This is a genomic window from Corynebacterium sp. HMSC11E11 (assembly GCF_001807025.1).
GTDB classification, from domain to species: Bacteria; Actinomycetota; Actinomycetes; order Mycobacteriales; family Mycobacteriaceae; genus Corynebacterium; species Corynebacterium freneyi.
Window position 1 is genome coordinate 1 of sequence record NZ_KV787152.1, and the last position, 57671, is coordinate 57671.

Sequence of the window (57671 nt, forward strand, 5' to 3'; positions counted from 1 at the left end):
CGATTGCGTCCGGGGTCGGGGTGCGTGCATTGTGGGATCTGAACGGATGGGGCGCGACGGGCGCCCCGCATGATCAGGAGACGATGAGCGATGTCCGGCAACCGACACGGGCGTGATCCCTTCGACGACGGCCGCACCGAGTTCATCGGCCGCGATGAGCCGACCCGGCGCGCCTGGGGCGGCCGCGACGACCAGTCGACCGAGTACTTCGGTTCGGCGGGGCGCGGTGGCCGGGGCACCGGCGGCGATGCCGGCGATTCCGGCTACGACCCGGACGCGGATTTCGGTGGCGGTGCCCGCGGCGGGGACGCCACCAGGTTCGACATCGGTCGCCCGGCCGCCGGGCAGGGCGGGCGAGAGGAGTCCGGACAGTACTGGGCGCCGCTGACGCCGGAGGAGCGCGGCATCGACCCGCGTGCGGCCGGTGGGCCCCAGTCCTTCGGCGGCGGCCAGGACGGCAGCTACGGCGAGTACGGCCGGGACGGCTACGACGATCGTTACGGCGAGCGCGGTGACCGGGGTGGCCGCGAGTACCGGGATCGCGACGGAGACGATCGGCGCGGCGGCATCGGCAAGGGTGCGACGATCATCGCGGTGACGGCGATCATCGCCATCGTCATCCTGGTGGCGTTGATGTTCCGCTTCCTGTCCGGCGACGATGAGGCCACCGAGCCGACCACGACGACCCCGCCGCCGGAGCCGACGACGTCGACCTCCGAGACGCTCACCACCGAGGAGGAGCCGACGGAAACCTCCGATGCGGTGCGCGACGAAATCGATCGCCTGCGCGACGAGATCAGCAGCCTGCGCGAAACCCCGCCGGCGATCCCGGGTCTGGAGGGCGGCGAGGTCGTCGAGGCCACGGTGCCCGAGGCGGTGGGCAAGTCCCCGGCCGAGGTCGAGCTGGCCCTGCGCCGCGCCGGCTTCAGCGACATCTCCGTCGTCGACGCCAACGGCAATCCGACCAATTCGGTGGTGTCGCTCACCGGCCGCGTCGCCTCGATCGACCCGCCGGCCGGCACCTCGGCGATGACGGACCAGCCGATCACCATCACGTTGGAGTAACCGACGCGGCCACGCGCCCGGGCGGCGGGGCGAATCAGCCTCCGGCGATGCGGACGGGAATGCGCCGCGGGCCGAAATCGCCGGGCCCGTCGGCGTCGTAAAGCCCCGGGATCGCCGTGCCGCACTGCGGGCACGCCCCACGCCCCGACTCGTCGGCGACGAGCTGGTAGTCGACCATGCGGTACCAGTCGCGGACGATGACCGGCGCGTCGCAGCCGGGGCAGAACGTGGTGTCGCCGTCCTTGTCGTGGACGTTGCCGGTGTAGACGAAACGCTCGCCGGCGTCGAGGGCGATGTCGCGGGCCCGGCGCAGCGTCGACGCCGGAGTCGGGGGCACGTCGCGCATGCGGTTGTCGGGGTGGAACGCGCTGAAATGGTGGGGGACGTCCGGGCCGAGGTTGGCGACGATCCAGTCGGCCATCGCCCGGATCTCGGCGTCGGAGTCGTTGTGGCCGGGGATGAGCAGCGTGGTGATCTCCAACCACGTGTCCGTTTCCGCCAGCCACGCGAGATTGTCCAGCACGACGTGGAGGTCCGCGCCGGTCAGCCGCCGGTAGAACTCCGGCGTGAAACCCTTCAGGTCGACGTTGACGGCGTCCATTGCGCCGAAGAAGTCCTCGCGCGCGAAGCCGGCGGCGTCGCGGGCGGTGGGCGAGATGTATCCGGCGGTCACGCCGACGGTGCGCACGCCCCGGTCACGGCAGGCGGCGGCGATGTCGATGGCGTATTCGGCGAAGATCACCGGATCGTTGTAAGTGAACGCCACGGACGCGGCACCGGAGGCGACGGCGGCGTCGGCGATGTCCTCGGGCTCCGCGACGTCGGTGAGGGTGTCGACGTGCCGGGACGTGGAGATCTCGTGGTTTTGGCAGAACCTGCACCCCAGGTTGCAGCCGGCGGTGCCGAAGCTGAGCACCGACGTGCCCGGCAGGAAATGGTTGAGCGGCTTCTTCTCGATCGGGTCGAGGCAGAAACCCGACGACCGGCCCCACGTGTCCAGCACGAGCCGTCCGCCGTTGTTGCCGCGGACGAAGCAGAAGCCGCGTTGCCCGGCGCGCATGCGGCATTCGCGCGGGCACAGCAGGCATTGCACGCGTCCGTCGTCGAGGACGCGGCCCCACCGGGCGGGGTGGGTGCCCGGCACGTCGGGGCCGGGGCCGGGTTCGATGCTTGACGACGCCGACGTCATCGCGGTTCGCCCTCCCCGAAGGCGACGCCCTGCGCGGGCGAGGCCGGTTCCTCCCACGAATCGACGGTGTACCTGCTCAGACGCCAGTCGTCGCCCCACCCGGTATCGCGCGGCCCGGCGACGAGACCGGCCTTGGCCTTGAGATGGCGGATGAACTCCGTCGGGTCCGGCAGCTGGTCCCACACCTGGGGCAGGAACGTGCCGCTGCTCGGGGAGCGGCGGGGCGGGTCGAGGCGCATGCGGAACGCGCCCATGCCCGACCGGGCGGGGTCGGCGGAGTCGAGCGGGGTACCCGCAAGGATCGCCCCGTCGACGTGGGGGCGCAGCGCCGCGATGGCCTCGGCCTCGGAGGACGCGGCGACGGGTTCGGGGGCCGAGAGCACGGAGACCTCGATGCGGATGCCCGGCAGCTCCTCGGCGGTGACGTCGGGGAAGCGGGGGTCGCGCAGCGCGGCGTCAACGGCGTGGGCGGCGATGTCCGCGCCCAGCGGCCGCGTGGCCGAAAGCGACCCGATGCAGCCGCGCAGCCGCCCGTCGACGGTGAGGGTGACGAAGGACGCGCCGTCGTCGGACAACCACGGGTGGCCGATGAGATCGGCGAACCCGGCGGCGGGGTCGGACGGGTCGGGGCCGCCGGCCAACCGGTGCTCGAGCACCGCGCGGGCGTAGGCGGGCAGCCGCGGGCCGAGGGGGTCGAAGCGCACGGCCGGATAACCCACCACGCGGTACGGGTCGCCGTCGGGCGCATCCGCCGACGTCGCCCGATCGACCACCTCCGCCGACCACCCGGCGCGCCGGGCGAATCCGAGCAGACCGTTGATGGGGATGGCGCCGCACGCCGACCTCGGCGGCAGCGGGGCCTCCAGGGCGACGATCCGGTCGAGGGTGTCGGAATCCACGGCCACGGCGTCGTCGACGGGCAGGAAGTGGGACAGGTCCGAGCTGACGATCAGCAGCGTGTCGTCGTCGGCCAGGATCGCCGCGACGAGTTCGGTCATCTCCGCCACCGTGGCATCGCCGGCGACCAGCGGCAACACGGGCAGCTGCGGTGCCAGCACCTGCAGGAACGGCAGGTGCACCTCGACGGAGTGCTCGTGGGCGTGGACGCCGGGCGAGGTCACCAGCAGATCGGGGAACGTGTCGGCCAGTCGCGCGCGCAACGTGGGCAGCAGCCCGTCCGGAACGGTCACCGCGCCCAGCGGAGTCTCGAATGCCGACACCCCGGCATCGGCGACGCCGCGCACGGGTACGCGATGGGCGGGGCCGATCACCGCGGCACGGCGGAAACGTCCGTCGGCCAGCGCCCGGCGGAGCAGCGAATACGCAGACGCGGCGACTTTTCCGGAATAGACGTAGCCGGCATGCGGGGCGATGACGGCGCGGGGCGGCGGGCCGTCGTCAAGCGCAGACGAGTGGGTCGCCAGCAACTGTTCGACCTGCGTGCGCAACGCCGTCGGGTCGGCGGGGTAGAACATTCCGGCGACGGCGGCGGGGCGGACCATCGCATCGGCCGGGTGTGGCTGTCGGTGGGAGAACATGGGGGGCACCTCCGATGCCTCCAGGGTACGTCCGGTCGCGGGCGCGGGTGATCCGTGCCGGGCGATAGAGTCGGCGGCATGAATGCTCCCGCCGCACGCGAGTCGATCGACCTTGTCCGCCGCTGGTCCGGGCAGGCGACGCGGGTGCTCGACGGGAGGGCGCGGATCGCGGCGTCCGCCGGGCAGGCGGCGTCGGAGCTGTGCTCCCGGACGGTGCCGGTGAAGATCGACGGTGAGGTCGCGTGGCGCGTGCTGCCGGTCGACGGCGCGGCGCTGCTGCGCTCGGGCGAGATCGTGCGGCACCGGTGGTTGGCCGGCATCGGGGTGGAGGAGGCCCGGCTCGTCGAGGAATTGGCGGGGCCCGCCGCGACGGCCGTGCGCGAGACGTGGGCGGCCGAGGGGTGGCGGCGGTTCTTCTCGCGGGCGGAGGCGCGCGCCACGGCCGATCGGGCGGTGGCGTATCTGCGCGACGTCGTCGAGCGGGTGCGGCGGCGCGATCTGCCGGCCCTGCTCGACAGGCTGGAGCAGGAGGCGGCTGGCGCGGCGCCGCAGTTGGTGCCCACCGACTTGATGTACCCGGACGTGGGCGTCATGGCGGTACTTTCCGACGGCCTGCCGGATGACCTCGGCGAGCCGGAGCTGGTGTCCGGCGCGGACGTCGCCGCCCTGCCCGGTGCGTTGTCGACGTTGTCCGGCGCATTGGAGGCCGAACGCACCGCGCGTCTGGCGGCCATCGCGGCGGGCGAGCGCCTGCGCACCGTGGCCACCGACGAACTGTTGGCGGGGCTCGGCGTGGTGGCGTTGCGCGACGTCACCCGCGACCGGCTGCGCATCGCCCCCATCGAGGAGGCGGGTTTGCACACCGTCGGTGCGGTGCTGCGGGCCGGTGCATCGTTGACGGAGGTGCCCGGCATCGGCGCGGATTCGGCCCGCAAATTGCTGGGGGCGGCGCAGACGCTGCGGCAACAGACGATGGACGATCAACCCCTGCACCTGGATCCCGCGCAGCCCACGCCGCAGGCCACCGACGTCCTGCGGGCGTTGCGACGATGGGAGATCGCTCGCGGCCCCCTGCGCGGCCCGGACGGATCCGCGGCCGCCGTGGCATTGGGGGCGTTGGCGCCGGTGATGGCCCCGGGCGTGGGCGACGTGATGGTCTTCCCGACCCCCGGCCACGGCATCCCCGAGTTTCGCGGTGCGGTCGCACGGGTCCTGAGGCTGGCGCGGGCGCTCGGTGGGGCCGTCGGAAAGCAGGTCGGCGCGGATGCCGCGGCGGCCGACGAGGACGCGGGCGTGGCACCGGACGCCCCCGACGACGAGCTGTGGGCCGACTTCCGCGCCCGCCCCGCCGACTACCAGGCGCTGGCCGCGCAACTGGGGTTGCTTCCCGACGACGGCGACCGGGTTCACGGCGACCTGCCGGAGGAGATCGTCGCGGCGATTCGCGGCATGGACCTGGACACCGGGTACCTGAAGGCGTCGCTGCGCGGGTACCAGGATTTCGCGGCGCGGTTCGCGCTGGTGCAGGGCAAGGTGCTCATCGGCGACGAGATGGGCCTGGGCAAGACCATCGAGGCGCTGGCGGCGCTGACGCACCTGCATGCCCGGGACAAGACGCATTTCCTGGTGGTGTGCCCGGCGGCGGTGGTGTCGAACTGGATGCGCGAGATCGAATCGAAATCGCGGCTGGAGGCCCAGCGTCTGCACGGGCAGGCGCGCGATCTGGCCGTCGACGAATGGCTGGTGCGCGGGGGAGTCGCCGTGACCACCTACGGGACCCTGGCCGCGGTGCGGGACCGGGTGCTGGCGTGCCCCGGGTTGGCGTGCGTGGTCGTCGACGAGGCGCACTACATCAAGAACCCCGGGGCGAAGCGATCCCAACTGCTGGCCGAGGTGATCGGGCAGGTGGACGGTGCGATCCTGCTGACGGGTACGGCGCTGGAAAATCGCATCGACGAATTTCGGACGCTGGTGCGCTACCTGCGTCCCGACCTGCTGGAGGGGGAGACCGAACTGCCGGCGGCGAAGTTCCGCGAGCTGGTCGCGCCCGTCTACCTGCGGCGCAATCAGGCAGACGTGCTCGACGAGCTGCCCGCGCTGGTGGAAGTCGACGATTGGGTGGAGGCCACCGACGCCGACGAGGCCGCCTACCGCACGGCCGTCGACGAGGGGAACTTCATGGCCATGCGCCGGGCGGCATTTGCGGCGGGCGCGGGGTCGGCGAAGATGGAGCGGCTGGTCGACATCGCCGGGGAGGCGCGCGACAACGGTCGCCGGGTGATCGTGTTTTCGCATTTCCGGGACGTGCTCGACGCCGTGATGGGCGAGTTGGGGGAGGTCGCGGTGGGGCCGCTGACGGGCGATGTGCCCGCGGCGCGGCGCCAGGAGCTGGTCGACGAGTTCTCCGCCGCCGATGGTGGTGCGGTGCTGGTGTCGCAGATCGTCGCCGGCGGCGTGGGCCTGAACATCCAGGCCGCGTCGGTGGTGGTCATCTGCGAGCCGCAGTTGAAGCCGACGACGGAGTGGCAGGCCATCGCCCGCGCGCACCGGATGGGCCAGTTGGAGTCGGTGCAGGTGCACAGGTTGTTGCTGGAGGATTCCGTCGACGCCCGGATCGTGGAGATTCTCGCCCGCAAAAAGCAGCTTTTCGACGAGCTGGTGCGGGTGTCCACCACGGCCGACGCCGCACCCGAGGCGTACGACGTGTCCGAGGCGGAGCTGGCCCGCGAGATCATCGCGGCGGAGCGGGAACGGTTGGCGGGGGAGACTCCGGCAAACCCGCCACGACCTGCGGATTAGCCCACACTGCCGACAATGTTGTAATCTGTGGCAGTTGCCGTTGAACGGCAGCGGCGGACTGTGGCGCAGCTTGGTAGCGCACCTCACTGGGGGTGAGGGGGTCGCAGGTTCAAATCCTGTCAGTCCGACCAGCGTTTCGACTGCAGTACGTCACGACTGCGACCCGGTGGAGAGATCATCTCCACCGGGTTTTTCGTCGTCGGTGCCGTGACGGGAGGGGCGCGGACGGCCGGGGTGGCGCCACATCGAAATCGGCGTCTGTTCCCTTGATATGACAACGATCGACGGGTTTACAGGTGCGGCGTTTCGGAAAAGCCGACGGGAATGGCTATCGTTAGCGCTATTCTTCGTAACCATCCACCCGCCGCCCGGCGGGGAAATACGTCGGAACAGACCGCGGATAGCGGCCGCGGCACCCATCGCGACCGGTCACGCACCAGCCCGTCCCGGCGATCATAGGAGGCACAGTTGACCGAGATCTCTACCCGCCACGAAAACGTCGCGCGCGACTTCGCCGCCGTCGCCGACCGCGTCACCAAGTGGGACGCGCCCACTCCCGTGCCGGAGTGGACGGCCGGTGACATCGTCGAGCACCTGCTCGCCTGGTTCCCGGCGGCGCTCGAGTCCTGGGGCGGCCCGACCCTGTCGGACATTCCGTCGCGCGGTCTCGCCGAGCGTTGGCGTCTGCGCACCGTCGAGGTGCAGGCCATTCTCGATGACCGTGACCGGGCCGGGGCCATCATCGAGTCCGGCGATTTCGCCGGCATGCGTCTCGACGAGGCCATCGACCGCCTGTACACGGCGGACATCTTCATGCACACGTGGGACCTCGCCCGCTCGGCCGACGTCGAGATCCACCTTTCCGGCCCCTACGCCACCGGCGTGCGCGAGGGCCTGGCCGCGATGGGCGACGGCCTCCGGGAGTCCGGCCACTTCGGCCCGGCCGTGGAGACCGACTCCGACGATCCGGTTGATCGTCTCATGGCGTTCATCGGCCGCGACCCGCAGTGGTCCGTCTCGGCTGCCAACTAGGCGAGCAGCCGTTTGAGGTCGTCGACATCGCCGCGGAATGCGTTGACGTCGACGTCGAACCCCGCCACCGACCCCCGATCCGTGAATTGCCACAGGTCGGGGGTTCGGCCCCGGAAGGGCCGCCACGCCCGGTGATCGTCGCCCGGGTATCCGGCGGCTCCATCGCCGCGGTCGTCGCCGACCTCCGAGACAACACGGACGTCGTCGGGCCACTGCGCCAACCACAGTCCACCGCCGATGTCGGGGAAGCTGCGCAGACGCCAGTAGGACCGCGTCGTGTAAATCCCCGCGCACCGCACCCCAACCTCGTCCAGCGCCCGGGCCGCCTCCGCCACATCATCGGCGTCGAGGCGATGCGGCGCGGTTTCGACGTCGAGCCAGACGGCCGGGGCGTCGTCAAGCAAGGAACCGTAAACCGACCCGAGCTGGCCCGCGACGACCCGCGCCTGCTGCCGGAACGACGTCCCCTCCCGGGGATGGCGCACATACCAATACGCCCCGACGACCAGCCCCGACGCCCGCGCGTCGGCGACGTGCGAGGCGAAAACCGGGTCGGGGTACGTGCCGTCGCAGGCGCGGACGATCGCGAACCGGTGCCCGGCCTCCGCCGCCCGCGACAGGCGCAGCCCATCCTGCCACTGGCTGACGTCGACGCCGGTGACGAAACCGGTGCCGACGCCGCGCATGCCTACCGCACCACGATGCCGTCGGAATCGGCGTAGACCATGTCGCCCGGCACGAAATCGACGCCGCCGAAGCTGACCACGACGTCTCGCTCGCCGGAGCCGGTCTTGGTGGACTTGCGGGGGTTGGTGCCCAGCGCCTTGCAGCCGAAGTCCATCTCGCCGATGAGCTTCGAGTCGCGCACCGCACCGTGGACGATGACGCCGGCCCAGCCGTGATCGCGGCCCAGCCCGGCGATGACGTCGCCGACCAGGGCGGTGTGCAGCGAACCGGAACCGTCGATGACCAGCACGCCACCGTCGGAGTCCTCCGACAGCACCGCCTTGAGCAGCGCGTTGTCCTGGAAGCAGCGGACGGTGGAAATGCGGCCGCAGAATTCGCGCTTGCCGCCGATGTCGCGGAACTGGGTATCGCAGCTGCGCACGTGCGCGCCGATCTCGTCGACCAGGTCGGCGGTGGGGATGAACTGGGCGTCGCCCATGGTGGCCTCCACTTTCTCATCGTTGAGTCGTCGGGTGTCTTTCCCCCCAAGATTGCCAGACCGGCCGATCCGCGGGGTGCGTTAGGGTGGGGCGGAGTAAGGACCCGTGCCGGGTGCGTCGGTCGCGCGGTCGTCGTCGCGCGGATGTCGAGCGGATGGAGGCTCACGTGGCCGGAATGAACTGGTTTTGGAAGGCACTCGGCGGCAAGCAGAGCCGCGACCAGAAGCGCAGCGTGTCGCTGGTGGCGCGGGCCGCGGAGCTCGAGCCCGAGCTGAAGGGGCTTTCCGACGCCGACCTGGTGGCCCGTGCCCGCGACAATCGCGATGATGCGCCCGAGCTTCTGGCCTGCCTGCGCGAGGTCGCCGAACGCGCCATCGGTCTGCGTCCGTTCGATGTCCAGCTGCAGGGCGCGCTGCGTCTGCTGGAGGGCGACGTGGTGCAGATGGCCACCGGCGAGGGCAAGACCCTGTCCGGTGCGCTGGCCGGCGCCGGGTTCGCGTTGCGCGGCGAGCGCGTGCATTCGGTGACGGTGAATTCGTATCTCGCCCGCCGCGACGCCGAGTGGATGGGGCCGATCTTCGAGTTTCTGGGGCTGACCGCCGCGTCGGTCCACGAGTCCGACGACGCCGCGGCCCGGCGCCGTGCCTATGCGGCCGACGTGGTGTTCATCGCCGTCAACGAGCTCGGTTTCGACGTGCTGCGCGATCGCTGCGCCATCGACGTCGCCGACCGCGTGCAGCAGCCGGCGCGCGTGGCCATCGTCGACGAGGCCGATTCGGTGCTCGTCGACGAGGCGCTGGTTCCCCTGGTCCTGGCCGGTTCGGCGGAGGGGGAGGCTCCGGCGGGTCGCATCACCGACATCGTCCGTCGGCTGGTCAAGGGCGACGACTTCACCGTCGACGCCGGGCGCCGCAACGTGTTTCTCACCGACATCGGCGCGGCGCGGGTCGAGCGGCTGCTCGGCATCGATTCGCTTTACGACGAGGACAACGTCTCGACGACCCTCGTGCAGGTCAACGTCGCCCTGCACGCCCGGGAACTGCTGCGCCGCGACGTGGACTACATCGTCCGCGACGGCAAGGTGGCGCTGGTGGATTCCTCGCGGGGCCGCATCGCCGACCTGCAGCGCTGGCCGGACGGGCTCCAGGCGGCGGTGGAGGCCAAGGAGGGCCTGGACGTCTCCGGCGGCGGTCGCGTGCTGGACACGCTGACCATCCAGCAGTTGATCGGCCGCTACGACATCACCTGCGGCATGACCGGCACCGCCGTCGCCGCCGGCGATCAGTTCCGCGAGTTCTACGGCATGCGCGTCTCCGTGGTCGACCCGAATGAACCCTGCATCCGCGACGATGAACCCGACCGGATCTACGCCACCCACGAAGACGCGTTCGCCGCCGTCGTCGACGAGGCCATCGAGGTCAATTCGCGCCGCCGCCCGGTGCTGGTGGGCACCGGCGACGTCGCGGAGTCCGAGCGGCTGGCGGACGCGCTGGCCGAACGCGGCATTGAGGCGGCGGTGCTCAACGCCAAGAACGACGAGGCGGAGGCCGCCGTCATCGCCGAGGCCGGTGCCCCGGGGCGGGTGACCGTGTCCACGCAGATGGCCGGCCGCGGCACCGACATCCGGTTGGGCGGCGGCGACGAGGCCGACCGCGACGAGGTCGTCGAGCTCGGCGGCCTGTGCGTCATCGGCGTCGCCCGGCACCGCACCGCCCGTCTCGATGGCCAGCTGCGCGGACGTGCCGGCCGCCAGGGGGATCCGGGTTCCAGCGTGTTCTTCGTCGCCCTCGACGACGACATGGTGGTCGAAGGCGGGGCCGGGGAGGAGCTCACCGTCACGCCGGAGGCCGACGGCCGCATCCGCGACGCCCGTGCCGCCGCCTTCGTCGATCGCGCCCAGCGCGTCACCGAGGCGACGATGCTGTCCATCCACGCCACGACGTGGAAGTACAACAAGCTCATCGGCGACCAGCGGGCGATCCTCGACGAGCGTCGCGAGCGTCTGCTCACCACGGATCTCGCGTGGCGGGAGCTGTCGGAGCGCGAGCCCGAGCGCGCGAAGGAGATCCTCGCCGACGTGCCCGAAGACGTCGCCGTCGTCGCCGCCCGCGAGATCGCGCTGCACCACCTGGACCTGGGGTGGTCGGAGCATCTGGCGGACCTGGACGACCTGCGGGAGTCGGTGCATTTGCGCGCGTTGGCGAAGGAAAGCCCCATCGACGAGTTCCACCGTGCGGCGATCGCGGCGTTCAAGAATCTCGCCGCCGAGGCGGTCGATCGGGCGGCGGAGAGTTTCCGCGAGGTGACCATCACCGCCGACGGCGTCGACCTGGACGCCGAGGGAATGGGCCGACCCAGTTCGACCTGGACGTACATGGTCAACGACAACCCGTTGTCCGGCGGCGACTCGGCGATCGGGGCGGTTGCGGCCTTGTTCCGTTGAGGGAGTCGCACCACATGGGTCCGCCCCAACGGCTATGATTTATGGCGTTACAGGAAATCGGACGATTATCCGGAGGATGTGCAATGACGAACAACACCGGCAAGCCTGAGGCTTCGGTCGAGACCACCTCGGTCTTCCGCGCCGACCTGCTCAAGGAGATGGAGTCCGGCGCGGGCCAGGATCCCGCCGTGCCCGGCGTGGAGGGGTTGCCCGAAGGTTCGGCGCTGCTCGTGGTGAAGCGCGGCCCCAACGCCGGCTCGCGTTTCCTGCTGGATCAGCCGGTGACCACCTCCGGTCGTCACCCCGACAGCGACATCTTCCTCGATGACGTCACCGTGTCCCGCCGCCACGCGGAGTTCCGCATGGAGGGCGACACCTTCGAGGTCGTCGACGTGGGATCGCTCAACGGCACCTACGTCAACCGCGAGCCGAAGAACTCGGCCGTCCTGTCCAACGGCGACGAGGTCCAGATCGGCAAGTTCCGTCTGGTCTTCCTCACGTCCCCGAAGTAAACCCCCAGCCCGAAGCAAAACCACCAGGAAGTACCACGTCGTGGCAGCAGTTCCCGCTTCCGCCCCCGACTCCGGGGCAACTTCCCCGCGGACCCGTTCCGCGGGGAAGATGTCCATCGGCGCCGTTCTGTCGGAGCTCCAGCAGGAGTTCCCGGACGTGACGGTGTCGAAGATCCGTTTCCTCGAGTCCGAGGGCCTCATTTCGCCGTCCCGCAGCCAGTCGGGGTACCGGCGTTTCGCCCGTGCCGACGTCGACCGGCTCCGCTACATCCTCACCGTCCAGCGCGACAATTACCTGCCGCTGAAGGTCATCAAGGAGCAGCTGGACAATATCGACGCCGGAAACGTCGCCGCAGTGGGTGAGGGCCTGGCGTCGGTGACGCCGCTGGTGACGCCGGATCAGTTCCGCGATTCCGCGGTGGTCCATCTCACTCGCGCGGAGTTGGCGGAGCGGGCGGGCGTCGACGAGGAGTTCGTGGGCAGCCTGGTGCGTGCCCGGCTGCTGTCCCCGGATGCGATGGACTGCTTCGACGGCGATGACCTGGCGTTGGCCACCACCGCCGGCAAGCTGCGCGAGTTCGGCCTGGACGCCCGGCACATGAAGACCATCCGCACCGCGGCGTCGCGCGAAGCCGACCTCATCGGCCAGGCGACCGCCCCGATGGCGCGGTCGAAGGCCGACGGCGCCCGCCAGAAGGCGGAGGAGATGGCGCGGGAGATGACCGCGTTGCTGGTCACCCTGCACGGAACGCTGCTGAAGCGTCAGGTCAACGACGACCTCGGTCGTTGATGGGCCGGTCGTGTGGCATGGATGATTTCGTAGAGGTCGAATCGCGCGGCATTTTGGTCCACGAGCCGGAGGACCACCCCGTTCTTCTGTTGTCGCCGCCGGGTAGCGGTCGCGTCGTCCCCGTGTGGATCGGCGCCGCCGAGGCCGCGTATCTGGCGGCCCGGGAAGCGGGCATGACGCAGAACCGGCCCTGCGCCCAGGACGTCATCGTCGAGATGGCGGAGTCCACGGGCAATTCGATCGAGCGGGCGGAGGTCACGGGCTTCCATGAGGGCGTGTTCATCGCGTCCCTGGTGCTTTCCGACGGCGGCCGCGTGGATTGCCGGGTCTCGGATGCGATTGCGGTGTGCGAGATCGCGGAGGCCCCTCTGGTCTTCGCGAGGGAGATCCTCGAGTCGGTGTCCGTTCCGGCGGGCTCGCTTTTCGACGACCCCGAGTTGGCCGAAGAGGAGGAAGAGGAGTCGGTGGAGGAGTTCGCCCGATTCCTCGACGAGATCGACGCCGCCGATTTCCTGGGGGAGCCCGGCGACGGGGACGGATCCGGCGACGAGCGCTGATCGGGCGCCGGCTCCTTTCGCAGCCAGCTGAACGTGTGCCGGCTGATTGCGGCACCGGTTGATTGCGACGCCCGCGCACTCATGCTGCGGCGGGCGTCGCAAAGCTTTTTCTCTTTTTTTCGAGGCGATGCCGCGTGCCCAAACGTGTTACTGATGTGACTCATGATGACTGGAGTGCATGGAGTGGCACCCCCGATTACCCCCGAAGTCTGATCCTTGACTTGAGTAGCAAACTCCCATGTCGCGATGAATGAGGGTTCTTTGACCTGCGAATACGTGAAACACGAAGTCTGAACCTGAACTTTAGGTTTAGACACGCGGCGTGTCGGCCGAAATCCTGTTGACAGTGCTTTAACCTTGGCGAAAGATAAACGACAACAGTGGAACTACCAGGGGAGAACACGAACATGGTCGACGATCGCGCAGCTGATCGCCAGGACTCCAAGCTCGACGACGCCACCGACGCCGGCGTGCAGGAGTCGCTGTTCGACATGGGCCCGGACGAGCAAGTCGGTTACCGCGTGCCCATCGCCTGCCAGGCCGCCGGCATCACCTACCGCCAGCTCGACTACTGGGCGCGCACCGGACTCGTCGAACCGTCCATCCGCAACGCCCACGGCTCCGGCTCGCAGCGCCTGTACTCCTTCCGCGACATCCTCGTGCTGAAGATCGTCCGCGGCCTGCTCGACACCGGCATCTCCCTCCAGAACATCCGCCTGGCCGTGGACAAGCTCCGCGACCTCGGCGTCGATGACCTGGCCACCATCACCCTCGTGTCCGACGGCCGCACCGTGTACCAGTGCCGCTCCAACGAGGAGGTCATCGACCTGCTCAACGGCGGTCAGGGCGTGTTCGGCATCGCGGTGCCGGGAATCATGAAGGAACTCGCAGGCTCCATCGCCAGTTTCCCGTCCGAGCGCGTGGACGGCACCCCGGTCGCCGCCCCGGTCGACGAGCTCGCCGCCCGCCGCCGACGCCGCATCGGCTAGGAGTCCGACCAAGCCACTGAAACGACGACGCCCCGCACCTCCCCGCGGGGCGTTTTCGCGTCTTTGGGCACCACGCGTGTGGCCGGGCGGCCGGAGAGCAGCTGCCAAGTAGTGGGTGAATGGTGGCTCAGCAGCGGGAAAGCGATGGACGAGCGGTGGCCGAGCGGTACCCGGCTACAGCCCCATCGCCTTCACCAGCGCCGCAGTCGGGTCGGTGCCGGCCACCTGGACGGATCCGCCGGTGGCCGAGGCCAGCTCGCGCAGCGCGCCATCGGTGGAGTCCTCGCCGACGACGACCACGTCGACGCGGACCGGCCGGTCGGTCGTGGCGGCGGCGGTGATCCGCTCGATGGCCGCGGCCGCGTCATCGTCGGTGGCGTCGGAGCCGGTGGTCACCAGGACCACGCGGTTGGCCACTCCCGGCGACCATGCCTCGGCGACGTAGTCGACCGCCGGCCCGACGGAACGCCACAGCCACGGTTCGCCGCCCGTGCTCAGCTGGCCGAGCACCTCGACCGAGCGGTCCTTGGCACCGGCGCCGAAATGGACGTTCTGGCGAACCGGGGTGGTCACGCCGGCCGACAGCGGGGAGGAGTAGTTCCACAGGGCGACGCGGCGTCCCTCGCCGTCGATCGCACGGTCCATCAGCGGCGTCAGCGCCGTGCGCACCGCCTCGAGGTCCATGCCGTCGGAGGTGTCCAACAGCACCAGCGTCGACCCGGCGGGCTCGGTGGTGGCCGCATCGCCGTCGGAATCGTCGCCCGCGCCGTCGGAACCGTGGTCCTCGGCGTCGATGCCGGCAAACGGGTCGGTGTCGCGGGCGGCGACGTCGGGCAGAATCTCACCCGCCGCACCGTCGAGGGCACCGGCGGCGGTCTCGTCGTCCCCGTCGCCCGGCGCGTCGGCGTCGACGCCGTTCTTGCGGGCGTACTTGACGAACTCCGCCGCGGCACGGGCGTTGACCTCGTTGATCGGACCACCGGAGGTGAAGGCCACCATGGGCGCGGACAGGGCCGGCGAACCATCCGGGGAGGTGAAGCTCAGGCCCTCGGACCCGGTCTGCGCCGACGCGTCGACCATCGACTGCGTCGCGGCGACGGCGTCGTAGCCTTCGGCGGTGTCCTTGGCCAACTGGCCCAGCAGCGCCTCCGACGTGAATCGGCCACCGGCGGCGAGGCGCTCCTCGGAGGCGTCGAGAAGCTCCCGGCCCCGCGTATCCGGCGTCAGGCGGGCGTTGACCACCGAGGACACCACGGCGTCGGGCCCGCCGGGGGTCGCGATGGCCAAATCCTCGATGCCCGCGATGTCGTCCCACGATCGCCCCTTGACGTCCGCGGCACGGTCGGAGGCCACGGCCAGGCCGACGGGCTGGGGGGAGAAGCGGGCGGTTTCGCCGTCGACGCCCACGCCCCCGGAGTCGCGGGCTGCGTCGACGAAGGAATCGTCGGCGGGCACCCACACGGCGGGCAGCACGGGCTTGACGCCGCCCGTCGCACCGCCGGTGCCATCCGCGTCGCCGTCGGCTCCGTCGTCGCCGTGCTCCCGGATGACGTCGAGGATCTGCTGCGAACCGTTGACGGTGACCTGCGGGCGCACGCAGTACTCGCGGACCACCGGGTCGGTCGCGGCCCAGGCATCGACCTGCTTGCGGACCACGCCGGCCACCGCGGGATCGGCGGCGACCACGAGCGTCAGGTCCCCCTTGGAACAGTCGGCCGAGATCCCGGGGTCGTCGCCGTCGGAAGTCCGCAGCGTCACCCACGCGAAGATCATCGCGCCCACGAGAATCGCCGCCAGCAGCGAAATCAACGGCCCCTTGGCCACGCGGTAGTTCGGCTTGCCGTCGGAATGCCTGCCCACGGACGCTCAGCTCCTCCCGGATGGTGACTGCGATGCTGCAATGCCGCAGTACGGCGATGCTGCGGTGCGGCGCTGCTGCACTTGCATCCCACCCTAGCCGTGAAACGACCTCGCCAAACGGAGCAACTCCGCGCGGATCGGCGCGGCGCGCTCGGCCAGTTCCCGCTGGCGGGAAACGTACTCGGCCTTGCCTTCGGCGGTTTCGATGCGCACCGGTTCGAATCCGAAGTCCGCCAGATCGTAGGGCGAGGCCTCCATGTCGAGCCGCCGGACGTCGCGGGCGAGTTCGAACGCGTCGAGCCACAGCTCACCGGGGACGAGCGGGCCGAGCTTGGTGGCCCACTTGTACAGGTCCATGTTCGCGTGCAGGCACCCGGCCTGTTCGCACGCCGGTTGGGTCGCGCGCGTCGGCCGGTTCTCGTTGAGCGGCACGGCCTCGGGCGTGAAGAACCGGTAGGCGTCGTAATGCGTGCACCGCACCCTGTGCGTGACGACGACCTCGTCGGTTCCCGCTTGCCCGAGTCGCAGGGGCACCGCGTGGCGAGTGTCGTCGGCGCGGTAGACCATGGCCCATTCGTGAAGGCCGAAGCAGTCGAAATGGGCGTCGTTGGCCATGGTGCCGGCCAGCAGGTCGGCGATGTAGGAGATCGCTTCGCCACGGCGCCGGGCATGGGCCGAGTGGTCCAGCCGGGCGATGCCATCGTCGCCGACGACGAAATCGCGCAGGTGCGACACGTGCTCGGCGGCGCGGGGATCATCCGACCCGGCCAAGGCCACCCCGAGGCCCGGTTGCCATCGGCGCAGGGTGCCCGGACGCACCGGGTAGTACTCGAAGAGGAAGTCCCACACCGGGTGCTTGCGCCCCCGGGCCCGGCGGTCGAGATGGTCGGCGCACAGGGCGTCGGCGCGGCGGGCATGGGCGTCGGCGCGCGCCAGCCACCGCTCGAGGGGGAGAACCGTTTCGTGCGGCTCGCCGGTGCCGCCGGTCACCGGATCCGCGGCGGTCATGCGCCGCGCGGGCCGCCGGGCTGCGGCGGATTCTTGGCCGTGGTCTTTGCCGTGTTCTTTGCGGGAGCCTTGGCGCCGGCCTTCGCGGCGGCACGGACGGCGGCGGTCTTGACCTGGGCGGCCTTGACTGCCGTGCCCTGCGCGGTGGCGCGGCCGGGGCGAGCCGCGATGGCCTGGTTGGTTTCGTGGGTCCAGTCGCGCACGACGCCGATGTGCTCCTCGATGAGATCCTCCAGCGTCACGATGCCCACCAACGCACCGTCCTCGACGGCCATGGCCATGTGCGCCGACCGACGACGCATCTCGCGCATGGTCCGGTCGATCGCCCCATCGGCGTCGACCACGATCAATTCGCGGATCTCCTCGTCCGGAATCGGGGTGTCCGGGCCGGACGCCGGATCGAGCACGCGGTCCAGGACGTCCTTGACGTGAACGTAACCGCGGTAGCGGCCATCGGCGTCGGCGACGGGGAAGCGGGAGAACCCGGTCTCCGTCACCGCCACCTCCAGGTCCCCGACCGTCGGCGACGCCGGAACGGTGCGGGTCTTCGACGGAACGATGAGCACCTCGCGAATGGAGCGATTCTCCGAGGACAGGGCGCGGTTGAGGCGGGAATGCTCTTCGTCGTCAAGCAAACCCTCCTGCCGCGACTCCGCGATCATCGACGCCAGCTCATCGGTGTTGACCGTCGAATCGAGCTCATCCTTCTGCGTGATGCCGAACCACGCCAGGGTTTGGCGGGCGACCCAGTTGAAGAACAGCAGCAGCGGCTTGGTCACCTTGTAGAACGCCAGGTGCACCGGCGTCAGCCACATCGCCATCGTCTCCGGGCCGGCCAACGCGATGTTCTTGGGCACCATCTCGCCGAGCAGAATGTGCAGGATCGACACCAGCATCAACGCAATGGCGAAACTGATCGGATGCAGCAGCGACTCCGGCACCCCGAGGGCGGCGAACGGCTCCTCCAACAGGTGCGCGATCGCAGGCTCCGACACCTTGCCCAACAGCAGCGAACAAATGGTGATGCCCAGCTGGGCGGCGGCGAGCATCATCGACAGATGCTCCGTGGCGCCCAACACGGTCTTCGCCCGCTTCTTGCCCTGGGCGATCAGCGCCTCCAGGCGATCACGGCGCGCGGCGATCAACGCGAACTCCGCGCCGACGAAGAAGGCGTTGAACGCCAACAACAGGAAAGTGAGGGAAATGCCGAACCAGTCGCTCATCGCTCGAACATCTCCTTCGCTCGCTCGTTGGTGATGGGGATCAGCAGGGCCCGGTCGACCCGCCGCCCGTCCATCGCGAGGATGCGGGCGTACCAGCGGCCCGGCAGCCCCGACTCGAACTCGTCGAGGATGTCGCGGTCGGTTTCCGGCAACAGAACCACGTCGCCCTCGGCGGGGATGCGGCCCAGGGCCAGCATGATCACGCCGCCGAGCGTTTCATGGTCGCCGTCGGGGGCGAAGTAGCCGACCTTCTGCGGCAGGTCGTCGACGCGCACCAGGCCCGAGCAGTCCCAGCCTTCGGTGACGCGGCGGACCTCCTGCTCGGCTTCGGCGTCGTCGTACTCGTCGTAGACCTCGCCGAGGATTTCCTCCACGACGTCTTCGATGGTGACGATGCCCGCCGTGCCGCCGTACTCGTCGGCGACCAGGGCGACCTGGGAACCCGCCGACCGCACGGCCTCGAGCACGGCGTCGCCGTCGAGGGACTGCGGCAGCACGGGCACCGGGCGGGCCAGCTCCGCCACGCGGGTGGACTTGCGGCGGGCGGCGGCGACGGTGAAGGCGTCCTTGACGTGGACGACGCCGATGGTGGCGTCGAGGTCGCCGTCGGTGACGGGGAAGCGCGACCGCCCGGACTCCAGGGCGATGGCCAGCAGATCCTCCACCGTGTCGGCGACGTCGAGGGAGATGATCGTCGATCGCGGCGTCATCAGGTCCTCGGCGGTGGTCTCGCCGAACTTCAGCGAACTCTCCAGCATCTGCGCCTTCTGCTTGTCCAGGGCGCCGTGCTGTGCCGAGTTCTTCACCAGCGCGCCGAGCTCCTGGGGCGAACGCGCCGAGGCGAGTTCGTCGGCGGGCTCGATGCCCAGCTTGCGCACCATCCAGTTCGCGGTGAGGTTCATCGACTGGATGAACACGTAGAACACCCAGTTGAACCACATGACCGGTCGGGCGGTGACGCGCGCGACGCCGAGGGGCTCGGTGATGGCGACGTTCTTCGGCACCAACTCGCCGTAGATCATCGACAGGCCCGTGGCCACGATCAGCGCCAGGACCAGCGCCGTCGGCCCGGTCGCGGATTCCGACAGACCGGCCCATTCGAGCATCGGGGTGAAGTAGCGGGCCAGGACCGGCTCCGCCAGGAAACCGGTGGCCAGCGTCGTCAGCGTGATGCCGAGCTGCGCGCCGGAGAGGTGGAACGACAGGCGGTTGTGGGCCTTGCTCACCGAGTGCGCCGGGCCGTCGCCGCGTTTTTTCACGTCATTGTCGATCGCCGAGCGTTCCAGGCCGGTCAACGCGAACTCGAAGGCGACGAACAAACCCGTGCCCGCGGTGAGGGCGATGAAGCCGAGCACCGCGACGATGTTGAGGAATATGTCCATGATTAGGGAGAGATCCTACTCCGGCGCGTCGCGGCAGGCCCGTTGGCCCGGCGTCTTTCCCTTTCCGGGGTTCGCACTACTTCTTCCGCACTACTTTTTGCCGCGCTTTTTCTTGGGCCGGTGCGGGCGCGAGGCGGCTGCCGTGCCGCGGCGTCCCCGTCCGGCTCCGGCGCGGTGCCGGGTTCCGGTTCCCGCGTGACGACGGCCCGCGTGTCCACCCGAGCCGCGTGCCCCGCGCGAGGGGCCCGGGGGTTTGCGGGCGCCGGTCCACTTCCTCAGGGCCTTCGACCCGGGGGAGACGTCCATGACCTCGGGGGTGACGCCGGCGGCGCGGAGCATCTCCTCGGTCTCCTCGGCCTGTCGATCGCGGACGATGGTGACCACGGTGCCGGTGGCTCCGCCGCGGGCGGTGCGGCCCGAGCGGTGGACGTATGTCGCGGCTTCCGGCGGCGGGTCGACGTGGACGACGAGGTCGAGCGAATCGACGTCGATGCCGCGGGCCGCGACGTCGGTGGCCACGAGCACCGCCACCTCGCCGGAGGCGAAACCGGCCAGCGCCGCGCGTCGGGCGGTCTGTCCCCGATCGCCGTGGAGCGCCTCGACGCGAATGCCCTGGTCGGCCAAGTACCCGGCCAGGGACGTGACCCGGTTCCGGGTGTTGCAAAACAGGACCACGCGTCCCTCGCGGGCGGCGATCCACGCGGTGACGGCATCGGCGGCGTCGTTGTCGGGCACCCGGAAGACCAGGTGCTTCATCGTGTCGACGGACACGACGGCGTCGGCGACTTCGTGGCGCACGGGATCGCGGCCCTCCATGAGCACCTCGGCGGCGTCGTCGAGGGTCGCCGAAAACAGCATCCGCGTCGCATCCGCCGAAGTGGCCCGGACCAGGCCCAGGACATCGGGCAAAAATCCCAGCGCAGCCAGCTCGTCCGCCTCGTCGATGACCACGGACGAGACGTCGTCAAGCGAAAGCCGCTTCTGCTTGCGCAGATCGTGCGCACGACCCGGCGTGACCACCGCGACGTCGACGGGCGCGGCGAGCGTGAGCTTCTGCCGGTTGATGTTCTCCCCGCCGACGAAGGCACGCACGCGCAGCCCCGCCGCGGCGCCGAGATCGCCGAGGACGTCGGCGATCTGGTCTGCGAGCTCACGGGTCGGGGCGATGACCAGCCCACGCGGGCGCCCCGGCTTCGACGCCGCCCCCGCCAACGACTGGACCAACGGAATGCCGAAGGCCAGCGTCTTGCCGGAACCCGTCGGGGCGCGGCCGAGGACGTCGCGCCCGGTCAACGCGTCGGGCAGCACCGCCGCCTGAATCGGCGTCGGCTCGGTGACGCGCATCGACCGCAGCGTGCGCACCACGGCCTCCGAAACCCCGAGATCCGGGAAAGAAGAGGAGGAGATGGCTAGGCCTCCACCTCGGAACGGTCACCGGACCACAGGGTGTGGAACGAGCCCTCCTTGTCCACGCGGCGGTAGGTGTGCGCGCCGAAGTAATCGCGCTGGCCCTGGATCAGGGCGGCGGGCAGACGCTCGGCGCGCAGGGCGTCGTAGTACGCCAACGACGACGAGAACACCGGGGTCGGCAGACCCATGCGGGTGGCGGTGACCACCACGTCGCGCCACGCGTCCAGGCACTCGGAAACCTGGTCGCGGAAGTACGGGTCCAGCAGCAGGGCCGGCAGCTCCGGGTTGCGGTCGTAGGCCTCCTTGATGCGGTTGAGGAAGCGGGCGCGGATGATGCAGCCGCCGCGCCAGATGGTGGCCAGCGCACCGCGGTCGATGTCCCAGCCGTACTCCGCGGCGCCGGCGTTGATCTCGTCGAAGCCCTGCGAGTAGGCCACGATCTTCGAGGCGTAGAGGGCCCGGCGGACCTTCTCGATGAACTCGTCGCGATTCTCGGGGCCACCGGTGACCGTGCCGGAGGGCAGGTCGCGGGCGGCGGCGCGCTGGTCCAGCGACGACGACAGGGCGCGGGCGAAGACCGCCTCGCCGATGCCGGTGGTCGGGATGCCCAGATCCAGGGCGGCCTTGACGGTCCAGCGGCCGGTGCCCTTCTGGCCGGCGGCGTCGACGATGACGTCGACCAGCGGCTTGCCGGTCTCCGCGTCGACCTGCGAAAGCACCTCGGCGGTGATCTCCACCAGGTAGGAGTCCAGGTCGCCGGCGTTCCAATCTCGGAAGACGTCGGCGATCTCGGCCGGGGACATGCCCGCGGCGTCGCGCAGCAGCTGGTATGCCTCTCCGATGACCTGCATGTCGGCGTACTCGATGCCGTTGTGGACCATCTTGACGAAGTGGCCGGCGCCGTCGGTGGAAATGTGGGTGCAGCACGGCACGCCGTCGACGTGCGCGGACACGGACTCCAGCAGCGGGCCGAGGGACTCGTAGGACTCGGCGGGGCCGCCCGGCATGATCGACGGGCCGTTGAGGGCGCCCTCCTCGCCGCCGGAGATCCCGGCGCCGACGTAGTGCAGACCGCGGGCGCGGATGGCCTTCTCGCGGCGGATGGTGTCGGTGTACAGCGAGTTTCCGCCGTCGATGATGATGTCGCCTTCCTCCATCGCATCGGCGAGCTGCTCGATGACGGCGTCGGTGGCGGGGCCGGCCTGCACCATGATCAGGGCGCGGCGGGGGCGCTCCAACGAGGCGACGAAGTCCTCGATGGTCTCCGACGGCACGAACGACCCTTCGTCGCCGTGCTCGGCGATGAGGGCGCGGGTCTTCTCGGGGCTGCGGTTGTACACCGCGACGGTGTGGCCGTTGCGGGCGAAGTTGCGGGCGATGTTGGAGCCCATGACGGCCAGGCCGACGACGCCGATTTGTGCTTGCTGCTTCTCGTTGTCCATGCCCGTCAGTGTAAGCGCACGAGCGGATCGGCACGCCGGTCCGGGCGGCGATTGTTCGGGTTGCGGGAAAAACGCCACGGTCGCCGTCGCCGTCGGTATCCTCCGGGAAAGTACGTTTGCTTGACGACGCCCACCACAAGGAAAGAGGTACCGACGATGGTCATGCCCCCGGAGAAGTTCCGCGTGTACGGAAAGCTGATGAAGATCGCCGGCGAGCGGGTGCTCACCGACGAGGAAATCGCCGAGCTCAACACCGTGATCGAGGGCGACGTCGAGGCGGCCGGCCTCGATGCGCATCTGGGCACCACCTACGTCGCCGTCGGCCCGCGCATGATGAGCATGCGCCTGGAATTCGGCCCCGAGCACCTGCAACCGTGGGGCGTCGGCCATGGCGGCGTGTACGCGGCCGTCGGCGAGTCCTGCGGTTCCGTCGCCGGTTTCATCGCCGCCGGCGCCGACCGCCCCGTCGTCGGCGTGAACAATTCGACGGATTTCTACCGCTCGGCGAAGACCGGTGACGTGATGATCTCCACCGCGACGCCCGTGCACCTGGGCCGGACCTCGCAGGTGTGGGAAATCCGGCACGTCCGCGAGGCCGACGGCAAGCTGCTGTCGCGCACCAACCTGCGGCTCGCGGTGCTCCCGGCGGGCCAGAACCCGGGCGAGTAGCCGGGGCGAACCACCCGGTCGAGCAACCCCCGCGAGCAACCCGGGCGAGTAGCCCGGGTAGCGGGCGGCCCGCCTCGAGCGGTTACGACAGCAGCTGATCGCGGGCCAGGTCACGGTAGAGCGCCGACGACTCCATCAGCTCCGCGTGGGTGCCCGTGGCGCGGACCCGACCGGCGTCCACGACGACGATCTGGTCGGCGTCGGCGACCGTGGCCAAACGGTGGGCGACGATGATCACCGTCCGACGGCGTGAGGCGGTGCCGATGGCCTCCTGCAGCGCCCGTTCGTTGCGGGAATCGAGGGAGGCCGTCGGTTCGTCGAGAAGCAGGATCGGCCGATCCGCCAGCAACGCCCGCGCGATGGCCAGACGCTGACGCTCTCCGCCGGACAGCCCGATGCCGCGATCGCCGACCGTGGCGTCCAGGCCGTCGTCGTGGGCGTCGATGCGGTCGAGGAGATTGACCGCGGCCAGCGCGTCGCGGCACCTATCGTCGACGACGTCGCCGAGGCCGAGCGTCAGATTCGAGCGGATGGTGCCGGCCAGAATCGGGACGGACTGCTCGACGTAGGCGATGTGGCTGCGGAGTTCGGCGCGGTCGAGGTCACGCACGTCCGCGCCGCCGACCCGGACCACGCCGTGGCGGGGATCGTGCAGACGCTCGATGAGCGCGAGAATCGTCGACTTTCCGGCGCCCGACGGGCCGACGAGCGCCGTCGTGCGGCCCGCGTCTGCGGCGAAGGAGACGCCGTCGAGCACGCGGTCGCGGGGGCCGCGCGGGGTTCCGGATTCGTCGGGGGTTCCGGGTTTCCCTGGGCCCGGTGTGCGGCCGGCAGGATCCAGCTCGTCGTCGTGGGAAAATACGACGTCGTCGAATTCGACGGCGGGCACGGCACCGGACAGGTCGGGTGCCGCGCCGGGGACGGGGGAATCGGCGGCGTCCTCGGTGGGTTCGGCCATGACCTGGTCGATGCGGGCCAGCGCACCCAGGGCGGCGGCGACCGACGTGATGGCGCCGAAAAGCTGGCCGATCGGCATCATCAGCATGAACAGGAACATCAGGAAGGCCATGAGGTCTGCCACCGACAGTTCCCCCGCGGCCACCCGCGCGCCGCCCAGGCCCAGGACCATGAGGAACGCGACCTGGATGGCCAGGCCGCTCATCGGCCACAGGAACGCCTCCAACCGCACCGACCGCAGCGACGCGCGCCAGGCGCGATCGGCGTCGGCCTTCAGCGACGCCGCCTCGGACTCCGTGGCGCCGGCCGTGCGGACGGCGACGATCGCCGACAACGCGCGTTCGACCCCCGACGACATTGCGCCGGTCGACTCGCTGACCCGGCGCGACAGCTCCTGGATCTTTCCGGAGGCCGCGGCGACGGTGATCGCCGCTCCCGTGAGGACCGCCAGCGCGACGGCGAAGAGGACCGGGTCGTACCAGATCATGGCCGCGGCCGAACCGACGATGATGAGGACGCCGCCGAGGGCGTCGACGATGCCGCCGGTAAGCGCCGTCCGCACCGAGTCCGTGTCCGCCGCGACGCGCGAGACCAGATCACCCGTGCGATGGCGACCGTACGCCGAGGCGGGCAGTCGCAGCAGACGGTCGAGCAGCGAGTGGCGCAGGGAACGGACCATGGTCTCCGCGGTGCGCCCGAGCAGATATTGCTGCGCCGCTCCGACCACCGACGTCAACAGCACCACGGCGACGAGGCCGAAGATGAACGGCGCCAGCGCGGAACCGGCGCCCACCGAGTCGATGATGCGGTTGACCAACAGCGGCTGCACCAGCGAAGCCAGGGCCCCGATCACCGACAGCGCCACCACCGCGACCAACGCGGCCCGGGATTGCCGCACGTGTTCCCGCAGAATGCCGACGCCCCGCCTCAGGGTGAGGCGGGGCGTGGGGGAGGAGTTCGTCATGGACTCCGATCCTACAGTCCGGTCGTCATCGGAAATCCGTGGACGCTGCGCCGGAATCCGGGGCGTGCGGGGCTACTTGTCGCCGCCCTCGATCTCGCCGGCGTCCTTCTTGTCGCGGATGCCGGTGTCGTCGCCGGTCAGCTCGACGAGGCGGTCGATGGCGGTGCGCGCGTACATCTGCTGGCGGGTCGACACCAGCTGGTAGCGGTCGCGGGTGAGCACGTTGAGGCCCCAGCTGATGACGGAGACCAGGCGGTTGCGGAAACCGACCAGGAACATCAGGTGCACGGCCAGCCACAGGAACCAGCCCAGGAAGCCGGTGACCTCGACCTTGCCCATCTTCACCACGGCGGCGAAGCGGGACACGGTGGCCATGGAGCCCTTGTCGAAGTAATCGAACGGCTCGCGGGTCGGGTTCTCGGCGACCTCGCCGTCCTCGGTCTCGGCCTTGATGAGCTCGGCGGCGTACTCGCCGCCCTGAATGGCCACCTGGGCCACGCCCGGCAGACCGTCGAGGGCCATCATGTCGCCGACGACGAACACGTTCTTGTGCTCGCCGACGGTCAGGTCCGGGTTGACCGGAACACGGCCGGCGCGGTCGCATTCGACGCCGCACTGGTCGGCGATGATCTTGCCCAGCGGGGACGCCGAGACGCCGGCGGACCAGATCTTGCAGTAGGACGGGATGGTCTCGACGGTGCCGTCCTTGGCGTTCTTGTAGGTGACTCCATGCTCGTTGACGTCGGTGACCATCGCGTTGAGCTTGACGTTGACGCCGAGCTTCTCCAGCTGCTTCTGGGCGTTGCGGCCCAGTCGCTTGCCGAACGGCGGCAGCACCTGCGGGGCGCCGTCGAGCAGGATGACGCGTGCGGCGTGCGGGTTGTAGCTGCGGTACGACGACGTCAGGGTGCGGTTGGCCAGCTCGGCGAGCTGTCCGGCCAGCTCCACGCCGGTCGGGCCGGCGCCGACGACGACGAAGGTCAGCAGGCGCTCGCGCTCGGCCGGATCGGTGGCGACCTCGGCGTGCTCGAACGACGCGATGATGCGGGAACGGATCTCCAGGGCGTCGTCGATGGTCTTCATGCCCGGGGCGTACTTGGCGAAGTGGTCGTTGCCGAAGTAGCCCTGGCCCGCGCCGGCGGCGACGAGGAGGTAGTCGTACTCCCAGTCCTGCACGCGGTCGCCCAGCTTGGAGGTGACGGTCTGCGCCTCGACGTCGATGTCGGTGACGTCGCCCTTGACCACGCGGACGTTCTGCACGCCGTCGAAGATCTGGCGGGTCGGCGGGGCGATCTCGCCGGAGGAGAGGATGCCCGTGGCCACCTGGTACAGCAGCGGCTGGAAGAGGTGGTGGTTCGTACGGTCGATGAGCGTGACGTCGACGTTCTCATCCTTGAGCTTCTTGGCGGCGAAGAGGCCACCGAAGCCCGCCCCGACGATGACGACGTGCGGTCGTCCGGTACGCGGACGGTAGGGCGTCTCGGTCATGAGAAAATCTCCTCGAAAATTCGTACATGGGTGTTGGTACGCGGTCATGATAGTGCTTGCGGTGCGCCGCCGCCTATTTGGCCGCGTCGGCCGGTAGCCTGGCCCGCATGGCCGAAAACGAGGGGAGGAGCGCCGCAATGAGCGTGGACCGTTTCTCCGTCGACGCCGAGCGGTGGCCGGGGGTTGCGCGAGTGCCCGATGGTCCGCTGCTGGGCAAGCGCGCCGACCTGGCGCGCATGTCGTTTCGCCGTGCCTGCGCCCGGTACGGCGTGGAGATCGACGGGCCCGGTTCGGCGACGATCGGCATCCGGGACTCGGATGCCATGTTCCGCCGCATCGCCGAGGCGGACTGGGTCGGCTTGGGCGAGTCTTTTCTGGCGGGCGAGTGGGAATCGGACACGTTGCCACGGACGTTGGCGGCGCTTTTCGACGCCGGCCTTGACGTCGGTGCGGAGGGCCGGGTCGGCAGGGGCCTGCGCAAGCTGTCGGGTCGCCGCCCCACGCCGCGCGCGACGGGGCCGGGCGGCGAATTGCCCGCGTCGCTCATCGAATTGTTCGCCGGCCCGGCGTTGACCGGCGGCTCGGCGCTGTTCGCCTCGGGTGCCCGGACCACGTCGCTGGAGGAGATTCCCAATCAGGCGCAGGGGGCCGGCCGCGGTGGAGCGCCGGCGCACTGGAAGGTCGACGTCACCCGCATCGACGCTCCCGAGGGCGTCATCCGCGCGGATCTGCCGGAGGCGCAGGCCCGGCGCGTCGACCGAATGCTCGACCTGGCCCGCGTCCGCGCCGGAGATCGCGTGTTGGAGTGGCCGTCGTCGGGCGGTGAGCTGGCGCTTCGGGCGGCCGACCGAGGCGCCTCGGCCGATGTTCTGGCCATCTCCGACGATCACGCCAACGTCGTCGGCACGCGCGCCGCGGAGGCGGGCCTGGCCGGTCCCGTCCGCGTGTTGCGGGCGGACGAGGTGATTCCTTCGCCGCGCGACTTCGACGGCGACTACGAGGCCATCTTCAACGTCGAGCGGTTGGAGACCTTCGGCCTCGACGGCATCCGCCGCTGGCTGCGCGGCGCCGAACGGGTTCTCGCCGACCGGGGGACCATCGTGGTGCAGATGGCGGTGGCCGGCGACCGCTTCGACGACTCCGCCGGAGCGGCGCTGGATCTGGTGCGCTCCTACGTGTGGCCCGCGCTGTACTACCCGACGTTGGACGAGTTTCGGCGCATCGTCGACCGCGACACCGGGCTGCGCATCCTCTCCGAGTCGCACCTGCCCGCCCATTACGACCGCACGCTCGAACTGTGGCGCGAGCTTTTCGCCGCCCACTCCCGCGAGGCCGCCGGGCTCGGCTACGACCGCGTCTACCGGCGCCTGTGGGACTTCCACCTGGCCCTGCAGCAGGCGCTCGTCGCCTCCGGCCGCACGGACATGGTGCAGCTCGAACTCATGGCCAAGCCCCGCAAACGCCGCTGATCCCCACGGGGCAGCCACCCGTCCGCACCATTCGCAACCGTTGATCGCGTCGACCCGGGTTCTCGGGTGCTCGGGTGCTTGAGCCGCTCGCCCCTGCGCGGATGTCCCGGCCGCTCGGGCCGCTCGCGACCGCGCGGGTGCCCACGCCGAACTAGTTTCGTCGTAAAGCAAACTTGGTCGCGCCAATCGGGATAATCTCGCCGCATGGAAACCACCGCGGAGCAGACCACCACGACGCAGACCAGCTCGTCGAAGAAGCAACAGCCCCTCATCGTCGTCGGCGCGGGCCTGGCCGGCCTCGTCGCAGCCTACGAGGCGCAGCGCACCGGCCGGAAGGTCATCATCGTCGACCAGGAAAACGAGGCCAACCTCGGCGGCCAGGCGTTCTGGTCCCTCGGCGGCATCTTCCTCATCGACTCGCCCGAACAGCGCCGCCTGAAGGTCAAGGACTCGCGCGAACTGGCCCGATCCGACTGGTTCGGCTCCGCCGCCTTCGACCGCGACGACGACCACTGGCCCGGCAAGTGGGCCGAGGCCTACCTCGACTTCGCCGCCGGCGAAAAGCGCGAATACCTGCGCAGCCTCGGCGTGAAATTCCTGCCCATCGTCGGCTGGGCCGAACGCGGCGACGGGTCCGCCGACGGCCACGGCAACTCCGTGCCCCGCTTCCACCTGACGTGGGGCACCGGCCCGGAGATCGTCCGCGTCTTCGCCGAACCGCTCAAGGCCGCCGCCGACGAGGGCCGCGTCGAATTCCACCACCGCCACCGCGTCGACGAAATCATCATGGAGGACGGCCGGGCCGTGGGCGTGCGCGGCCGCATCCTCGTGCCGTGCGACGACCTGCCCCGCGGCGTCGCCTCCCCGCGCGAGGAGGTCGGCGAGACCTTCGAGATCCGCGGCGGCGCCGTGCTCATCTCCACCGGCGGCGTCGGCGGCAACCTCGACGCGGTGCGCCGCTGCTGGCCGGAGGAGCGCCTCGGCGCCATGCCGGACGACATGGTGGTCGGCGTGCCCGCCCACGTCGACGGCCGCGGCATCGACATCGCCGGCGAGGCGGGCGCGCACCTGATCAACCGCGACCGCATGTGGCACTACACCGAGGGCATGGCCAACTGGGATCCGATCTGGCCCGGCCACGGCATCCGCATCATCCCCGGTCCGTCGTCGCTGTGGTTCGACGCGGAGGGCAACCGCCTGCCGGCGCCGCTGATTCCGGGTGCGGACACCGTCGCCACCATGAAGCACATCCTGGCCACCGGCCACGGGTACTCGTGGTTCGTGCTCAACGGAGCGATCGTGGCCAAGGAGTTCCTGTTCTCGGGTTCGGAGCAGAACCCCGACCTGACGGACAAGGAGGTGAAGAAGCTGGTGGGCAAGGTCACCTCGGGTATTCCGGAGCCGGTGCGCAAGTTCATGGACAACGGCGAGGACTGGGTCATCGCCGAGACGCTCGAGGAGCTGGTGGCGGGAATGAACCGCGTCGCGGGCGTCCCGGAGGAGGTGCTCGAGGGCAAGACCGATTCGGGTCAAGGTTCTTCGCTTGACGACGGCCAGTCGTCCGACGAAGCCGCCGAAGCTTCCTCCGACGCCGATGAAACTCCGGACGCCGATGCCACCTCGGACGACGCAACCGGGGAGGACGCCGAGGCGTCGTCAAGCCCCGTGCCGGTCCTCGACGTCGACCACATCCGCCGCCAGATCGAGGCGCGCGACCGGCAGACCGCCAACGCGTTTTCGAAGGACTACCAGGTCAACTACGTCCATGTCGCGCGGAAGTTCCTCGGCGACAAGATCGTGCGTTCCGTGCCGCAGAAGCCGATCCTCGACCCGAACGAGGGGCCGCTCATCGCCGTGCGGCTGCGCATGCTCACGCGCAAGACCCTCGGCGGCATCGAAACCGACCTCGACGGCCGCGCCCTGCGGGAGGACGGCACGCCCATCGAGGGCCTCTTCGCCGCGGGCGAGGCATCCGGATTCGGTGGTGGCGGCATGCACGGCAACAACGCGCTGGAGGGCACGTTCCTCGGCGGCTGCATCTTCAGCGGCATGCGCGCCGGCCGTGGCATGGCCCGGGCCACCGGTTGGACCGACTAGGTGGCCTGTCCCGGTGGGTGCGGGGGCGCTTACCCGCGTCCTTTAACGCTCTTGCGGCGGGCTAGTCCAGGCCGAGGGAGAACGCCGCCTCGAGGTCGTGGCGGGAGTAGGCGCGGAACGCCAGCTGGGTTTCGGTGCGGATGACGCCGTCGACCTTCGAAATGCCGCCGGGGATGATCTCGGCGAGCTTTTCGTGGTCGGAGGTGCGCACCATCGCTATGAGGTCCCAGTCGCCGGTGATGGAGTACACCTCGGTGACGCCGTCGATGTTGACGATGGCCTCCGCCGCCTCGGGGATCAGGTCGGCCTCGACGTCGATGTGGACAATGGCGGTGGTCAGCGACATGTGATCTCCTCGTGTGCTTCGGATGGCGGTCGGTGCGCCGGCGCGCCCCGTACCCGGTCGATGATACGCGGGTGGTTATGCTGACCGGCGTGAAGAAGGTCGAGGGGGACGCCGGGGCCCCGCGCTGTGTTCCGGGCTTTGCGACGGGCCTGAGCGACGGCATTCCCATCGCGTTGGGATATTTCACCGTGTCCATCGCGTTCGGTTTGGCGGCCGCGGCGGTTGGTTTTCCCACGGTGGGGTTGGCGTTGATGTCGGCGACGAATCTGTCATCGTCGGGCCAGTTCGCCGGCGTGGCGGTGGTGGCCGGCGGCACGATCATCGAGTTGGCGTTGACGACCCTGCTGGTCAATCTGCGGTACGTGCTGATGAGCATGTCGTTGTCGCAGCGGTTGGAGCCGGGGACGTCGACGGTGGGGCGGTTGGTCGTCGCCTATGGGGTCACCGACGAGATTTTCGCCGTCGAGCTGGGCCATCGCGTGGTGCGGGCGCGGTATGCGGCGGGTTTGATGGCGTTGCCGATTCTCGGGTGGACGTCGGGCACGGTCGTCGGCGCGTTGGCGGGGGAGGTGTTGCCCGAGTCGCTGGCGGGGCCGATGGGGGTGTTGTTGTATGCGATGTTCACGGCGACGGTGGTGCCGGCGGTGAAGCGGTCGCGTCCGGTGGCGATCGTCGCGGTCATCGCGGCGGCTGCCAGCGCGGTGCTGTTTTACGCGCCGATGACGTCGGAGCTGCAGGCGGGCTGGCGCATCATCATCGCGACGGTGGTTGCGTCGGCGTGCGGGGCGTGGCTGTTTCCTCGCGGCACGGGGCTTGACGACGGCCCGTCGTCGACTTCCCGCCGCGGGGGAGCGGGCGCCGGCATGACCGGTTCGGCGGGCGCGACCGAGGGGAGGATACGGCCGTGATCGATCCGTGGTTGGCGGTGGCGGTGATGTTCGTCGTCACCTACGCGTTGCGCGCGCTGCCGTTGTTGCTGGTGCGCGGGGAGCTGCGCAATCGGCGGTTGCGCACGTTCCTGGAGTTCACGCCGTATGCGGTGCTCACGGCGATGACGTTGCCGGCGGTCGTCCACGCCACGGCGAATTGGTATTCGGGGGCGGCGGGCATGGCGGCGGCGGTGCTGCTCGCGTGGCGGGGCATGTCGTTGATGCCGGTGGCGATGGGGGCGGTGGCGACGGTGTGGGTCGTGGAGATGGCGGCCGGGCTGTTGTGAGTCTGCATTTTCCGTCGTTCGCGGGTAGAAACGGTGACATGGCTAACACCGCGTTCAAGGGAACCCCCGTCCACCTGTCCGGCGATCTGCCCGCCGTCGGCGAGAAGGCCCCGGCCTTCACCGTCGTGGGCACCGACCTCGCGGACGTCAATTCCGCTGATCTGGTCGGCAAGCGCGTCGTGCTCAACATCTTCCCGTCGGTCGACACCGGCGTGTGCGCCGCCTCGGTGCGTCGTTTCAACGAGCTCGCCGCCGATCTGGGCGACACCACCGTCGTCAACGTTTCTCGTGACCTTCCGTTCGCGCTCGACCGTTTCTGCGGTGCGGAGGGCATCGAGAACGTCTCGGCCGCCTCCGACTTCCGTCATGGTTTCGGCGAGTCCTACGGCGTCGTGCAGCAGGATGGTCCGCTGTCGGGTCTGCTCGCCCGCGCGGTCGTCGTCCTCGACGCCGACGGCACGGTCCTGTACACCCAGCTCGTCGACGAGATCACCGAGGAGCCGGATTACGACGCCGCCCTGGCCGCCCTGAAGTAGGGTTCTTCCGCTTTACGACGACCCGTCCACCTCGCGTTCACCGTGGTGGGCGGGTTTTCGCGTGTCCGGCGAACCGCGCTCCACATGGGCGTCGTCAAGCACCGAAGCTGAATATTCGCACCGAAACCGGAACTGGTTCGCTGACACGAACCTTCACTTGGATAAGGTCGACCTTGAGAGACATTCACATACGACGCGCCGCCCGCACCCCGGGGGCGCATGACGAAAGGAGGTGCGGATGTCCGCGAACGTGGTTGGACTCGCTCTGCTGCTGCTGGCGCTGATGCTGTTCATCGGCAAGGTCATGCGCATCCGGATGAAGGTGACGCAGCAACTGTTCCTGCCCGCCTCGATCATGGGCGGTTTCCTCGCCCTGCTGCTCGGTCCCGAGGTCTTCGGCCTGCTCGGAGGGTCCATCGATGGTGGCGTCGGCGAATTCATTCAGGAAGGCGGCGTGTTCGGTTCCGACGTTCTCGCCGTCTGGAAGACCCTGCCCGGCCTGATGATTTCCGTCGTCTTCGCGACGCTGTTCCTGGGGCAGAAGCTGCCCGGGCCGAAGTCGGTGTACAACCTGGCCGGGCCGCAGCTGGCGGTCGGCGTGGCGTTCGCCTCCGGCCAGTACGTCGTCGGCCTGCTGCTCGCCGTCGCCGTGCTGGTGCCGTTGTTCGGCATGACTCCGATGGCCGGCGCACTCATCGAGATCGGCTTCGAGGGCGGCCACGGCACCGCGGCCGGCATGGTCTCCGTCTTCGAGGAGCTGGGCTGGTCGGAGGGCGGTGACCTCGCGCTCGCCATCGCCACCGTCGGCTTGGTCGGCGGCATCGTCATCGGCGTCGGCGTGATCAACTGGGCCATCCGCACCGGCCGCACGGAGGTCGTCACCGAGGTCAAGGACCGCTCCATCGCCGAGCAGCGCGGCCTGTTCCGCAGGGACGAGCAGTACACCGCGGGCACGATGACGTCGCGCCCGTCGTCGATCGAGCCGCTGTCGCTGCACGTCGCGTTCGTGGCGGTGGCGATCCTCATCGGCGTGGTCCTGCTGGAGGGCATCCAGTGGATCGAGCAGGTGCTGTGGGCGGACACCGTCGAGCTGCTGAAGTTCGTTCCGCTGTTCCCGCTGGCCATGATCGGCGGCATCATCCTGCAGCTGGGCCTGAACAAGATCGGCTACGGCCACCTCATCGACGCCGGCATCATGCTGCGCATCCAGGGTCTGGCGCTGGATCTGCTGATCGTGGCGGCGCTGGCGACGATTTCGCTGGAGGCCATCGCGGACAACATGTGGACGTTCGTCCTGCTGTGCGTGGCGGGCATCGTGCTCAACGTGTTCCTGCTGTTGTGGATGGTGCCGAAGACCATTCCGTCGTACTGGCTGGAGCGCGGCATCGGCGACTTCGGCCAGTCGATGGGTGTTACGGCCACGGGTCTGATCCTCATGCGCATCGTCGACCCGGAGGGCAAGTCGCCGGCGTTCGAGGCGTTCGGTTACAAGCAGCTGGTGTTCGAGCCGTTCTTCGGCGGTGGCCTGATCACCGCGTTGTCGGTGCCGATCATCTTCCAGTTCGGCCCGTATCCGCTGCTGATCGCCATGGCGGTGCTGTTCGTGGCGTCCCTGGCGTGGGGTCTGCTGTTCTGGGGCAAGAAGGACAGTGATCCGCACGTGGACAAGCTGGTCAAGGAGAAGGAGCAGGCGTCCGACGGGTCGCCGGATCCGGTGTAACCGTTTCGGTTGCTTGACGACGAACCGGCCCGCACATCATGTGATGTGCGGGCCGGTTTTCGCGTGGTGGACGCCGTTGCGGGCGCCTACTTGGCGGTGGCCTCGCGGACCTCGCCGACGAGCTCCTCGATGACGTCCTCGAAGGCGATGATGCCGGCGTAGCGGTGCGCATCGCCGACCACAGGGGAGTCTGCATCGGCTCGGGCGTCGTCGACGTCGTCGGCGCCACCGGATCGGCGGGCCGTCGGAGGGGCCTTGCCGGGTTCGACGGGACCGAGGACCTCGGCCTGCTCGACGAGGGCGAAGTGCGCTTGATCGCGCTGCATGGTGCGCATGACCTTCTGCAGCTTCTCGTCGGATCGAATGCGGGAGGGCACGCGGATGAGCATGTCCGGCAGCGGCAGGTCGCGGACCTCGGCCGGCAGGCGAATGGCGTCCTTGACGTGGACGTAGCCCACGCATTCGCCGTCATCCATCACCGGATACCGGGAAAAACCGGTCTCGGCGCACAGGGCCTCCAGCTCCGCGGGCGTTACCTCGCGGGTCACGGTGACCAGCGAATCCGGCGGGAGCAACACGTCGGCGGCGGTCAGCTTCTCGAAGGTCAGCGCCCCCTGCAGCAGGGAGATCTCGTCGTCGTCAAGCAAACCCTGCCGCCCCGACTCCGCGACGAAGTCCTGGACCTGCGCCGACGTGAAGGTCGAATCGACCTCGTCCTTCGGCGTCGCCTTGAACAGGGTGCGGACCGAAAAATTCGCCGTGTGGTTCATCAAGGCGATGAACGGGCGCATGACCACGACGAAAACGTGCAACGGCACCGCAATGACCGCCGCGGTGGTCGGGGGCTTGGCGATGGCGATGTTCTTCGGCACCATCTCGCCGAGCACCATGTGCAGGAACGTCACGATGAGCAACGCGATGACCAGAGCGATCGGATGTACCAGACTCTCGGGCACGCCCAGGCTGCGGAACGGCGCCTCGATCAGCGACGCGATGGCCGGTTCGCCGACCGAACCGATGATCAGCGAACACGCCGTGATGCCCAGCTGCGTCGCCGCGAGCTGCACCGAGACATTCTCGATGCCGCGCAGCGCATACTTCGCCCCGGGGCGGCCGGCCAGCGCCATCGGCTCGACCTGGTCGCGGCGCGCCGACACCATGGCGAACTCCGCCGCGACGAAGAAGGCGTTTAGGGCGAGCATGGCCACGAGGACGATGATTGCCATTGTGGTGGACATTTACGCGTTCTCCTTCCTCGTCACGGTGACGCGGACGCGGCCCACGCGGCGGCGGGCCATTTTCTGCACGCGCAGCTCGACTTCCGCCGTCGTGGGCAGGTCGTCTTCGTCCCGATTGACGTGGTCGAGGGCGTCGACCCGGACGACGTCGCCGACATGCGCCATGCGGTCGAGCTTTTCGGTGATCAGGCCGCCGATGGTGTCGGATTCCTCGCCTTCCGGGAGGTCGAGGTCGATGAGGTCGCCGAGCTCGTCGGGGCGCATGAGACCGGAGATGAGCATCGTGGAGTCGTCGATCCGGTGGTGGAGGCGGACCCCTCCGTCCTGCTCGTCGTCGATCTCCCCGACGATTTCCTCGACGAGGTCCTCCAACGTGACGATGCCGGCGGTGCCGCCGTACTCGTCGACGACGACGGCCAGCTGCGTCGGGGTTTCCCGCAGTTCACGCATGAGCGGGTCGAGGGTCATCGACTCGGAGACGACGTGCACCGGTTCCGCCACGGACGCTGCCGGGGTGGTGGCGCGCTCGTCGTAGGGGACGCCGAGCAGACGGTTGTAGTGGATGACGCCGGTGACGTCGTCGACGTTGTCCGAGAAGATGGGGAAGCGGGCGTGGCCGGTTTCCGCGACGGCGTCGAGCGCCTGCGCCACCGTCTCGTCTTCGATGAAGCGGACGCGGGGGCGCGGGGTCATGACGTCGGCCGCGGTGCGGTCACCGAACTCGATGGAGCGTGCGACGAGCTCCGCGGTGGAGGCGACCAGCGTGCCCTCGTCTCCGGAGCGCGAAACCACGGCAAGCAGTTCCTCGGCGGTGCGGGCGGAGGCGACTTCCTCTTCGGGGGTGAAACCGAGCCAGCGCAGGATGCGGTTGGCGGAACCGTTGAGGATCTTCACCAGCCAGCCGAACAGGAACATGAACACGTTCTGCGGGCGCACGACCAGGTCGGCGACGCGCATCGGCTGGGCGATGGCCCAGTTCTTGGGAACGAGTTCGCCGAACACCATCTGCGTGAAGGTGACCAGGATGAACGCGCCCGTCGTGGATATGGCGGTGACCATGCCATCACCGAGACCGGTCAACCCGAACCCCTCGCGGAGGAGCACGCCGACGGACGGGCCGGTGAGGAATCCGGCGACGAGACTGGAGACGGTGATGCCCAGCTGCGCGCCGGACAGGTTCGTCGAAGTCTTCGTCAGCGCCTTGTCGACGAGCGCCGCGGTCTTGTCGCCGCCGTCGATGCGTCGCTGCAGGTCATTGCGGTTGACGGTGAGGTAGGAGAACTCGACGGCGACGAACAACGCGTTGGCGAGGATCAGCGCGATGAGTGCGATCAGGAGGATTACCGCGGACCAGAGCATCGGCGCTCACCCCCTGCCGCGCCGATCGGGGAGTCCGTCGCGTGGACGGAGCCGGGACTTCGGGATGGCTCGGCCGCGCAGGAGTCGTCCGTGGACTCCGCGGGCGTATGCTTCTTTACGGAACGCACTGAAGGCATGAGTCGATTTTATAGGTTTGCGTACGGTGCGCACACCGGTGAAGGAGACTTTTCCGGTGATGCCGAGCTGAGATATCCCCGGGGGACACGCCGAATCCCCCGGGTCGGTCAAGCACGGGGATGGGGGGGCGGTCAGGCACGGGAATGGAGCAAAACCCCCAGGTCAATCGGGGACGTCAATCGAGGAGGGGGACGCGAATGGTGCCCGTCAGGTAGTGGGCGGCGTGGCCGGAGATGCGGATGCGGTCGCCGTCCGATTCGAGCTGGAGGACGCCGCCGCGGGCGGAGGCCTGGTGGGCGGTGAGCCGGTCACGGCCGAGTGCGTCGAACCAGTACGGGCCGAGGACGCAGTGGGCGGAACCCGTCACGGGGTCCTCGTCGACGCCGATGGAGGGCGCGAAGTAGCGGCTGACGACGTCGTGACCGGCGTCGGGACCGTCCGTGATGGCCGTGGCGTCGGCGGTGACGATGATGCCGTGGTCGGCGATGCGGGCCACCGCCGCGAAGTCGGGGGAGAGCGGTCGAATGCGATCGGGGGAGTCGACGACGACCAGCAGCTTGGTTCGCCCCGATCCGGTGTCGACGATCGATGTCGCGTCGATGCCCAGGGCGTCGGCGATGGCATCGCGCGAGGGGGCGTCGTCGAGGGGAGTCGGCACGTCGGCGGGGAAGTCGAGCGTGAACAGGTCGTCGCCGCCGTTGGTGCCTCGGGTGCGGGTGACGGTGAGCCATCCCGACAGGGTCCAGAACTCGAGACGGTCCGGGGACGGGGCGGGGTCGTCGTCACGCGCATCATCGCCGTCGCAGGCACCGGCATTCCAGCAGCCGACGTCGGCGGCGGCGAAGAGGTGGGCGGCCGAGGCCAGGGTCGCGTGACCGCACAGATCGACCTCGACGGACGGCGTGAACCACCGCAGATGATGGGCGGGCGCAGCCGACGGGGCCGACGGCGCGTCGTCGGGAATGCGACCGACGAGAAACGCGGTCTCCGAAAGATTGTTCTCCGCCGCAATGGCCTGCAACGTCGCATCCGACGGCCACTCCGACAGGTGCACGACCGCCGCCGGGTTGCCGCCGAAGACGCGGTCCGTGAAAGCGTCGACCTGTGCGATCTCCAGGTCCAGATGGCGCGGTGCGTGGTCCTTCGATTCGGTCATGGCACGAGGCTAGCAACGGACTCGGATGCGACGGGCGTGGGTGGCGATCCCGCGAGTGCAAGGTGTGGCTGCGCCGGCTGCCGATGCGCCGGACGTGGCGCCGCGAGCGGGGAGAACCCCAATGCCCAGAATGACATAATGTATATTATCGGACATCCGGCGAAAGGGGCGCCACCTGCGGGGGTTCTTGCTGTGGGTTCCTGCGCCCGGTGAACGCGCTGTCCGGCGCGTGTTGTCCGGTGAACGGGCCGTCCGGTGCACGTGCCTCCCGGCGTCGCCCCGGGCGTTCGGCGACGTCCCGCGTGCCCGCCGTCTAGCGTGCGCGGCTCTCCGTGTCTTCGTCGGTGACGTTGGCCGCCGCGCCGTACGGAACGCCGGCGTTGTCCGCCGCGGTGCGCACGGCGATCTCCTCGCGCAGTCGCTTCGTCTGCCATACGGTCAGTGCCATGAGCCCCACGCCGATGGCGACGAGCAACCACATCTGCTTCCAGGCGACGAAAAGAATGAAGACGATCAGCAGTGCCATGCGAACCCGGCGTGCCAGGAGCATCTTCTCGTACATGTGACTCTCTTTCGTCGAAAATCGGCTGGTCCCGCCCCATGGGGCCGTTTCGAGACTATACCGGAGCCACCCCGCAAAACGTCACTGTGACGAAATGTCAAAGTCCTGGAGTGGATCCGGGATCCGCTCCAGGGCTTCCGACGGCTTTTCTCCGGGCCGTCCGACTTAGTCTCGGCCGTCTACTCGGCCTCGACCTTGCGCAAGACGATGCGCAGATTCAGCTCGCCGTTTTCGTCGACCGACGCCGCGACGAAGTCAGGCGTGCGCACGTTGTAGTCCAGACGGTTGAACTCGTACGTGCCGGACATGAGCACGTGATCGCCGTGGCGCATCACCAGCATCGGAACGACGACGTCATTGGTCACGCCGCGGATGGTCATGCGGCCCGGCACCTCGACCGTGACGGCCGTGCCGTCGTCCGGCACGTGCGACAGGTCCGTCGCCTCGGCCACCTCGAACTTGGCCTCCGGGTACGCCTCCGTGGTGAAGATGGTGTCGCGGACGTTGTTGTCGCGCTTCATGTCGTCGGACGTCAGCGTCTCCATGTCCACGACCAGCGAACCCGACTGCAGCGTGTCATCGGCGATTTCGAACGTGCCGCTCACGTCGTGGGTCGAGCCCGACGTCGTGCGGCTGCTGCCCGGCAGCAACTCGTCGAACGTGTAGCCCACCGACGTGTTCGTCCCGGCGCCCGACCGCGCGACTTCCCATGTGCCGTTGCGGTCCGTCGTGGCCGGCTGGACGTTTTCGGTGTCCACGCCGCCGGTGCGCACGCCCTCCGAGGTGATGACCCGGTACAACACGGGGCCGACGATGACGATCGCCAGAGCGACCACCGCCACCGCCACCAACGTCACGATCGACTTCTTCATGCCCGAATTCATACCGGACATGGTATCCCGTCGGTTCCCGGCAAGCGCCATCGTCCCCGCAGTGCAGTACATTTGTCTCGGAATGCAATGCGATCAAAGTGCGGATCCGGCGGCCGCATCACTCCACGATCAGATGCCCTGTCCGGCGATCAGCGGAAATGCTCCAGCTCGCGGGCCTTGACCACCAGCTCGCGACACATGGCCGCCACCTCCGAGGCATCGGCGCCCTCGCCCACGGCCGTCTCCACGTCTTCGGCGGCGCAGCGCAGCTCGAACAGTCCGTCACGCAGCGCCGCCAGCCGCCCGTCCGACAGTCCGGTCCCCTGCTCCCCCGCCCCCGCGGCACCGCCGGCCACCGCTCCGGCTGCGCCCTCGGCACGCCGGTGTTCGTAGGCCCGCTGGCGGCACGTCTGGTCGCAGTATTTGCGGCGACGACCGCGGGGCGACAGGGCGATCTCCCTGCCGCACCATTCGCAATGGGCGGAGTCTTTGAGCGTCACGCCCGGATTATGGCACGTCCCGCACCCAGGGGATATAATTGAGGGTCACCGATTCCCATTCCCGAGCATTTGGAAGAAGGGCCGCCACACATGGCAGATCGAGTTCTCCGCGGTAGCCGCATGGGCGCCGTCTCCTACGAGACGGACCGCGACCACGACCTCGCCCCCCGCCGCATGGTCCGCTACGAGACCGAAGACGGCATTTTCGAGGTCCCCTTCGCCGAGGATGCCGAGATCCCCGGCGAGTGGCTGTGCAAGAACGGCCAGATGGGCAAGCTCGTCGAGGGCGAGGGCACCGAGTCCAAGCCGGTCAAGCCGCCGCGCACCCACTGGGACATGCTCCGCGAGCGTCGCTCCCTCGAGGAGCTCGACGTCCTGCTCGACGAGCGCATCGACCTGCTGCGCAAGCGCCGCCGCAACGCCGCGCGCCTGCTCAAGCAGCAGCAGGAGGCGGAGGCCGCCGAGGCCCAGGGCAAGTAACCCACCTGCCCCGGCGGGTGCCCGCACCCCCTTGCGCACGCCGCACGTGCTTTACGACGATTCGACCCGGAAGACCACATGGCCTTCCGGGTCGAATCGTCGTCAAGCGAAAACCGGTGCGACACCGCCGCACCCTGCGGCAACGGCGCGCTAGAACCGCTTCTTGATGGAATGCCGGGCCAGACGCCCGATCTCGCCGGCGATGTCGCGGACCTGACCCGCCCGGTACCCCAGACCCCACGACGTCACCGCGGTCAACGAATCGGTGACGAAACTGCCCGACAACTTCGACTCGCCGTACACGCGCTCGGTGAACGTGATGGGCACCTCGCGGACGTCGAAACCGGCCCGCACCGTCTTCCAGCCGATCTCCGTCTGGAACAGGTACGCCTCCTTGCCGATGGAGTCGAAATCCAACGTCTCCAACACCTCACGGCGAAATGCGCGGTACCCTGCAGTGATGTCGCTGATGCCGGCACCCAACAGCAGCGAAATGTACAGGTTGCCGCCACGCGACAAGATCTTCCGCGACGCCGGCCAATTCACCGTCGAACCACCCGGCACGTAGCGCGAACCGATCACCAGATCCGCCCCCGCGTCGATCTCGTCGAGAAGCAGGTGCAGCTGCTCCGGGGCATGCGACCCATCGGCGTCCATCTCGCACAGCACCTGGTAATCCCGCTCCAGCCCCCACGCGAAACCGGCCCGATACGCGCCCCACAGGCCGCCCTTGCCCTCGCGATGCAGGACGTGGATGTGCTCCGGCGCCTCGGCGGCGAGCTCGTCGGCGACGTCGCCGGTGCCGTCCGGGGAGGAATCGTCGACGACGAGGACGTGCACGTCCGGCTGCGCCGAACGCAGACGACCGACGATGAGCGGCAGGTTCTCCCGCTCGTTGAACGTCGGAATGATGACGAGGGTGCTGTCACTCGGCTTGGACACTATCGCTCCTTATGGGAATCCTGCTGGTGCTCGGCCTCGCGGGCCGCGGACGCCGCGCCCATGGCACGACGCACGGCTGCGATCAGCGCGAACGCGGCGAGGGCGACGATGGCCCACTCCATCGTCCCACCATACCGGGCGGCCGGGGTGAGATGATCCCGCAGCGGCAGGTCGGCCGTGAGCACCTGCTGCTCGAAGATCCCCGTCTCCTGCTCCACCGTCCCGTCGGGGGCGACGATGGCGCTGACGCCGCTGGTCGCGGCCACGACGACGGCGCGGTCGAACTCGATGGCCCGCATCCGGCTCATCGCCAGCTGCTGGTACGTCATGTCGGTGTACCCGAAGGTGGCGTTGTTCGTCGGGGTGGCCAGGATCGTCGCGCCGTTGTTCACCGCGTCGCGGAACGCCGGGTCGAACACGACCTCGTAGCAGGTGGCGATGCCCAGGCCGATCGAGTCGATCTCGATGACCCCGTCGCCGGAGCCGGGCGTCATGTCGCCGGCGCGGTCGACCAGCGGCGTGATGTGCCGCAGCAGATCGCGAAACGGCATCGTTTCGCCGAAGGGCTGCAGGTAGATCTTCTCGTGGCGCCCGCCGTCGACGGGCCCGGTGTCGGGGTCCCACAGCACCATCGTGTTCTGAACGCCGTCGTCGTAGGTGAAGGTGCCCACGATGATCGGGGCGTCGATGTCCTTCGCCGCCGCGTCGATGATCCGCGCCGCCTCCGCGTCGGTGAACGGGCTGACGTCCGACGAGTTCTCCGGCCACACCACCAGGTCCGGCCGCGGTTCGACGCCGTCGCGCACCCGTGCGGCCAGGTCGCGCGTCGCGTTGGCGTGGTTTTCCAGCACGGCCCGCCGCTGCGCATTGAAATCCATGCCCAGCCGCGGCACGTTGCCCTGCACCGCCGCGATGCGCACCGTGTCGACGTCCTCGCCCGTCGCCGGCTGCGCCACCACGCCGATGGCCAGCGGCACCAGGATCAGCACGGCGCCCGTCACCCATTGCTTGACGACGACCGACGCGACCCCCGCAGCGGCCACCACCGCCAAAAAACCGACGAACGCCACTCCACCGAGGACGGCGGCGTCGTCAAGCGGACCACCGATCTGCCCCCAACCGACCCGCAACCACGGGAAACCGCCGAACGGCCACCGCGCCAACAACGCCTCGCCCGCCAACAGCGCCGCCGCCGCGCCCACCGCCCGGGCAGGCCACGGCAGGTCCACGCCGAGAATGAACCGCGCGAGCGAAATGCCCGGGATCTGCATCAGGCCCAGCGTCACCGACAACGCCACATACGGCATCGCGCCGACGAACTCGGAAATCCACGGCAACGCGATCATCGCCGTCGTGAACCCCCACAACACCGCCATGCCGACGGTGATGCGCCACGACGGCCGGCCGAGCAGCGCGACGAACAACATCGCCACACCGACCCAGCTCAGCCACCACAGGCCCACCGGCTGAAACGACCACGCCACGAAGGCACCGCCGAGCGCCGCGGCGGCGAGACGGAGAATGGCCCGGCCGCGCTCCGAAACATCGATCATCCGCGCGGCTCCCGGCGGTCATCGCGATCGTCGCCCGCGTCGTCGCCGTCGTCGGGTTCCTCGTCATCGGCGGCGGGTTCCTCGTCGATGACCATGTCATCGGAAACACCGCCCGCGGGGCGGCCCCTGAGCTCCTCGTCCTCGCTCGCCCACTCGTCGAGCTCGCTGAGATCATCCGGCACGTCAAACGTGACGCGCTCGCCAGTGCCCCGGTCAAGACGGCGGGGCGCCGAGTCATCGGCCGTCGTAAAGCGGGAACCGAACGGCGCCCCCGGACCCGACGGCGCCGACGGGTCATCGTGGTCGATGACTTCCGCACCATCATCGCCGAAGCGCACCCCGTACTGCTGCACCACGAACATGCTCCGCGACCCCGTCCGCTGGAACCACGACGACAACGACGCGCCGCCAACCGAACGGATCAGCCACCTCGTCGGCGGCAGAATCAGCAGCAAACCCAGCACCGCCGTGACGAAGCCCGGCAGCGCCAACAACACGCAGCCCACCATGAGCATCGCCGAATCCACCACCAGCGTTCCCGCCGACGCCAGGGCATTGCGGGCCTGCTTCTCGCGGTCGGCGGGGCTGGCCGAGGCGCGGGAGGCACGGGCGTCGGCGGTTCCGGTGGAGCCGCCGCCCATCGCCTCCCGCGCGGAGATCGCGTCGTCCATCGCGCGGGCGGTCAGGCGGCGCATCTCCCACGCCGCCGCGACGACGCCGACGGCGAAAAGGCCGATGAGCGCCAGAATCGCCCAACCGAAGCCGATCCACTTCCCCACCGCGACGAACGCGGCGATTTCGACGATGAGATACAGCACGAACAGCGCATTCGACATGAGGCCCAGCCTACCCGCCCAGGTGCCCGCGGCCCGGGTGCCGGCGTGCTCGTCTGTCCGGCGTCGTCGGTGCCCCGGCTTGATACGCACTTAGTCGGCGGATTTGTTGCAGATTTGGGCGAAACTTTCCCGATTTGACGGGCGTTTTGCAACAAATCCGCCGACTAATTGCAGATCAAGATCTAACTGTGGCAGGCGTGGCCGGTGTTGCTGGTGTGGCGCGAAATGGGGGCGCGTGATTCCCGCCGAAGTGGTCTGCGGCGCCGTCTGCGGGCCCGGCTGAGGGAGCAACGACCCCGGTGGCAGGCGTGGCCGGTGTTGCTGGTGTGGCGCGAAATGGGGGCGCGTCTTTGTCGGATGGCCAGAAGCGCGGGCCGATGTGCGAAATGGAGGGGGCGGGCGCGGACGTGGATGAGACCCGAGATGCGCGGATGAGGTGAAACGGCGTCGGCGGCGCTCGGCCCCCTCCAGAAGTGCCCCAATTCCCGGAGTGACCCGGAAACCCTGACCGAGGGGAGACACGACTGGAGGAGACTGAGCACCGCCGACCCGCCGACCCGCCGGCGCCCCGACCGCTACCGGTCCTCGAGCTCGCCCTCCGTCTCCAGGAATGCCCGGCGCAGCAGCTCCAGCCGCTCCTCGTCGGGGCTCTCCCACATCTTCCGGTCGGCGGCCTCGAGCAGGCGCTCCGAAATGTCGTGCAGCGCCCACGGGTTCGACTTGTCGAAGAACTCGCGGTTCTCCGGGTTGGCGACGTACTCGTCGGTAAGCGTCTCGTACATCCAGTCGTCCATGACTCCGGTGGTGGCGTCGTAGCCGAACAGGTAATCCACGGTCGCGGCCATCTCGAACGCGCCCTTGTACCCGTGGGCGCGCATGGCGGACATCCACCGCGGGTTGACCACGCGGGCGCGGAACACGCGGCGGGTCTCCTCGTGGAGGGTGCGGGTGCGCACGGCGTCGGGCCTCGTCGAGTCGCCGATGTACGCCTCGGGGTCCTTGCCGGTCAGGGCGCGGACCGTGGCGACCATGCCGCCGTGGAACTGGAAGTAGTCGTCGGAGTCGGCGATGTCGTGCTCGCGGGTGTCGGCGTTCTTCGCGGCGACCTGGATGCGGCGGTAGGCGGTGCGCATCTCGTCGGCGGCGGGCGCTCCGTCGACGCCGCGGCCGTAGGCGTATCCGCCCCAGGTGGTGTACACGGCGGCGAGGTCTTCGTCGTCGCGCCACGACCCGGAGTCGATGAGCTGCAGAAGCCCCGCGCCGTAGGTGCCGGGCTTGGAACCGAAGATGCGGCGGGGGCGCGGCTGGTCGCCCTGCGCTTCGCCGGTCCCGGCGTCGGCCTTCGCGTGCGCCCGGACGTAGTTGACGTCGTCGGGTTCGTCGAGGCCGGCGACGAGGGCGACGGCGTCGTCAAGCAAGTCGATGACGTGCGGGAACGCGTCGCGGAAGAATCCGGAGATGCGCACGGTGACGTCGATGCGGGGGCGGCCGAGTTCGTCGGCGGGGATGACCTCGAGGCCGGTGATGCGGCGCGACGCCTCGTCCCACACGGGGTGCACGCCGAGCAGCGCGAGAACTTCGGCGATGTCGTCGCCGGAGGTGCGCATGGCGGAGGTGCCCCACACGGACAGGCCGACGGACTTGGGGTATTCGCCGTCATGGTCGGCGCGGAAGCGCTCGATGAGGCCGTCGGCGAGCTGCACGCCGGTTTCCCACGCCAGGCGCGACGGGATGGCCTTCGGGTCGACGGAGTAGAAGTTGCGGCCGGTGGGCAGGACGTTGACCAGGCCGCGCAGCGGCGAGCCGGACGGGCCCGCGGGGATGAAGCCGCCGTCGAGGGCGTGCAGGATGCGGGGGATTTCGCCGGAGGTTTCGGCCAGGCGGGGCAGGATTTCGTCCCGGGTGAATTCCAGGAGCTTGACGACGGTGCCCGCCGCCGACTGGTCCAGCCCGTTGGCGCCGATGACGTCGTCGGCCAGGGAGCCGAGGTCGACGGCCGGGTCGTCGATCAGCGCGGTGACCAGGGTGGTGGCGATGGCGTCGATGCGGTCGACGGTGACGCGGTCGTCGGAGCCGTCCTCGGACAGGCCCAGCGATTCGCGCAGGCCGGGCAGGGTGAACTCGCCGCCCCACAATTGGCGGGCGCGCAGCATGGTGGCGACGGTGCCGGAAAGGTCCTCCCCCGCCGGGGCGTCGCCGAGGATGTGCAGGCCACCGCGGATGGCGGCGTCCTTGATTTCGCACAGCCAGCCGTCGACGTGCATGAGCATGTCGTCGAAGACGTCTTCGTCGGGGCGTTCCTCCCAGCCGAGGTCGCGGTCCATTTGCGCCGCGGAGATGAGCGTCCAGATCTCCTGGCGGATCGCCGGCAGCTTCGCCGGGTCCATGGCGGAGATGTTCTGGTGCTCGTCGAGGAGCTGTTCCAGGCGGGTGATGTCGCCGTAGGACTCGGCGCGGGCCATCGGCGGGATCATGTGGTCGACGAGGGTGGCGTGGGCGCGGCGCTTGGCCTGGGTGCCTTCGCCGGGGTCGTTGACCAGGAAGGGGTAGATCAGCGGCAGTTCGCCGATGGCCTGGTCGGGGCCGCATTCGGCGGACAGGCCGGCGGTTTTGCCGGGCAGCCATTCCATGTTGCCGTGCTTGCCCATGTGGACCACGGCGTCGGCGCCGAAGCCGCCGTCGTCGGCGGGGCGGGCGAGCCAGTGGTAGCAGGCCAGGTAGTGGTGGGTCGGCGGAAGGTCGGGGTCGTGGTAGATGCCGACGGGGTTGTCGCCGAAGCCGCGGGGCGGCTGGACCATGACGACGACGTTGCCGAAGCGCAGTCCGGCGATGTAGATGTCGCTGGTCTTCGGGTGGACGTAGAGGGAGCCGGGGGCCTCGCCCCAGTGGTCGATCATGGTTTCCCGCAGTTGCCACGGCAGGGTCTCGAAGTGCTCGAGGTACGTGTCGGCGGGCAGGCGCAGTTCGTTGGCGGCCATGACCTCTTCGGTCAGCCAGTCCGGGTCCTGGCCGCCGGCGTCGATGATGGCGTGCATGAAAGCGTCGGCGGCGGCGGTGCGGGCTTCGGCGTCGCCGGCTGCGGTGGCGGCGGCGTAGTCGGTGAAGCCGGGGATGGCGGAGACGTCGCCGAGGTCGTAGCCGGCCTCGTCGAGTGCGTGGAGCACCTTCAGCGTCGACGCCGGGGTGTCCAGGCCGACGGCGTTGCCGATGCGGGCGTGCTTGGTCGGGTAGGCCGACAGCATGACGGCGATTTTCTTGTCGGCGTTGTCGACGTGGCGCAGGCGGGCGTGGCGCACGGCGATGCCGGCGAGGCGGTCGCAGCGTTCGAAGTCGGGGACGTAGGTGATCAGGTCGTCGGAGTCGATTTCCTTGAACGAAAACGGCACGGAGATCAGGCGGCCGTCGAATTCGGGCACGGCGACCTGGGTGGCCACGTCCAGGGGCGTGAGGCCTTCGTCGTTGTCCTCCCAGGCCTGGCGGGGCGAGGTCAGGGCCAGGCCCTGGATGATGGGCATGTCCAGCTTCGCCAGGGCCGCGACGTCCCACGTGCCGTCGTCGCCGCCGGCCTGCGCCAGGGCGGGTCGATTGCCGCCGGCGGCGAGGACGGTGGTGATCAGCGCGTCGCAGGTGCCGAGCTCGGCGATCAAGTCGTCGCCGGCGGTGCGCAGCGATGCGGCGTAGATGGGCTTTGCGACGGCCCCCCGCTTTTCGATGGCGCTGCACAGGGCGGAGACGTAGGCGGTGTTGCCGGCCAGATGCTGGGCGCGGTAGTAGATCACGCCGATGACCGGTGCGGTCCCGGTGACGTCGGCGGAGGCAGCTGCGTCAATGTCGCCGCCGGCCTTTTCGCCGGTGCGATCGTCGCTCTGCTCGTCCACGGCGGAGTCCCAGTTCCGCTCGAGGTGGCCCCACGCCGGCAGGCGCTTCGGCTCGGCGAAGCCCAGGCCGGTGAACAGCAGCGTGTCCGACAAGAAGTTGTGCAGCTGCGCCAGGTTGTCGGGTCCGCCCTCGGCCAGATACGCGTGGGCGGTGGTGGCGACGTTGGCGGGGACCGTCGAATACTCGGTCAGCTCCGCGTCTGGAGCCTGCTCGCCGGAGACCAACACCGTCGGGATGCCCGAGGCGATGACGGCGTCGATGCCCTCCTCCCACGCCCTGCGGCCGCCGAGCAGGCGGATGACCGCGATGTCGGCGCCGTCGAGAAGCCCCGGCAGATCGTCGTCGAGCAGGCGGGCGGGGTTCGCCCAGCGGTACTCGACGTCCGCCTCCTTCGCCGCAGCGGCCCTGGCGGACAGCAGGTCGGTGTCGGACGTGGACAGCAGCAGAATCATCGCGTCTGCGCCTTTCCCGGGGAATGTCGCGCCCCGTGGCCAAGCTTCCCGGGGCGTGGGGGTCTGACTTTCACAGTGGCGCGACCGTCCGGATTTTCACCGGCTTCCCCACCACCCGGGTCGGGTGGTTGAACGTTGTCGAAGGGTAGCCTACAGCGCCCGTCGGATCCGGGTCGTCGGGACACCGGACTCCCGCGGCCCCCGGGACGGAACGGGCGGCAGGCGGGCCGTCGTCAAGCAACGCCCGCCCCACGCGCCGCACGTATCATCGAGGCATGAACCCCATGGTCGACCAGCCCGAAAACCCCCGCCCCGAACGCGACCGCCCCGACGCCTGCCCGGGCACCCGCCGCGTGCACATCGCCGCCGACGGCGCCATCGGCCGCCTGCGCTTTCCCGGCGGATTCCTGCCCGCGCCGGGCTTCATGGTGCTGGCGGACCTGGCCGACAACTTCGGCGACGGCTACATCCACTTCACCTCCCGCGGCAACCTGCAGATCCGCGGCATCCGCGACGTGTCCGGGTTCGCCGACGCCGCCGAGGAAGCCGGCATGCTCCCCCACCCCGACCACGACCGCGTGCGCAACATCCTGCAGTCCCCGATGACCGGCCGCGTCGGCGGACTCGACGACGTCTCCGAGCTGGTGCACGCGTTCGACGACGCCTTGTGCGCCGACGAGTCGCTTGCGGCGCTGCCGGGACGCACCCTGTTCGCGCTTGACGACGGCCGCGGCGACGTCCTCGGCGAAGCACCCGACCTCGGCCTGGTCGCCTTCGGCGGCGGCGAATTCGAACTGGTCGTCGCCGGGGCACCCGCCGGAGTGTCCGTGCCCCGCGACCGCGCGGTGGAAATGCTGCTGTCGGCGACCCGCGCGTGGGCGGAGGTGCGCGGCGAGGCCTGGCGCATCGCCGAATCCGACGGGGCCGACCGGGTCGTCGCCATGACCGCGGAAGCCATCGGCGTGCCCGTCGGTGATCCGTCGGCCGCCGAGTCCTTCGCGTTCGCCCACCCCGGCACCGAACAGATCGGGTGGATCGACCAGCCCGACGGCCTGGTCAGCCTCGCCGCCGGGCTGCGGTTCGGCGTCCTGCCCTCCCGCCTGGCCCGCGCCATCGCCCAGACCCGCGTGCCCGTCCACGTCACGCCCTGGTACTCGCTGGTCCTCCACGACCTGGAGGAAGCCGACGCCGAGCAGGTCGTGCGCGTCCTGGCGCCCAACGGCCTGATCTTCGACCGCAAGTCCACGTGGCTCAACGTCTCCGCCTGCACCGGCCGACCCGGCTGCCCGAAGTCGCTGGCCGACACCCGCGGCGACGCCGCCCACGCCATCGCCCAGGCCCGCCTGCCCGAGGGACGCGTGCACTTCTCCGGCTGCGAGCGCCGCTGCGGCCGACCCAAGGGCGGATACGTCGACTACCTGGCCACCGGCGACGGCGAGTACGAGGTCACCTCGGTCGACTGACGCCTGGGGCCCGGGCGGCGCGGAGTCGGGGCGCGCCGCGGACGGGTCGGCGGCGTTCGACCGGCCGGGCTGACTTACGCTGTTGGCATGTCTGGCTTCGATTACGTCACCGACGGCGCGGCGATCTACCGCGAGTCATTCTCCATCATCCGCGCCGAGTCCGACCTCGGGCGTTTTTCGCCCGACGAGGAGGTCGTCGCCGTCCGCATGATCCACGCCGCCGGCCAGACGGACCTGGCGGAGGACATCGTCTTCTCCCCCGGCGCCGTTACCGCCGCCCGCGCCGCGCTGGAGGCGGGCAAGCCGATCTTCACCGACGTGACCATGATCGCCTCGGGCATCACGCGCCGCCGTCTGCCCGCGGACAACGAGGTCATCTGCACGCTTCACGACGAGCGCACCCCGGGACTGGCCGCCGAATTGGGCACCACGCGCACCGCCGCCGCCGTCGACTTGTGGGGTGACCGGCTCGCCGGTGCCGTCGTGGCCATCGGCAACGCGCCCACCGCGTTGTACCACCTGCTCGACCGACTCCGCGACGGCGAACTGCCCGTGCCCGCCGCCGTGCTGGCCATTCCGGTCGGGTTCGTCGGTGCGGCGGAATCGAAGCAGGCCACCATCGACGTCGCCCCGCAAATCCCCGGCCTGGAGTACATCACCGTCACCGGCCGCCGCGGCGGTTCGGCCATCACCTGCGCCGCCCTCAACGCGCTGGCCACGAAGCGGGAGATCCTCCCGTGAGCGATCGCGCCGTCGCGCCGGGCCACCTCTACGGCGTCGGTCTCGGCCCCGGCGACCCGGGACTGATCACCCGTCGCGGCGCGGACGTCATCGCGTCGGCCGACGTCGTCGCCTTCCACGCCGGCCCGCACGGCAGGTCCACGGCGCGGCGCATCGCGTCGGAGCTCATCGACGCCCGCCGCACGCCGGCCATCGAAGAGTTGCTGGTGTACCCCGTCACCAGGGGCGGGGGCGATGACGTCGATTACGCCGAGGCGATGGGCGCCTTCTACGCGGAGGCGACCTCGCGTCTGGCGGACCATCTTTCCGCGGGGCGGTCGGTGGCGGTGCTCTCGCTCGGCGACCCCATGTTGTACAGCTCCTACCAACATCTGCACCGCGCGTTGGCGGGAGACTTCCCCACCCACGTCGTTCCGGGCGTGCCCAGCGTCACCGCCGCGGCGGGCGAGCTGGCACACCCGCTGGCCGAGGGAACGGACATCCTGTCGATCCTGCCCGCCACCGCAGGCCACGCGCGACTGGCGGCGGCGGTGGCGGCGGCGGATTGCCTGGTGATCATGAAACTCGCCGGCCACGTCGACGACGTCCGCGACATTCTGCGCGACGCCGGGAAACTCGACCGGGCGAGAGTCGTCGTCCGCGCCACGATGGGCGACGGCTGGTCGGCTCCGCTGGCCGACGTCGCCGCCGACGACGTGCCCTACTTCGCCGTGGTGGTCGTCGGCGCCGAGCAGACGGACGGGCCCGACACCGGAGTCCGCGTCGCCTCCCGCGTGGGCGCACCCGACGCCGTCGCGGATGCGGGCCACGGCGGCCCCGGGGCGGGCCTGGGCGAGGTCGTGGTCATCGGCCTGGGCCCCGGCCCCGACCGGTGGATGACGCCTGAGGCCGCCGCCGAGCTGGATCGCGCCACCGACGTCGTCGGCTACGCCACGTACGTTTCCCGGGTGCCGGACAAGCCAGGCCGCACCAAGCACATGTCCGACAATCGGGTCGAGGGCGAGCGCGCCGCGATGGCGCTGGACCTGGCCAAGGCCGGTGCCTGCGTCGCGGTGGTCAGCTCCGGCGACGCCGGCGTGTTCGCCATGGCCGCCGCCGTGTTGGAAACCGCCGACGACGAGGCGTGGCGCGACGTGCCCGTGCGCATCGTCCCCGGCATGACCGCCGCCCAGGCCGTCGCCAGTCGCGTCGGAGCCCCGCTCGGTCACGACTTCGCCATGCTCTCGTTGTCGGATCGCTTGAAGCCGTGGCGGACCGTCGAAAAGCGACTGCGCGCGGTACTCGACGCCGACATGGCGTTCGCCGTGTACAACCCGGCGTCGAAGACGCGGCGGGCCCAGGTCGTGGCGCTGCGTGACCTCCTCGCCGAGTACCGCGATCCGGAAACGCCCGTCATCGTCGCCCGCGCGGTCGGGGCGCCGGAGGAGAAGGTCACCGTCACCACCGTCGCCGAATTCGACCCGGAGGTCGTGGACATGCGGACCATGCTCATCGTCGGTGCGTCGTCGACGCGGGCGTACGACGGCGTCGATGGCGTGCGCGTGTTCACCGCCCGGCATTACGGCGGCGGTGGATTCGCGGGGACCGGGGCGCTCGGCGGGGATCGCTAGCGGTCGGGCGTCCGAACTGGCCAGTCGTGCGGCGGTCGGGCGGCGGGCGTTGATCGGCGCCGCGCGTCGGAAAGTCGACATTTTATGCGGCCGGAAAAACCCGACCTGGCCTTTTGTCGAATGGTGGCAGTACTTTGCGACGCTTCACCGCACCGCAGGAGCGGCCGCAGCACACGAGGGATCGCATCGCAGAAGGGACCGCGCTTCAGGAGCGGCCGCATCGCAGAAGCGACCGCACTGCGGGTGGTGCCGCTACACGCGCCCCCGGGTGACCGCGTCGAAGGCCCGGTCGACGGTGTCGGCGACGTACGCGATGCCCTTGCCGGGCAACTCGGGGCGCTGGACCATGATCACCGGTTTGCGCAGGTCGCGGGCCGCCTCGATCTTGGCGTAGGTCTGGGCGCCGCCGGAGTTCTTGGTCACCAGGCAATCGACGGCGTAGTCGCGCATCAGTTTGCGCTCCCCCGCCACGTCGAAGGGACCGCGGGTGAGCAGCACCGTGCGGTTGCGCGGCAGCGGCCCCGTGGGCTGTTCGACGCAGCGGATGAGGTACCGGCCCTCGTCGTCGGCGGCGAAGTGCGACAGCTGCTGGCGGCCGATGGTCAGAAACGGAGTGGCGAACCGCGTCCGCGCCAACTCCGCGGCGGCCGCCATGTCGGCGACCTCGAGCCATTCGTCGCCGCGGACCGGCTCCCAGGCCGGACGGTGCAGCGCGACCAGCGGCAGTCCGGTTGCCCGCGCCGCCTCCGCCGCCGAGGCGCTGATGCGTTCGGCGAAGGGGTGGGTGGCGTCGATGATGACTTCGGTGGCGTCGGCGAGCAACCACCTGGTCAGGCCGGCCGGCCCGCCGAAACCGCCGATGCGCACGTGGCCGACGGGCAGCCTCGGCTCGGAGACCCGCCCGGCCAGGGACGACGTGACGTGCCAGCCGGCGTCGACCAGTCGCGCGGCCAGGGCGCGGGCCTCCGCGGTGCCGCCGAGAATCAGTGCCCGCACGTCAGCGTCCTCCCTTCGGCGTCGCGGGGGCGTCCGTCGGAGTACAGGTACGAGTCCGGGAATCCTTCGGCGCCGAGCACGCGGCCGACGACGATGACGGCGGTGCGGGTCACGCCGGCCTCCTTGACCTGTGCGGCGATGTCGCCGAGCGTGCCGCGCAGGATGACCTCCTCGGGTCGGGACGCGAATGCGACGACGGCGGCGGGACAGTCGGCGCCGTAGTTCGGTTTGAGTTCGGCGACGACGCGGTCGATGTCGTGGGCGGCGAGGTGGATGCACAGGGTCGCGCCGGTGCGGCCGAAATTGTCGAGCGTCTCGCCGTCGGGCATGGCCGACGCGCGGCCGGAGACGCGGGTGAGGATCACCGATTGGCCGACGGTGGGCACGGTGAGTTCGTGGCCGAGCGCCGCCGCGGCCGCGGAGAACGACGCCACGCCGGGCACGATTTCGTAGTCGATGCCGGCTGCGGTGAGCCTGCGCGCCTGCTCGGCCAGCGCGGACCACACCGACGGGTCGCCGGATTGGAGTCGGGCGACGTCCTTGCCTTCGGCGTCGGCCTTGGCGATGACGTCGATGATGTCTTCCAGCGGCATGCGCGCGGTGTTGATCACGTCGGCGTCGTCGGGGCAGTTGGCCAGCACTTCGGGAGGCACGATCGATCCGGCGTAGAGGCATACGGGGCAGGATCTGATCAGGCGGTCGGCGCGCAGCGTCAGCAGATCCGGTGCGCCGGGTCCCGCCCCGATGAAGTACACGGTCACTGGTGCTGTTCCCCTTCTCCGCCTCGGCGGGCGGTGCGTGCTGTGTCGGTTGTTGTGGTGTCGGTGTCGGCGTTGCTTTGCGACGGCCCGTCGACGACCCATTGGACCACGGGCAGGGCCGGTCGCCATGCCGTGAACGACCCAACCTTACCGGCGCGTTCGATGCCGATCCGGTGGACGGTTCCGCCGTGGCGGGCGCGGGCGGCCCACAGCACGGCTTCGGATTCGACGGTGACGGTGTTGGCGACGAGCCGTCCGCCCGGCGCGAGTGCGTCGACGCAGGCGTCGATCATGCCGTCGGCGGTGAGGCCGCCGCCGATGAAGATGGCGTCGGGTGCGGAGGCGTGGGGTGCGGTGGCGGGGACGCCGTCGAGCGAAGGCAGGGCCTGCGGGGCGGTGCCGTGGATGACCTCCACTCCGCCGGAGAGGTTCGCGACGTTGGCTCGGATGCGTTCGGCGCGCGCGGCGTCTCGTTCGATGCACACGGCGCGGCCTCCGTGGCGGGCCCATTCGATGGCGATGGAGCCGGTGCCGCCGCCGACGTCCCACAGCAGTGCGCCGGGGCGCGGGCCGAGAGCTGCGACGGTGAGTTCGCGAACGGGGCTTTTGGTCAGTTGGCCGTCGGAGTCGAAGTCGTCATCGGTAAGCCAGACGCGGGCGGGGCCGGCGGGTTCGACGGCGAGGATGGTGAGATTTCCGGCGGGCCTCGGGGGCCGTGCGACGGTGCCGCGGACGATGGTCTCCGGGCAGGGGCCGTCCGCGGTGCCGCCGACGTTGGTCAACGCCGTGAGCGTGGTGTCGGGGCGGTCGGCCAGGGCCTCGGCGACGTGGGCGACGGAATCGGCGTCGCGGCACAGCACCAGAAACGGCCGCCCGGCGTCGGCGTAAGGCACCACCGCCCCGGCGCCGGCTCGTCCGGCAAGTCCTGTCACCAGCGACACCACCGGAGTGCGATCCAGCGCCCACCCCAGGCGCGCACACGCCAGCGACGCCGACGACGGTGCGGCGAAGACCTCGATGGCGTCCGCGCCGAGTTCGCGCACCAGCGTCGTGCCGATGCCGTGGAACATCGGGTCGCCACTGGCCAGGACCACGTCGGTGGCCGGGTCGAGGTCGGCGAGGACTTCGCCCCACCGGCGCCAATAACCCTCCGGCCAGGTCACGCGCCGCGCCGTGATGCCGCCGCCCCCACCGTCGGCTCCTGCAGCCGACCCGACGTCGAGCAGATCCAGCTGGCGGGCCGCTCCGATGATGCGGTGGGCGTCGTCAAGCACGGACCGGGCCCGCACGCTCAACCCGTCCAAACCATCGCAGCCGATGCCCACCACCCGCAGACGCCCCCGCGAACCGGGAAGACCCGTCATCGCGGCATCTTCCTCCAGATGAACCGCGGCGTGAACCGGGTGGCGCGGGCCAGCACGCCCAGACGCGCCGGGATCCACACGTCGAGCTTGCGGCCGTCGAGCGCGGTGACCGACGCCTCGGCGACCTGCGCGGGCGTCGACGACATCGGGGCGGGCTTCATCCCCTCGGTCATGCGGCCCACCACGAAACCCGGCCGCGAAATGGTCAACTGCACCGGGCCGCCGTGCAGCCGATCCTGCATGCCCTGCAAGAACCCGTCCAGCCCGGCTTTCGCGGACCCGTAGACGTAATTGGCGCGACGCACCCGGGCGCCGGCGATCGACGAAAACGCCAGAATGCGGCCGGCCACCCCGTCGCGCACCGGCAACTCGCCGGACGCGGCCGCCGCCTCCATCCGCGCCACCAGCTCCGTGGCGATGGCCGCATGGGCGGTGAAGTCGGTGTGGACGACGCGCGCGGCCTCCATGCCGGAAGCCTCGCACGCCGACTGATCGCCGAGAATGCCGAACGCGATGACGGCCGTGTCCACCGGCGCCTTCGACCACGCCTCGTCGAGGACGCGCGCGTGCGACTCCAGGTCATCGGCGTCGAAATACAGCCGGTGCACCGCCACCGCACCGGAATCGGTGAGGCGCTTGGCGATGTCGTCGAGCCCGTCGACCCGACGCGCCGCCAACGTCACCGTGTTGTGGTTGGCCAGCCGCGCGGCCACCTCGCCGCCGATCTCGCTGGTGCCGCCCAAGATGAGCACGTGCCCCATCGCTACTTCTCCCCCTCCGCCGGTGCGCCGGCGCCGTGCGCACCGCCCGCGACGACGAGCTCGTGCGACCCGCGGTTCAGCGACTCGCACCCGTCCTCGGTGACCACGACGATGTCCTCCAGCCGCATGCCGAAGTCGCCCTCGAAGTACAGGCCCGGCTCGACGGAAAACGCCATGCCCGGCTCCAGCGGCAGGTCGTTGCCCTCCATGATGAAGGGCTCCTCGTGCAGGCTCAGGCCGATGCCGTGGCCGGTGCGGTGGATGAACACGTCCGCGTGTCCGGCGGCGGCGATGGCGTCGCGGGCGGCGGCGTCGATGGACGCGGCGGTCACACCCGGGCGCACGGCGGCGACGGCGGCTTCCTGTGCCGCGCGCAGCACCGCCCAGGCCTCGGTGGCGCGGTCCGGGGCGTCGCCGATGACGTAGGTGCGGGTGCAGTCGGAGTGGTAGCCCACGCCCCAGGTGCCGCCGATGTCGACGACCACGACGTCACCGTCGCAAAGCACCCTGTCGGAGAAGTCGTGGTGCGGGTTCGCGCCGTTGGGGCCGGAGCCGACGATGACGAAGTCGACGGCGTCGTGACCCTCCTCCAGGATCACGGCGGACAGCTCGTCGGCGACGTCGGCCTCGGTGCGCCCGGCGCGCAGCATTGCCGGGACGCGGGCGTGGACCCGGTCGATGGCCGCGGCGGCGTCGCGCAGCTGGGTGATTTCGGCGTCGTCCTTGCGCATGAACAGCTCGCGCAGCGTCTCGCCGGCCAGCACCGCCTCGGCCCCGGTCAGCTCGAGGATGGGCAGCAGGTGGTCGGCGGTCAGGGAGGCGCCGACGCCGATGCGGGGCCGGTCGGCGTGCGCGGCCGGCGCCAGTGCGTCGGCGACGATGCGGTGCGGCTTCTCGCCGTCGGCCCACAACACCACGTCGACGTCGAGGTCCGGCACCGCGGACGCCGGCAGGTCGCCGCGTTCGACGGCGGGCAGCACCAGCACGGGCCGCGCGGGCGCGCCGCTTCCGGGCTTTGCGACGGGCACCACCAGCGCCGTCAACCGTTCATGGGAGCTCACGGACGAACCGATGAGGTATTCCAGGTCGGGGCCGGTACCAAAGACCAGCCCGTCGAGGCCGCGGTCGGCGGCGAGCTCGGCGGCGCGGGTCAGGCGGCGGGAGTAGACGTCCGATGGAAAGAGTGATTCCGTCATATCGACCACGATAACCCCCGACCCGGGTATTTTGGCGGCATGAACTACCTCCCCGACCCGTTGACCAGGATCATCGCTCGAGCCGGCCGCGCGATCATGTCCGCGCCGACGCCGCTGCTGCGTCTGGTGGCCCGGCCGGGCCGCAACGGGCGGGGATATTTGCTGGACCCGGACGTGGCGATGTCGCTGGCGCTGTTGAAGGTCATCGGGTCGGGGAAGGGCATCGGCGAGTTGTCCGTCGCCGAGGCGCGCAGGGAGATCGACCGGGAGGCGTACCTTGCCGCGGGGCCGCGACCGAAGGTGCGCACGCGCGACGAGAGGATCGCCGGCGTTGCGGTGCGCAGGTATTTCGGTTTTCCGCTTGCCGACGCCTCCGCCCCCGCCGTGATGTATCTCCACGGCGGTGGATGGGCGGTCGGGTCGCTGGATTCCCATGATGCGCCGTGCCTGCGTTTGGCGGAGGCCGCCGGCGTCGACGTCATCTCCGTCGATTACCGCCTTGCGCCGGAGCACCCCTTCCCCGCCGGACTCGACGACGTCATGGCGGTGTACGAGGAGCTGACGGGCCCGCGCCCCGGGGCGGCATCCGGACCCGACGGTGCCGCCTCCCGTCGCGTGGCCGTCATCGGCGACTCGGCCGGCGCGAACTTCGCCGCCGTCGTGTGCCTGGAGGCCAAACGCCGGGGCCTGCCCCAGCCGGCGCTGCAGGGGCTGCTCGCCCCGGTGACCGACATGCTCGCCTGGATCGGCGACCGTGACGGCTGGACGGGCAGCGGCCGCGAGTTCGCCGACGGGTACTTTCTCACCTCCGCCGACATGTCCGCCTACGCGGATCTCTACATCGGCGACGGCACCCCCGGCTCGGCGTCGACGCAGCTGGCGCAGGACCCGCGGGTCTCCCCTCTGTTCGCCGAGGACCTCTCGGGCCTGGCCCCGGCGTTCGTC

Annotated in this window: 47 protein-coding genes, 1 tRNA gene and 1 pseudogene (1 of these 49 running past the window's edge); 21 read left to right on the top strand and 28 right to left on the bottom strand. The window is 70.0% G+C overall.

The genetic code is table 11. The features are described from left to right. Positions 1–90: 90 nt before the first annotated feature. Positions 91–1065: a PASTA domain-containing protein gene (locus tag HMPREF3121_RS08220; protein ID WP_070522092.1), complete on the top strand. Its 975-nt coding sequence runs from the start codon at positions 91–93 to the stop codon at positions 1063–1065. A gap of 34 nt (positions 1066–1099) precedes the next feature. On the opposite strand, the gene amrS is transcribed toward HMPREF3121_RS08220, so the two are convergent. Then, the gene (amrS, locus tag HMPREF3121_RS08225) at positions 1100–2254 is read right to left on the bottom strand and encodes an AmmeMemoRadiSam system radical SAM enzyme (protein ID WP_083291506.1); all 1155 of its coding nucleotides are present in this window, start codon (positions 2252–2254) and stop codon (positions 1100–1102) included. Then, positions 2251–3792 carry an AmmeMemoRadiSam system protein B gene (gene amrB / locus HMPREF3121_RS08230; protein ID WP_070522095.1) on the bottom strand — a complete coding sequence of 514 codons (1542 nt, stop codon included), beginning with the start codon at positions 3790–3792 and terminating at the stop codon, positions 2251–2253. Before amrB ends, amrS begins: the two co-directional genes overlap by 4 nt. A gap of 78 nt (positions 3793–3870) precedes the next feature. Between amrB and HMPREF3121_RS08235 the strand changes: the two genes are divergently transcribed. The 3 genes from HMPREF3121_RS08235 to HMPREF3121_RS08245 all read left to right on the top strand — a co-directional run bounded on the left by HMPREF3121_RS08235 (position 3871) and on the right by HMPREF3121_RS08245 (position 7623). Next, positions 3871–6591, top strand: coding sequence for a DEAD/DEAH box helicase (locus tag HMPREF3121_RS08235; RefSeq protein WP_070522098.1), 2721 nt, complete (start codon positions 3871–3873; stop codon positions 6589–6591). 54 nt (positions 6592–6645) lie between these two features. After that, positions 6646–6722, top strand: a tRNA-Pro gene (locus HMPREF3121_RS08240). A 337-nt stretch (positions 6723–7059) separates the two neighbouring features. Next, positions 7060–7623: a maleylpyruvate isomerase N-terminal domain-containing protein gene (locus HMPREF3121_RS08245; RefSeq protein WP_070522101.1), complete on the top strand. Its 564-nt coding sequence runs from the start codon at positions 7060–7062 to the stop codon at positions 7621–7623. On the opposite strand, the gene HMPREF3121_RS08250 is transcribed toward HMPREF3121_RS08245, so the two are convergent. After that, positions 7620–8309, bottom strand: coding sequence for a glycoside hydrolase family 25 protein (locus HMPREF3121_RS08250; protein ID WP_070522104.1), 690 nt, complete (start codon positions 8307–8309; stop codon positions 7620–7622). The two genes, HMPREF3121_RS08245 and HMPREF3121_RS08250, sit on opposite strands and share 4 nt — an antisense overlap. A 2-nt stretch (positions 8310–8311) precedes the next feature. Further along, positions 8312–8788 carry a ribonuclease E activity regulator RraA gene (gene rraA, locus HMPREF3121_RS08255; protein WP_035123760.1) on the bottom strand — a complete coding sequence of 159 codons (477 nt, stop codon included), beginning with the start codon at positions 8786–8788 and terminating at the stop codon, positions 8312–8314. A gap of 167 nt (positions 8789–8955) precedes the next feature. On the opposite strand from rraA, the gene secA2 reads away from it, so the two are divergent. The 5 genes from secA2 (at position 8956) to HMPREF3121_RS08280 (ending at position 14080) form a co-directional block, all read left to right on the top strand. After that, positions 8956–11232, top strand: coding sequence for an accessory Sec system translocase SecA2 (gene secA2 / locus HMPREF3121_RS08260; RefSeq protein ID WP_070522410.1), 2277 nt, complete (start codon positions 8956–8958; stop codon positions 11230–11232). Positions 11233–11315: 83 nt separating this feature from the next. Then, entirely contained in the window at positions 11316–11744 is a 429-nt protein-coding gene (gene odhI, locus HMPREF3121_RS08265) for an oxoglutarate dehydrogenase inhibitor Odhl (RefSeq protein WP_070522107.1), read from the top strand. Between the two features lie 40 nt (positions 11745–11784). Then, positions 11785–12534 (top strand): transcriptional regulator FtsR, encoded by a 750-nt coding sequence (locus tag HMPREF3121_RS08270; RefSeq protein ID WP_035123683.1) that lies wholly within the window; start codon positions 11785–11787, stop codon positions 12532–12534. A gap of 17 nt (positions 12535–12551) precedes the next feature. Further along, positions 12552–13091 carry a bifunctional nuclease family protein gene (locus HMPREF3121_RS08275; protein ID WP_070522110.1) on the top strand — a complete coding sequence of 180 codons (540 nt, stop codon included), beginning with the start codon at positions 12552–12554 and terminating at the stop codon, positions 13089–13091. Between the two features lie 491 nt (positions 13092–13582). Continuing rightward, a complete protein-coding gene (locus HMPREF3121_RS08280; protein WP_224372129.1) occupies positions 13583–14080 on the top strand; it encodes a MerR family transcriptional regulator in 498 nt (165 codons plus the stop codon). A 174-nt stretch (positions 14081–14254) separates the two neighbouring features. Here HMPREF3121_RS08280 and HMPREF3121_RS08285 read toward each other — a convergent pair whose 3' ends face one another. The 6 genes and pseudogenes from HMPREF3121_RS08285 to gndA all read right to left on the bottom strand — a co-directional run bounded on the left by HMPREF3121_RS08285 (position 14255) and on the right by gndA (position 22405). After that, positions 14255–15940 carry a hypothetical protein gene (locus HMPREF3121_RS08285; protein WP_070522116.1) on the bottom strand — a complete coding sequence of 562 codons (1686 nt, stop codon included), beginning with the start codon at positions 15938–15940 and terminating at the stop codon, positions 14255–14257. A 93-nt stretch (positions 15941–16033) separates the two neighbouring features. After that, on the bottom strand, positions 16034–16948 hold the full coding sequence (locus HMPREF3121_RS08290; RefSeq protein ID WP_141743041.1) for a 3-methyladenine DNA glycosylase: 915 nt from the start codon (positions 16946–16948) through the stop codon (positions 16034–16036). A 176-nt stretch (positions 16949–17124) separates the two neighbouring features. Further along, positions 17125–18171: pseudogene (locus HMPREF3121_RS08295) on the bottom strand (hemolysin family protein); the annotation flags it as partial. After that, positions 18168–19553 carry a hemolysin family protein gene (locus tag HMPREF3121_RS08300; RefSeq protein ID WP_070522121.1) on the bottom strand — a complete coding sequence of 462 codons (1386 nt, stop codon included), beginning with the start codon at positions 19551–19553 and terminating at the stop codon, positions 18168–18170. The pseudogene HMPREF3121_RS08295 and the gene HMPREF3121_RS08300, both read right to left, overlap by 4 nt. A gap of 90 nt (positions 19554–19643) precedes the next feature. Next, complete coding sequence (locus HMPREF3121_RS08305; protein WP_070522416.1) at positions 19644–20897, bottom strand: DEAD/DEAH box helicase; 1254 nt, start codon at positions 20895–20897, stop codon at positions 19644–19646. 65 nt (positions 20898–20962) lie between these two features. After that, a complete protein-coding gene (gndA, locus tag HMPREF3121_RS08310; RefSeq protein WP_070522125.1) occupies positions 20963–22405 on the bottom strand; it encodes an NADP-dependent phosphogluconate dehydrogenase in 1443 nt (480 codons plus the stop codon). A 156-nt stretch (positions 22406–22561) separates the two neighbouring features. Here gndA and HMPREF3121_RS08315 point away from each other — a divergent pair, with 156 nt between their 5' ends. Next, positions 22562–23074 (top strand): PaaI family thioesterase, encoded by a 513-nt coding sequence (locus tag HMPREF3121_RS08315; protein ID WP_070522128.1) that lies wholly within the window; start codon positions 22562–22564, stop codon positions 23072–23074. 82 nt (positions 23075–23156) lie between these two features. Here the strand turns inward: HMPREF3121_RS08315 and HMPREF3121_RS08320 are convergent, their stop codons facing one another. Continuing rightward, positions 23157–24995, bottom strand: a complete 1839-nt coding sequence (locus HMPREF3121_RS08320) for an ABC transporter ATP-binding protein (protein ID WP_070522131.1) — start codon at positions 24993–24995, stop codon at positions 23157–23159. 72 nt (positions 24996–25067) lie between these two features. After that, positions 25068–26483 carry an NAD(P)/FAD-dependent oxidoreductase gene (locus HMPREF3121_RS08325; RefSeq protein ID WP_070522135.1) on the bottom strand — a complete coding sequence of 472 codons (1416 nt, stop codon included), beginning with the start codon at positions 26481–26483 and terminating at the stop codon, positions 25068–25070. 107 nt (positions 26484–26590) lie between these two features. On the opposite strand from HMPREF3121_RS08325, the gene HMPREF3121_RS08330 reads away from it, so the two are divergent. Then, a complete protein-coding gene (locus HMPREF3121_RS08330) occupies positions 26591–27952 on the top strand; it encodes a class I SAM-dependent methyltransferase (RefSeq protein WP_244979519.1) in 1362 nt (453 codons plus the stop codon). A gap of 204 nt (positions 27953–28156) precedes the next feature. Further along, entirely contained in the window at positions 28157–30049 is a 1893-nt protein-coding gene (locus HMPREF3121_RS08335) for an FAD-binding dehydrogenase (RefSeq protein ID WP_083291511.1), read from the top strand. A gap of 61 nt (positions 30050–30110) precedes the next feature. Here HMPREF3121_RS08335 and HMPREF3121_RS08340 read toward each other — a convergent pair whose 3' ends face one another. Continuing rightward, positions 30111–30395 (bottom strand): Lrp/AsnC family transcriptional regulator, encoded by a 285-nt coding sequence (locus HMPREF3121_RS08340; protein ID WP_035123702.1) that lies wholly within the window; start codon positions 30393–30395, stop codon positions 30111–30113. Between the two features lie 89 nt (positions 30396–30484). Here HMPREF3121_RS08340 and HMPREF3121_RS08345 point away from each other — a divergent pair, with 89 nt between their 5' ends. The 4 genes from HMPREF3121_RS08345 (at position 30485) to HMPREF3121_RS08360 (ending at position 33867) form a co-directional block, all read left to right on the top strand. Beyond that, entirely contained in the window at positions 30485–31303 is an 819-nt protein-coding gene (locus HMPREF3121_RS08345; RefSeq protein WP_209652806.1) for an AzlC family ABC transporter permease, read from the top strand. Then, positions 31300–31611, top strand: a complete 312-nt coding sequence (locus HMPREF3121_RS08350) for an AzlD domain-containing protein (protein WP_210387259.1) — start codon at positions 31300–31302, stop codon at positions 31609–31611. Before HMPREF3121_RS08345 ends, HMPREF3121_RS08350 begins: the two co-directional genes overlap by 4 nt. Positions 31612–31649: 38 nt before the next feature. Further along, on the top strand, positions 31650–32147 hold the full coding sequence (tpx, locus tag HMPREF3121_RS08355; RefSeq protein ID WP_070522144.1) for a thiol peroxidase: 498 nt from the start codon (positions 31650–31652) through the stop codon (positions 32145–32147). 238 nt (positions 32148–32385) lie between these two features. Continuing rightward, complete coding sequence (locus HMPREF3121_RS08360; protein ID WP_070522147.1) at positions 32386–33867, top strand: sodium/glutamate symporter; 1482 nt, start codon at positions 32386–32388, stop codon at positions 33865–33867. Between the two features lie 86 nt (positions 33868–33953). On the opposite strand, the gene HMPREF3121_RS08365 is transcribed toward HMPREF3121_RS08360, so the two are convergent. The 6 genes from HMPREF3121_RS08365 to HMPREF3121_RS12225 all read right to left on the bottom strand — a co-directional run bounded on the left by HMPREF3121_RS08365 (position 33954) and on the right by HMPREF3121_RS12225 (position 39692). Continuing rightward, complete coding sequence (locus HMPREF3121_RS08365; RefSeq protein ID WP_083291513.1) at positions 33954–35105, bottom strand: hemolysin family protein; 1152 nt, start codon at positions 35103–35105, stop codon at positions 33954–33956. Continuing rightward, complete coding sequence (locus HMPREF3121_RS08370) at positions 35106–36464, bottom strand: hemolysin family protein (protein WP_070522153.1); 1359 nt, start codon at positions 36462–36464, stop codon at positions 35106–35108. A 313-nt stretch (positions 36465–36777) separates the two neighbouring features. After that, a complete protein-coding gene (locus tag HMPREF3121_RS08375) occupies positions 36778–37758 on the bottom strand; it encodes a PhzF family phenazine biosynthesis protein (RefSeq protein WP_246816112.1) in 981 nt (326 codons plus the stop codon). A 313-nt stretch (positions 37759–38071) separates the two neighbouring features. Beyond that, on the bottom strand, positions 38072–38320 hold the full coding sequence (locus HMPREF3121_RS08380) for a hypothetical protein (RefSeq protein ID WP_070522156.1): 249 nt from the start codon (positions 38318–38320) through the stop codon (positions 38072–38074). A gap of 179 nt (positions 38321–38499) precedes the next feature. Next, entirely contained in the window at positions 38500–39204 is a 705-nt protein-coding gene (locus tag HMPREF3121_RS08385; RefSeq protein WP_070522159.1) for a YceI family protein, read from the bottom strand. Between the two features lie 137 nt (positions 39205–39341). Next, positions 39342–39692: a hypothetical protein gene (locus tag HMPREF3121_RS12225; RefSeq protein WP_210387260.1), complete on the bottom strand. Its 351-nt coding sequence runs from the start codon at positions 39690–39692 to the stop codon at positions 39342–39344. A 90-nt stretch (positions 39693–39782) separates the two neighbouring features. Here HMPREF3121_RS12225 and HMPREF3121_RS08395 point away from each other — a divergent pair, with 90 nt between their 5' ends. Next, positions 39783–40172 (top strand): RNA polymerase-binding protein RbpA, encoded by a 390-nt coding sequence (locus HMPREF3121_RS08395; protein ID WP_070522162.1) that lies wholly within the window; start codon positions 39783–39785, stop codon positions 40170–40172. A 150-nt stretch (positions 40173–40322) separates the two neighbouring features. On the opposite strand, the gene HMPREF3121_RS08400 is transcribed toward HMPREF3121_RS08395, so the two are convergent. From HMPREF3121_RS08400 to cobN, 4 genes are all read right to left on the bottom strand, one after another. Then, positions 40323–41114, bottom strand: coding sequence for a polyprenol monophosphomannose synthase (locus HMPREF3121_RS08400; RefSeq protein ID WP_070522163.1), 792 nt, complete (start codon positions 41112–41114; stop codon positions 40323–40325). Beyond that, positions 41114–42667 carry an apolipoprotein N-acyltransferase gene (gene lnt / locus HMPREF3121_RS08405; RefSeq protein WP_070522166.1) on the bottom strand — a complete coding sequence of 518 codons (1554 nt, stop codon included), beginning with the start codon at positions 42665–42667 and terminating at the stop codon, positions 41114–41116. Before lnt ends, HMPREF3121_RS08400 begins: the two co-directional genes overlap by 1 nt. Further along, positions 42664–43503, bottom strand: coding sequence for an FxsA family protein (locus HMPREF3121_RS08410; RefSeq protein WP_070522169.1), 840 nt, complete (start codon positions 43501–43503; stop codon positions 42664–42666). Before HMPREF3121_RS08410 ends, lnt begins: the two co-directional genes overlap by 4 nt. A 575-nt stretch (positions 43504–44078) precedes the next feature. Next, positions 44079–47834 (bottom strand): cobaltochelatase subunit CobN, encoded by a 3756-nt coding sequence (gene cobN / locus HMPREF3121_RS08415; protein ID WP_070522172.1) that lies wholly within the window; start codon positions 47832–47834, stop codon positions 44079–44081. A gap of 275 nt (positions 47835–48109) precedes the next feature. Between cobN and cobG the strand changes: the two genes are divergently transcribed. From cobG to cobJ, 3 genes are all read left to right on the top strand, one after another. Continuing rightward, on the top strand, positions 48110–49297 hold the full coding sequence (gene cobG / locus HMPREF3121_RS08420) for a precorrin-3B synthase (RefSeq protein WP_246816113.1): 1188 nt from the start codon (positions 48110–48112) through the stop codon (positions 49295–49297). An 87-nt stretch (positions 49298–49384) separates the two neighbouring features. Next, positions 49385–50038: a precorrin-8X methylmutase gene (locus HMPREF3121_RS08425; protein ID WP_070522178.1), complete on the top strand. Its 654-nt coding sequence runs from the start codon at positions 49385–49387 to the stop codon at positions 50036–50038. Beyond that, complete coding sequence (gene cobJ / locus HMPREF3121_RS08430) at positions 50035–51648, top strand: precorrin-3B C(17)-methyltransferase (protein WP_070522181.1); 1614 nt, start codon at positions 50035–50037, stop codon at positions 51646–51648. Before HMPREF3121_RS08425 ends, cobJ begins: the two co-directional genes overlap by 4 nt. Before the next feature lie 252 nt (positions 51649–51900). On the opposite strand, the gene HMPREF3121_RS08435 is transcribed toward cobJ, so the two are convergent. The 5 genes from HMPREF3121_RS08435 to HMPREF3121_RS08455 are packed head-to-tail and all read right to left on the bottom strand — an operon-like array spanning position 51901 to position 56726. Beyond that, on the bottom strand, positions 51901–52644 hold the full coding sequence (locus tag HMPREF3121_RS08435; protein ID WP_070522184.1) for a cobalt-precorrin-6A reductase: 744 nt from the start codon (positions 52642–52644) through the stop codon (positions 51901–51903). Continuing rightward, positions 52632–53405 carry a precorrin-4 C(11)-methyltransferase gene (cobM, locus tag HMPREF3121_RS08440; RefSeq protein WP_070522187.1) on the bottom strand — a complete coding sequence of 258 codons (774 nt, stop codon included), beginning with the start codon at positions 53403–53405 and terminating at the stop codon, positions 52632–52634. Before cobM ends, HMPREF3121_RS08435 begins: the two co-directional genes overlap by 13 nt. Continuing rightward, on the bottom strand, positions 53402–54769 hold the full coding sequence (gene cbiT, locus HMPREF3121_RS08445; RefSeq protein WP_070522190.1) for a precorrin-6Y C5,15-methyltransferase (decarboxylating) subunit CbiT: 1368 nt from the start codon (positions 54767–54769) through the stop codon (positions 53402–53404). The genes cobM and cbiT overlap by 4 nt, the downstream gene beginning before the upstream one ends. Continuing rightward, positions 54766–55530, bottom strand: coding sequence for an SDR family NAD(P)-dependent oxidoreductase (locus HMPREF3121_RS08450; RefSeq protein WP_070522193.1), 765 nt, complete (start codon positions 55528–55530; stop codon positions 54766–54768). The genes cbiT and HMPREF3121_RS08450 overlap by 4 nt, the downstream gene beginning before the upstream one ends. 2 nt (positions 55531–55532) lie before the next feature. Further along, entirely contained in the window at positions 55533–56726 is a 1194-nt protein-coding gene (locus HMPREF3121_RS08455; protein ID WP_070522196.1) for a M24 family metallopeptidase, read from the bottom strand. Between the two features lie 39 nt (positions 56727–56765). Here HMPREF3121_RS08455 and HMPREF3121_RS08460 point away from each other — a divergent pair, with 39 nt between their 5' ends. Further along, positions 56766–57671 carry the 5' portion of an alpha/beta hydrolase gene (locus HMPREF3121_RS08460; protein ID WP_070522198.1) on the top strand. It continues 204 nt past the right edge of the window, so the window shows 906 of its 1110 coding nt (coding positions 1–906); it begins with the start codon at positions 56766–56768; the stop codon falls past the right edge of the window.

What these genes read in the sequence shown, in the direction of transcription:
- HMPREF3121_RS08220 (WP_070522092.1), top strand. Translation starts at nt 91, where the DNA reads ATGTCCGGCAACCGACACGGGCGTGATCCCTTCGACGACGGCCGCACC.
- amrS (WP_083291506.1), bottom strand. Translation starts at nt 2,254, where the DNA reads ATGACGTCGGCGTCGTCAAGCATCGAACCCGGCCCCGGCCCCGACGTG.
- amrB (WP_070522095.1), bottom strand. Translation starts at nt 3,792, where the DNA reads ATGTTCTCCCACCGACAGCCACACCCGGCCGATGCGATGGTCCGCCCC.
- HMPREF3121_RS08235 (WP_070522098.1), top strand. Translation starts at nt 3,871, where the DNA reads ATGAATGCTCCCGCCGCACGCGAGTCGATCGACCTTGTCCGCCGCTGG.
- HMPREF3121_RS08250 (WP_070522104.1), bottom strand. Translation starts at nt 8,309, where the DNA reads ATGCGCGGCGTCGGCACCGGTTTCGTCACCGGCGTCGACGTCAGCCAG.
- rraA (WP_035123760.1), bottom strand. Translation starts at nt 8,788, where the DNA reads ATGGGCGACGCCCAGTTCATCCCCACCGCCGACCTGGTCGACGAGATC.
- odhI (WP_070522107.1), top strand. Translation starts at nt 11,316, where the DNA reads ATGACGAACAACACCGGCAAGCCTGAGGCTTCGGTCGAGACCACCTCG.
- HMPREF3121_RS08275 (WP_070522110.1), top strand. Translation starts at nt 12,552, where the DNA reads ATGGATGATTTCGTAGAGGTCGAATCGCGCGGCATTTTGGTCCACGAG.
- HMPREF3121_RS08280 (WP_224372129.1), top strand. Translation starts at nt 13,583, where the DNA reads ATGGGCCCGGACGAGCAAGTCGGTTACCGCGTGCCCATCGCCTGCCAG.
- HMPREF3121_RS08290 (WP_141743041.1), bottom strand. Translation starts at nt 16,948, where the DNA reads ATGACCGCCGCGGATCCGGTGACCGGCGGCACCGGCGAGCCGCACGAA.
- HMPREF3121_RS08300 (WP_070522121.1), bottom strand. Translation starts at nt 19,553, where the DNA reads ATGGACATATTCCTCAACATCGTCGCGGTGCTCGGCTTCATCGCCCTC.
- HMPREF3121_RS08305 (WP_070522416.1), bottom strand. Translation starts at nt 20,897, where the DNA reads ATGCGCGTCACCGAGCCGACGCCGATTCAGGCGGCGGTGCTGCCCGAC.
- gndA (WP_070522125.1), bottom strand. Translation starts at nt 22,405, where the DNA reads ATGGACAACGAGAAGCAGCAAGCACAAATCGGCGTCGTCGGCCTGGCC.
- HMPREF3121_RS08315 (WP_070522128.1), top strand. Translation starts at nt 22,562, where the DNA reads ATGGTCATGCCCCCGGAGAAGTTCCGCGTGTACGGAAAGCTGATGAAG.
- HMPREF3121_RS08320 (WP_070522131.1), bottom strand. Translation starts at nt 24,995, where the DNA reads ATGACGAACTCCTCCCCCACGCCCCGCCTCACCCTGAGGCGGGGCGTC.
- HMPREF3121_RS08325 (WP_070522135.1), bottom strand. Translation starts at nt 26,483, where the DNA reads ATGACCGAGACGCCCTACCGTCCGCGTACCGGACGACCGCACGTCGTC.
- HMPREF3121_RS08330 (WP_244979519.1), top strand. Translation starts at nt 26,591, where the DNA reads ATGGCCGAAAACGAGGGGAGGAGCGCCGCAATGAGCGTGGACCGTTTC.
- HMPREF3121_RS08335 (WP_083291511.1), top strand. Translation starts at nt 28,157, where the DNA reads ATGGAAACCACCGCGGAGCAGACCACCACGACGCAGACCAGCTCGTCG.
- HMPREF3121_RS08340 (WP_035123702.1), bottom strand. Translation starts at nt 30,395, where the DNA reads ATGTCGCTGACCACCGCCATTGTCCACATCGACGTCGAGGCCGACCTG.
- tpx (WP_070522144.1), top strand. Translation starts at nt 31,650, where the DNA reads ATGGCTAACACCGCGTTCAAGGGAACCCCCGTCCACCTGTCCGGCGAT.
- HMPREF3121_RS08360 (WP_070522147.1), top strand. Translation starts at nt 32,386, where the DNA reads ATGTCCGCGAACGTGGTTGGACTCGCTCTGCTGCTGCTGGCGCTGATG.
- HMPREF3121_RS08365 (WP_083291513.1), bottom strand. Translation starts at nt 35,105, where the DNA reads ATGTCCACCACAATGGCAATCATCGTCCTCGTGGCCATGCTCGCCCTA.
- HMPREF3121_RS08370 (WP_070522153.1), bottom strand. Translation starts at nt 36,464, where the DNA reads ATGCTCTGGTCCGCGGTAATCCTCCTGATCGCACTCATCGCGCTGATC.
- HMPREF3121_RS08375 (WP_246816112.1), bottom strand. Translation starts at nt 37,758, where the DNA reads ATGACCGAATCGAAGGACCACGCACCGCGCCATCTGGACCTGGAGATC.
- HMPREF3121_RS08380 (WP_070522156.1), bottom strand. Translation starts at nt 38,320, where the DNA reads ATGTACGAGAAGATGCTCCTGGCACGCCGGGTTCGCATGGCACTGCTG.
- HMPREF3121_RS08385 (WP_070522159.1), bottom strand. Translation starts at nt 39,204, where the DNA reads ATGAATTCGGGCATGAAGAAGTCGATCGTGACGTTGGTGGCGGTGGCG.
- HMPREF3121_RS08395 (WP_070522162.1), top strand. Translation starts at nt 39,783, where the DNA reads ATGGCAGATCGAGTTCTCCGCGGTAGCCGCATGGGCGCCGTCTCCTAC.
- lnt (WP_070522166.1), bottom strand. Translation starts at nt 42,667, where the DNA reads ATGATCGATGTTTCGGAGCGCGGCCGGGCCATTCTCCGTCTCGCCGCC.
- HMPREF3121_RS08410 (WP_070522169.1), bottom strand. Translation starts at nt 43,503, where the DNA reads ATGTCGAATGCGCTGTTCGTGCTGTATCTCATCGTCGAAATCGCCGCG.
- cobN (WP_070522172.1), bottom strand. Translation starts at nt 47,834, where the DNA reads ATGATTCTGCTGCTGTCCACGTCCGACACCGACCTGCTGTCCGCCAGG.
- cobG (WP_246816113.1), top strand. Translation starts at nt 48,110, where the DNA reads ATGAACCCCATGGTCGACCAGCCCGAAAACCCCCGCCCCGAACGCGAC.
- HMPREF3121_RS08425 (WP_070522178.1), top strand. Translation starts at nt 49,385, where the DNA reads ATGTCTGGCTTCGATTACGTCACCGACGGCGCGGCGATCTACCGCGAG.
- cbiT (WP_070522190.1), bottom strand. Translation starts at nt 54,769, where the DNA reads ATGACGGGTCTTCCCGGTTCGCGGGGGCGTCTGCGGGTGGTGGGCATC.
- HMPREF3121_RS08450 (WP_070522193.1), bottom strand. Translation starts at nt 55,530, where the DNA reads ATGGGGCACGTGCTCATCTTGGGCGGCACCAGCGAGATCGGCGGCGAG.
- HMPREF3121_RS08455 (WP_070522196.1), bottom strand. Translation starts at nt 56,726, where the DNA reads ATGACGGAATCACTCTTTCCATCGGACGTCTACTCCCGCCGCCTGACC.